Annotated in this window: 48 protein-coding genes and 1 riboswitch (2 of these 49 cut by a window edge); of the genes, 19 read left to right on the plus strand and 29 right to left on the minus strand. The window is 72.7% G+C overall.

Annotation, left to right across the window (positions count from 1 at the left end):
• From BKI49_RS21660 to recQ, 6 genes are all read left to right on the plus strand, one after another.
• Window positions 1-399: the 3' end of an NADH-quinone oxidoreductase subunit J gene (locus BKI49_RS21660; RefSeq protein ID WP_095935941.1), read on the plus strand. 420 nt of this gene lie to the left of the window's left edge; 399 of the gene's 819 nt are visible here — the last part of the coding sequence; its start codon lies beyond the left edge, outside the window; it ends in the stop codon at window positions 397-399.
• Window positions 396-695, plus strand: a complete 300-nt coding sequence (gene nuoK / locus BKI49_RS21665) for an NADH-quinone oxidoreductase subunit NuoK (RefSeq protein ID WP_003974374.1) — start codon at window positions 396-398, stop codon at window positions 693-695. Before BKI49_RS21660 ends, nuoK begins: the two co-directional genes overlap by 4 nt.
• 14 nt (window positions 696-709) lie before the next feature.
• On the plus strand, window positions 710-2,623 hold the full coding sequence (gene nuoL / locus BKI49_RS21670; RefSeq protein ID WP_095935942.1) for an NADH-quinone oxidoreductase subunit L: 1,914 nt from the start codon (window positions 710-712) through the stop codon (window positions 2,621-2,623).
• A 5-nt stretch (window positions 2,624-2,628) separates the two neighbouring features.
• Complete coding sequence (locus BKI49_RS21675) at window positions 2,629-4,227, plus strand: NADH-quinone oxidoreductase subunit M (protein ID WP_095935943.1); 1,599 nt, start codon at window positions 2,629-2,631, stop codon at window positions 4,225-4,227.
• On the plus strand, window positions 4,224-5,873 hold the full coding sequence (gene nuoN / locus BKI49_RS21680; RefSeq protein WP_095935944.1) for an NADH-quinone oxidoreductase subunit NuoN: 1,650 nt from the start codon (window positions 4,224-4,226) through the stop codon (window positions 5,871-5,873). Before BKI49_RS21675 ends, nuoN begins: the two co-directional genes overlap by 4 nt.
• A 215-nt stretch (window positions 5,874-6,088) precedes the next feature.
• On the plus strand, window positions 6,089-8,104 hold the full coding sequence (gene recQ / locus BKI49_RS21685; RefSeq protein WP_095935945.1) for a DNA helicase RecQ: 2,016 nt from the start codon (window positions 6,089-6,091) through the stop codon (window positions 8,102-8,104).
• Window positions 8,105-8,308: 204 nt separating this feature from the next.
• Here the strand turns inward: recQ and BKI49_RS21690 are convergent, their stop codons facing one another.
• The 7 genes from BKI49_RS21690 to fahA all read right to left on the minus strand — a co-directional run bounded on the left by BKI49_RS21690 (window position 8,309) and on the right by fahA (window position 16,914).
• Window positions 8,309-11,170, minus strand: a complete 2,862-nt coding sequence (locus BKI49_RS21690) for a fumarate reductase/succinate dehydrogenase flavoprotein subunit (protein WP_373557574.1) — start codon at window positions 11,168-11,170, stop codon at window positions 8,309-8,311.
• Window positions 11,171-11,190: 20 nt separating this feature from the next.
• On the minus strand, window positions 11,191-11,991 hold the full coding sequence (locus BKI49_RS21695) for an ABC transporter ATP-binding protein (protein WP_095935947.1): 801 nt from the start codon (window positions 11,989-11,991) through the stop codon (window positions 11,191-11,193).
• Complete coding sequence (locus tag BKI49_RS21700; protein WP_095935948.1) at window positions 11,975-12,880, minus strand: ABC transporter permease; 906 nt, start codon at window positions 12,878-12,880, stop codon at window positions 11,975-11,977. The genes BKI49_RS21695 and BKI49_RS21700 overlap by 17 nt, the downstream gene beginning before the upstream one ends.
• Window positions 12,877-14,226, minus strand: coding sequence for an ABC transporter substrate-binding protein (locus BKI49_RS21705; RefSeq protein WP_095935949.1), 1,350 nt, complete (start codon window positions 14,224-14,226; stop codon window positions 12,877-12,879). Before BKI49_RS21705 ends, BKI49_RS21700 begins: the two co-directional genes overlap by 4 nt.
• Before the next feature lie 15 nt (window positions 14,227-14,241).
• Window positions 14,242-14,469, minus strand: a complete 228-nt coding sequence (locus BKI49_RS21710) for a 4Fe-4S dicluster domain-containing protein (protein ID WP_095935950.1) — start codon at window positions 14,467-14,469, stop codon at window positions 14,242-14,244.
• 57 nt (window positions 14,470-14,526) lie between these two features.
• On the minus strand, window positions 14,527-15,306 hold the full coding sequence (locus BKI49_RS21715; RefSeq protein ID WP_095935951.1) for a GntR family transcriptional regulator: 780 nt from the start codon (window positions 15,304-15,306) through the stop codon (window positions 14,527-14,529).
• A 366-nt stretch (window positions 15,307-15,672) separates the two neighbouring features.
• Entirely contained in the window at window positions 15,673-16,914 is a 1,242-nt protein-coding gene (gene fahA, locus BKI49_RS21720; protein ID WP_095935952.1) for a fumarylacetoacetase, read from the minus strand.
• A 253-nt stretch (window positions 16,915-17,167) separates the two neighbouring features.
• Between fahA and BKI49_RS21725 the strand changes: the two genes are divergently transcribed.
• The 3 genes from BKI49_RS21725 to BKI49_RS21735 all read left to right on the plus strand — a co-directional run bounded on the left by BKI49_RS21725 (window position 17,168) and on the right by BKI49_RS21735 (window position 20,711).
• Window positions 17,168-18,403 (plus strand): carboxylate--amine ligase, encoded by a 1,236-nt coding sequence (locus tag BKI49_RS21725; protein ID WP_373557575.1) that lies wholly within the window; start codon window positions 17,168-17,170, stop codon window positions 18,401-18,403.
• Between the two features lie 34 nt (window positions 18,404-18,437).
• Window positions 18,438-19,697: an FAD-dependent oxidoreductase gene (locus tag BKI49_RS21730; protein WP_095935954.1), complete on the plus strand. Its 1,260-nt coding sequence runs from the start codon at window positions 18,438-18,440 to the stop codon at window positions 19,695-19,697.
• A gap of 204 nt (window positions 19,698-19,901) precedes the next feature.
• Window positions 19,902-20,711 (plus strand): HAD family hydrolase, encoded by an 810-nt coding sequence (locus BKI49_RS21735; RefSeq protein ID WP_095935955.1) that lies wholly within the window; start codon window positions 19,902-19,904, stop codon window positions 20,709-20,711.
• A gap of 146 nt (window positions 20,712-20,857) precedes the next feature.
• Here the strand turns inward: BKI49_RS21735 and BKI49_RS21740 are convergent, their stop codons facing one another.
• Window positions 20,858-21,589, minus strand: coding sequence for a transglycosylase SLT domain-containing protein (locus BKI49_RS21740; RefSeq protein WP_095935956.1), 732 nt, complete (start codon window positions 21,587-21,589; stop codon window positions 20,858-20,860).
• Between the two features lie 22 nt (window positions 21,590-21,611).
• A riboswitch (cyclic di-AMP (ydaO/yuaA leader) is annotated at window positions 21,612-21,725 on the minus strand.
• 465 nt (window positions 21,726-22,190) lie between these two features.
• Window positions 22,191-24,236 (minus strand): CocE/NonD family hydrolase, encoded by a 2,046-nt coding sequence (locus BKI49_RS21745; protein WP_095935997.1) that lies wholly within the window; start codon window positions 24,234-24,236, stop codon window positions 22,191-22,193.
• Between the two features lie 542 nt (window positions 24,237-24,778).
• Between BKI49_RS21745 and BKI49_RS21750 the strand changes: the two genes are divergently transcribed.
• From BKI49_RS21750 to BKI49_RS21770, 5 genes are all read left to right on the plus strand, one after another.
• Window positions 24,779-25,789: a polyprenyl synthetase family protein gene (locus BKI49_RS21750; protein WP_095935957.1), complete on the plus strand. Its 1,011-nt coding sequence runs from the start codon at window positions 24,779-24,781 to the stop codon at window positions 25,787-25,789.
• A gap of 339 nt (window positions 25,790-26,128) precedes the next feature.
• Window positions 26,129-27,145 carry a CHRD domain-containing protein gene (locus BKI49_RS21755; RefSeq protein ID WP_095935958.1) on the plus strand — a complete coding sequence of 339 codons (1,017 nt, stop codon included), beginning with the start codon at window positions 26,129-26,131 and terminating at the stop codon, window positions 27,143-27,145.
• 273 nt (window positions 27,146-27,418) lie between these two features.
• Window positions 27,419-28,633, plus strand: a complete 1,215-nt coding sequence (locus BKI49_RS21760) for a LolA family protein (protein ID WP_095935959.1) — start codon at window positions 27,419-27,421, stop codon at window positions 28,631-28,633.
• Window positions 28,634-28,665: 32 nt separating this feature from the next.
• The gene (locus BKI49_RS21765) at window positions 28,666-29,667 is read left to right on the plus strand and encodes an ABC transporter ATP-binding protein (RefSeq protein WP_095935960.1); all 1,002 of its coding nucleotides are present in this window, start codon (window positions 28,666-28,668) and stop codon (window positions 29,665-29,667) included.
• Window positions 29,654-30,580 carry an ABC transporter permease gene (locus BKI49_RS21770; protein WP_257004901.1) on the plus strand — a complete coding sequence of 309 codons (927 nt, stop codon included), beginning with the start codon at window positions 29,654-29,656 and terminating at the stop codon, window positions 30,578-30,580. Before BKI49_RS21765 ends, BKI49_RS21770 begins: the two co-directional genes overlap by 14 nt.
• An 85-nt stretch (window positions 30,581-30,665) precedes the next feature.
• Here the strand turns inward: BKI49_RS21770 and BKI49_RS21775 are convergent, their stop codons facing one another.
• Both BKI49_RS21775 and BKI49_RS21780 read right to left on the minus strand, forming a co-directional pair.
• Window positions 30,666-31,259, minus strand: a complete 594-nt coding sequence (locus BKI49_RS21775; RefSeq protein ID WP_095935961.1) for a flavodoxin family protein — start codon at window positions 31,257-31,259, stop codon at window positions 30,666-30,668.
• A 102-nt stretch (window positions 31,260-31,361) separates the two neighbouring features.
• A complete protein-coding gene (locus BKI49_RS21780) occupies window positions 31,362-34,034 on the minus strand; it encodes a hypothetical protein (protein WP_143658483.1) in 2,673 nt (890 codons plus the stop codon).
• Between the two features lie 158 nt (window positions 34,035-34,192).
• Here BKI49_RS21780 and BKI49_RS21785 point away from each other — a divergent pair, with 158 nt between their 5' ends.
• Complete coding sequence (locus BKI49_RS21785; RefSeq protein WP_095935963.1) at window positions 34,193-34,750, plus strand: hypothetical protein; 558 nt, start codon at window positions 34,193-34,195, stop codon at window positions 34,748-34,750.
• Window positions 34,751-34,754: 4 nt separating this feature from the next.
• On the opposite strand, the gene BKI49_RS21790 is transcribed toward BKI49_RS21785, so the two are convergent.
• From BKI49_RS21790 to BKI49_RS21855, 14 genes are all read right to left on the minus strand, one after another.
• Window positions 34,755-35,864, minus strand: a complete 1,110-nt coding sequence (locus tag BKI49_RS21790; RefSeq protein WP_095935964.1) for a zeta toxin family protein — start codon at window positions 35,862-35,864, stop codon at window positions 34,755-34,757.
• Window positions 35,861-36,190, minus strand: a complete 330-nt coding sequence (locus tag BKI49_RS21795; protein WP_095935965.1) for a hypothetical protein — start codon at window positions 36,188-36,190, stop codon at window positions 35,861-35,863. Before BKI49_RS21795 ends, BKI49_RS21790 begins: the two co-directional genes overlap by 4 nt.
• Complete coding sequence (locus BKI49_RS21800) at window positions 36,187-37,458, minus strand: amidase (RefSeq protein ID WP_095935999.1); 1,272 nt, start codon at window positions 37,456-37,458, stop codon at window positions 36,187-36,189. Before BKI49_RS21800 ends, BKI49_RS21795 begins: the two co-directional genes overlap by 4 nt.
• Window positions 37,459-37,744: 286 nt before the next feature.
• The gene (locus BKI49_RS35085; protein WP_257004902.1) at window positions 37,745-39,064 is read right to left on the minus strand and encodes a tetrahydrofolate dehydrogenase/cyclohydrolase catalytic domain-containing protein; all 1,320 of its coding nucleotides are present in this window, start codon (window positions 39,062-39,064) and stop codon (window positions 37,745-37,747) included.
• A gap of 7 nt (window positions 39,065-39,071) precedes the next feature.
• Entirely contained in the window at window positions 39,072-39,521 is a 450-nt protein-coding gene (locus BKI49_RS21810; RefSeq protein ID WP_095935966.1) for a hypothetical protein, read from the minus strand.
• 283 nt (window positions 39,522-39,804) lie between these two features.
• Window positions 39,805-40,200 (minus strand): DUF4913 domain-containing protein, encoded by a 396-nt coding sequence (locus BKI49_RS21815; protein WP_095935967.1) that lies wholly within the window; start codon window positions 40,198-40,200, stop codon window positions 39,805-39,807.
• Window positions 40,197-41,951 (minus strand): type IV secretory system conjugative DNA transfer family protein, encoded by a 1,755-nt coding sequence (locus tag BKI49_RS21820; protein ID WP_095935968.1) that lies wholly within the window; start codon window positions 41,949-41,951, stop codon window positions 40,197-40,199. Before BKI49_RS21820 ends, BKI49_RS21815 begins: the two co-directional genes overlap by 4 nt.
• Before the next feature lie 46 nt (window positions 41,952-41,997).
• Window positions 41,998-43,479 carry an ATP/GTP-binding protein gene (locus BKI49_RS21825; RefSeq protein ID WP_179332524.1) on the minus strand — a complete coding sequence of 494 codons (1,482 nt, stop codon included), beginning with the start codon at window positions 43,477-43,479 and terminating at the stop codon, window positions 41,998-42,000.
• Entirely contained in the window at window positions 43,476-44,969 is a 1,494-nt protein-coding gene (locus tag BKI49_RS21830; protein WP_095935969.1) for an SCO6880 family protein, read from the minus strand. The genes BKI49_RS21825 and BKI49_RS21830 overlap by 4 nt, the downstream gene beginning before the upstream one ends.
• A gap of 113 nt (window positions 44,970-45,082) precedes the next feature.
• A complete protein-coding gene (locus tag BKI49_RS21835; RefSeq protein WP_095935970.1) occupies window positions 45,083-46,234 on the minus strand; it encodes a hypothetical protein in 1,152 nt (383 codons plus the stop codon).
• A gap of 1 nt (window position 46,235) precedes the next feature.
• Window positions 46,236-47,015 carry a DUF8175 domain-containg protein gene (locus tag BKI49_RS21840; RefSeq protein ID WP_095935971.1) on the minus strand — a complete coding sequence of 260 codons (780 nt, stop codon included), beginning with the start codon at window positions 47,013-47,015 and terminating at the stop codon, window positions 46,236-46,238.
• 56 nt (window positions 47,016-47,071) lie between these two features.
• Window positions 47,072-47,371 (minus strand): hypothetical protein, encoded by a 300-nt coding sequence (locus tag BKI49_RS21845; RefSeq protein ID WP_028805325.1) that lies wholly within the window; start codon window positions 47,369-47,371, stop codon window positions 47,072-47,074.
• Window positions 47,372-47,717: 346 nt separating this feature from the next.
• The gene (locus BKI49_RS21850) at window positions 47,718-47,978 is read right to left on the minus strand and encodes a hypothetical protein (RefSeq protein WP_095935972.1); all 261 of its coding nucleotides are present in this window, start codon (window positions 47,976-47,978) and stop codon (window positions 47,718-47,720) included.
• The gene (locus tag BKI49_RS21855; RefSeq protein WP_095935973.1) at window positions 47,975-48,526 is read right to left on the minus strand and encodes a DUF6668 family protein; all 552 of its coding nucleotides are present in this window, start codon (window positions 48,524-48,526) and stop codon (window positions 47,975-47,977) included. The genes BKI49_RS21850 and BKI49_RS21855 overlap by 4 nt, the downstream gene beginning before the upstream one ends.
• Window positions 48,527-48,700: 174 nt before the next feature.
• Between BKI49_RS21855 and BKI49_RS21860 the strand changes: the two genes are divergently transcribed.
• The 4 genes from BKI49_RS21860 (at window position 48,701) to BKI49_RS35090 (ending at window position 53,904) form a co-directional block, all read left to right on the plus strand.
• Window positions 48,701-49,735, plus strand: coding sequence for a peptidoglycan DD-metalloendopeptidase family protein (locus tag BKI49_RS21860; protein ID WP_095935974.1), 1,035 nt, complete (start codon window positions 48,701-48,703; stop codon window positions 49,733-49,735).
• 17 nt (window positions 49,736-49,752) lie between these two features.
• Window positions 49,753-50,454, plus strand: a complete 702-nt coding sequence (locus tag BKI49_RS21865; RefSeq protein ID WP_257004903.1) for a hypothetical protein — start codon at window positions 49,753-49,755, stop codon at window positions 50,452-50,454.
• 8 nt (window positions 50,455-50,462) lie between these two features.
• Entirely contained in the window at window positions 50,463-53,219 is a 2,757-nt protein-coding gene (locus tag BKI49_RS36185) for a hypothetical protein (RefSeq protein ID WP_306453568.1), read from the plus strand.
• A 238-nt stretch (window positions 53,220-53,457) separates the two neighbouring features.
• A complete protein-coding gene (locus tag BKI49_RS35090; RefSeq protein WP_143658485.1) occupies window positions 53,458-53,904 on the plus strand; it encodes a hypothetical protein in 447 nt (148 codons plus the stop codon).
• 13 nt (window positions 53,905-53,917) lie between these two features.
• Here BKI49_RS35090 and BKI49_RS21880 read toward each other — a convergent pair whose 3' ends face one another.
• The 4 genes from BKI49_RS21880 to BKI49_RS21895 all read right to left on the minus strand — a co-directional run.
• Window positions 53,918-54,865 (minus strand): M28 family metallopeptidase, encoded by a 948-nt coding sequence (locus BKI49_RS21880; RefSeq protein ID WP_095935976.1) that lies wholly within the window; start codon window positions 54,863-54,865, stop codon window positions 53,918-53,920.
• 282 nt (window positions 54,866-55,147) lie between these two features.
• Window positions 55,148-55,615 (minus strand): VOC family protein, encoded by a 468-nt coding sequence (locus BKI49_RS21885; RefSeq protein ID WP_095935977.1) that lies wholly within the window; start codon window positions 55,613-55,615, stop codon window positions 55,148-55,150.
• A gap of 82 nt (window positions 55,616-55,697) precedes the next feature.
• Window positions 55,698-56,750 (minus strand): EamA family transporter RarD, encoded by a 1,053-nt coding sequence (rarD, locus tag BKI49_RS21890; protein WP_095935978.1) that lies wholly within the window; start codon window positions 56,748-56,750, stop codon window positions 55,698-55,700.
• Window positions 56,751-56,897: 147 nt separating this feature from the next.
• A protein-coding gene (locus BKI49_RS21895) for an SDR family oxidoreductase (protein WP_095935979.1) crosses the window boundary here: on the minus strand, window positions 56,898-57,511 show its 3' portion. The gene runs 244 nt beyond the window's last position; 614 of the gene's 858 nt are visible here — the last part of the coding sequence; the start codon falls outside the window, past its right edge — the gene reads right to left on this strand; the stop codon is at window positions 56,898-56,900.

The raw sequence follows: 57,511 nt of genomic DNA on the forward strand, positions 1-57,511 counted from the left end.
GTGGAGGGCCTCGCCGCCCTCATCTTCACGAAGTACGTGTTCGCGTTCGAGATCACCGGCGCCCTGCTCATCACGGCCGCCGTCGGCGCCATGGTGCTCACGCACCGCGAGCGCACCGAGCGCGCCAAGACCCAGCGCGAGATGGCCGAACAGCGTGTGCGCGAGGGCAAGCACGTACCGCCGCTCCCGGCGCCCGGCGTCTACGCCCGGCACAACGCGGTGGACATCGCGGGCCTGCTCCCCGACGGCACCCCGTCCGAGCTGACCGTGAACAAGACGCTGCGCGAGCGCGGCCAGATCCGTGACGTGTCGACCGAGGCACTGAGCGATCTGAAGGCCCTGGAGCAGCGTGCCGAGGAGCGCCTGGAGCGCACGAAGACGGGGGAGGGGTCGAAGTGAACCCGGTCAACTACCTCTATCTCGCGGCCCTGTTGTTCACGATCGGCGCCACCGGCGTACTGATCAGACGCAACGCGATCGTGGTGTTCATGTGCATCGAGCTCATGCTCAACGCCTGCAACCTCGCGTTCGTCGCCTTCTCCCGCATGCACGGCAATCTCGACGGCCAGATCATCGCCTTCTTCACGATGGTCGTCGCCGCCGCGGAGGTCGTGGTCGGGCTCGCGATCATCGTGTCGCTGTTCCGTTCCCGCCACTCGGCCTCGGTCGACGACGCCAGCCTGATGAAGCTCTGAGGGGTCGCTGAATCGTGGAGAACCTGATTGCGCTGCTGATCGCGGCGCCCCTGCTCGGAGCGGCCGTACTGCTGTGCGGCGGACGGCGGCTGGACGCCGTCGGCCACTGGATCGGTACGGCGCTCGCCTCGGCCTCGTTCGTGATGGGCGTCGTGCTCTTCGCCGACATGCTCGGCAAGAGCCCCGACGACCGGACCATCAGCCAGCACCTGTTCAGCTGGATCCCGGTCGCCGGCTTCCAGGCCGACGCGTCCTTCCAGCTCGACCAGCTGTCGATGACGTTCGTGCTGCTGATCTCCGGCGTCGGCTCGCTGATCCATCTGTACTCCGTCGGGTACATGGAGCACGACGAGCGCCGCCGCCGCTTCTTCGGCTATCTGAACCTGTTCCTCGCGGCGATGCTGCTGCTCGTCCTCGCCGACAACTACCTGCTGCTGTACGTCGGCTGGGAGGGCGTGGGTCTCGCCTCGTACCTGCTGATCGGCTTCTGGCAGCACAAGCCCAGCGCCGCCACCGCCGCGAAGAAGGCCTTCCTGGTCAACCGAGTCGGCGACATGGGCCTGTCGATCGCCATCATGCTGATGTTCACGACCTTCGGGACCTTCGCGTTCGGGCCGGTCCTCGGCACCCACGAGGAGGCGGGGCTGACGCAGGGCGCGAGCGAGGGCAAGCTGACCGCCATCGCCCTGATGCTGCTCCTCGCGGCCTGCGGCAAGTCGGCCCAGGTGCCGCTGCAGTCCTGGCTCGGGGACGCGATGGAGGGCCCGACCCCGGTCTCGGCCCTCATCCACGCCGCGACGATGGTGACCGCCGGTGTCTACCTCATCGTCCGCTCCGGCGCGATCTTCAACGCGGCGCCCGACGCTCAGCTCGTCGTCACCGTCGTCGGTGCCGTCACGCTCCTGTTCGGAGCGATCGTCGGTTGCGCGAAGGACGACATCAAGAAGGCGCTGGCCGGCTCGACCATGTCCCAGATCGGCTACATGGTGCTGGCCGCGGGCCTCGGCCCCATCGGCTACGTCTGGGCGATCATGCACCTGGTGACGCACGGCTTCTTCAAGGCCGGGCTCTTCCTCGGCGCCGGATCGGTCATGCACGGCATGAACGACGAGGTCGACATGCGGAAGTTCGGCGGCCTCAGGAAGTACATGCCGATCACCTTCGTCACCTTCGGCCTCGGCTATCTCGCGATCATCGGCTTCCCGGGCCTGTCCGGCTTCTTCTCCAAGGACAAGATCATCGAGGCGGCCTTCGCCAAGGGCGGCACCGAGGGCTGGATCCTCGGCGGCGCGGCCCTGCTCGGCGCGGCCATCACCGCGTACTACATGACGCGCGTGATGCTCATGACCTTCTTCGGTGAGAAGCGCTGGCAGCCGGACGCGGACGGTCACGAGCCGCACCCGCACGAGTCGCCCAGGTCGATGACGATCCCCATGATCGTGCTGGCCTTCGGATCGGTCTTCGCGGGCGGCCTGTTCAGCATCGGCGACCGCTTCCTGCACTGGCTGGAGCCGGTCACCGGGCACTCCGAGGGGGACTCGCCGGTCAGCGCCCTCACGGTCACGCTGGCCACGATGGTGCTGCTCGTCGTCGGCGCCGGAATCGCGTACGCCCAGTACGGGCGCCGTCCCGTCCCGGTGGTCGCCCCGCGGGGTTCCCTGGCCACCCGGGCAGCCCGGCGCGATCTGTACCAGGACGACTTCAACCACGTCGTGCTGGTGCGCGGCGGCGAGCACCTCACCCGCTCCCTGGTGTACGTCGACCACACGCTGGTCGACGGCGTCGTCAACGGCACGGCGGCCTCCGTGGGCGGCCTCTCCGGCCGACTGCGCAGGCTGCAGAACGGCTATGCGCGCAGTTACGCGGTCTCGATGTTCGGCGGTGCGGCGGTCCTCATCGCCGCGACCCTGCTGATGAGGGCGGTCTGATACCGATGTCCTTTCCTCTGCTGACAGCGACGGCGGCGCTCCCGGCGCTCGGGGCGGTCGCCACGGCCGCCGTGCCGGCCGCGCAGCGCGTCGCCGCCAAGTGGCTGGCGCTGCTCGTCTCCCTGGGCACCCTGGCGCTCGCCGCGGTGACCCTGGTGCGCTTCGACCCCGACGGCGCGCGCTACCAGCTCACCGAGTCCCATCCCTGGATCGCGGACTTCGGCGTGCGCTACGAACTGGGTGTGGACGGCATCGGGGTGGCGCTGATCGCGCTCACCGCGCTGCTGATCCCGTTCATCATCCTCGCGGGCTGGCACGACGCCGACCCGCAGGAGACGGGCAGTTCGCGGTGGCGTCCCACCCAGGGCTTCTTCGCGCTGATCCTCGCCGTCGAGGCGATGGTGATCATCTCGTTCGAGGCCACCGACGTCTTCCTCTTCTACATCTTCTTCGAAGCCATGCTCATCCCGATGTACTTCCTCATCGGCGGCTTCGGTGACAGGGCGCACGGTGCGTACCGGTCGGCCACCTCCACGGCCGAGGGAGACGCGGCCGCCGCGACGCAACGCTCGTACGCCGCCGTGAAGTTCCTCCTCTACAACCTGGTCGGCGGCCTGATCATGCTGGCCGCCGTCATCGGTCTCTACGTGGTCGCCGGGAACTTCTCCCTCCAGGAGATCGTGCAGGCCCGCGCCAACGGCTCGCTGCACATGGCGACCAGCACCGAGCGGTGGCTCTTCCTCGGCTTCTTCTTCGCCTTCGCGGTGAAGGCGCCCCTGTGGCCGCTGCACACCTGGCTGCCCAACGCCATGGGTGAGGCCACCGCCCCGGTCGCCGTGCTGATCACGGCGGTCGTCGACAAGGTCGGCACCTTCGCGATGCTCCGCTTCTGCCTCCAGCTCTTCCCGGAGGCCTCGAAGTGGGCGACGCCCGCCATCCTCGTGCTGGCGCTCATCAGCATCGTCTACGGCGCCCTGCTCGCGGTCGGCCAGCGCGACATCAAGCGCCTGGTCGCCTACGCGTCGATCTCGCACTTCGGGTTCATCATCATGGGCATCTTCGCGATGACCAGCCAGGGCCAGTCGGGTGCGACGCTGTACATGGTCAACCACGGGATCTCGACCGCCGCCCTGATGCTGGTGGCCGGCTTCCTGATCTCGCGGCGCGGCTCGCGCCTGATCGCCGACTACGGAGGGGTGCAGAAGGTCGCACCGGTCCTCGCCGGCACCTTCCTGATCGGCGGGCTCGCCACGCTCTCGCTGCCGGGGCTCGCGCCCTTCGTGAGTGAGTTCCTGGTCCTCGTCGGCACGTTCACGCGCTACCCGGTGGTCGGCATCATCGCCACCTTCGGCATCGTCCTCGCCGCGCTCTACACGCTCGTCCTCTACCAGCGGACGATGACGGGCCCGGTGAAGGCGGAGGTCGCCGAGATGCCCGACCTCAGGGTGCGCGAGCTCCTGGTGGTCGCCCCGCTGATCGCCCTGTTGATCTTCCTGGGCGTCTACCCGAAGCCCGTCACCGACATCGTCAATCCGGCGGTCAAGCAGACCATGTCAGACGTACACAAGACGGACCCCAAGCCCGAGGTGGAGGCGGCCAAGTGAGCGCAGCAGCCGTCCACAGCCTGTGGACAACCGCAGTCGATCCGATCGACAAGATCGGCGCACCGAAGATCGAATACGGGCAATTGTCGCCCACCTTGATCGTCGTCGGCGCGGCCGTCATCGGGGTTCTGATCGAGGCGTTCGTGCCGCGCAAGTCGCGCTACTACGCCCAGGTGTTCGTCGCCGTCGTCGCGCTCGCCGCCGCCTTCGCCGCGGTCGTCGCGCTCGCGGCGGGCGGATACGGCACCACGAAGGCGCACATCGCGGCGATGGGCGCCATCGCCGTCGACGGACCCGCCCTGTTCCTCCAGGGCACGATCCTGCTGGCCGGCCTGCTCGGCGTGTTCACCTTCGCCGAGCGGCGACTGGACCCGGAGGCACACGGCAACCGCGTCGACTCGTTCGCCGCGCAGGCCGCGTCCGTGCCCGGCAGCGACAGCGAGAAGGCCGCCGTCAAGGCCGGGTTCACCACCACCGAGGTGTTCCCGCTCCTGCTCTTCGCCATCGCCGGCATGCTCGTCTTCCCCTCGGCCAACGACCTGCTGACGCTCTTCGTGGCCCTGGAGGTCTTCTCGCTCCCGCTGTACCTCCTGTGCGCGGTGGCCCGCCGCAAGCGGCTCATGTCGCAGGAGGCGGCGGTCAAGTACTTCCTGCTCGGCGCCTTCGCCTCCGCGTTCACCCTGTTCGGCATCGCCCTGCTGTACGGCTACGCGGGCTCCGTGTCGTACGCGACGATCGCGCAGGTCGTCGACGGCACCGTGCAGAACGTCGACCCGGCGCTCGCCGGCACCATGGGCAACGACGCGCTGCTGCTCATCGGCGCCGCCATGCTCGCCATGGGACTGCTGTTCAAGGTCGGCGCCGTGCCGTTCCACATGTGGACGCCGGACGTCTACCAGGGCGCGCCGACCCCCGTGACCGGCTTCATGGCCGCGGCGACGAAGGTGGCCGCCTTCGGCGCGCTGCTGCGCCTGCTGTACGTCGTCCTGCCGGGCCTGCGCTGGGACTGGCGGCCGGTCATGTGGGCCGTCGCGATCGTGACCATGCTGGGCGGTGCGATCGTCGCGATCACACAGACGGACATCAAGCGACTGTTGGCGTACTCGTCGATCGCGCACGCGGGCTTCATCCTCGCGGGTGTCATCGCGACCTCGCCCGACGGCGTCTCGTCCGTCCTCTTCTACCTGGGCGCGTACTCGTTCGTCACCATCGGCGCCTTCGCCGTCGTGACACTCGTGCGGGACGCGGGCGGCGAGGCCACCCACCTCTCCAAGTGGGCGGGGCTCGGACGCAGGTCCCCGCTGGTGGCGGCGGTCTTCGCGGTGTTCCTGCTGGCCTTCGCCGGCATCCCGCTGACCTCCGGCTTCGCCGGGAAGTTCGCCGTGTTCAAGGCGGCGGCGGAGGGCGGCGCGAGCGCGCTGGTCGTGGTCGGTGTGATCTCGTCGGCGATCGCGGCGTTCTTCTACATCCGCGTCATCGTGCTCATGTTCTTCAGCGAGCCGCGGTCCGAGGGCCCGACGGTCGCCGTGCCGTCGCCGTTGACCATGACGGCGATCGGCGTGGGCGTCGCGGTCACCCTGGTGCTCGGTGTCGCGCCGCAGTACTTCCTGGACCTGGCGAGTCAGGCCGGGGTCTTCGTCCGCTGACCACGCGGGCCGGGACGTGCACAGGCGTCGGGCCCCGCTCCCTCACCGGGAGCGGGGCCCGACGCGTTGCGGGCGCGCCGAGCCGGGGCGCGGGGGACTGAGGTGCACGGAGGGCAGCGGCGGCGTAGCAGCCTGTGGATAACTCCGAGGGTGTCGGCGCGGAGCCCTATGGTGGCTGTCGTGGGCGAAGCACGACATACGGGGGACGACGAGCGATGAGCGGGACGGGCGGGACGGGTGCGATGACCGGAGCGGACACGACGATGACACAGGGCGACAGCGAGGCGCTGGCCACGCTCCACCGTGTCTTCGGGTACGACGCCTTCCGCGGTGAGCAGGAAGCGATCATCGAGCACGTGGTGGCCGGCGGTGACGCGGTCGTCCTGATGCCGACGGGCGGCGGCAAGTCGCTCTGCTATCAGATTCCCGCACTGGTCAGACCGGGCACCGGCGTCGTGGTCTCCCCGCTCATCGCGCTGATGCAGGACCAGGTCGACGCGCTGCGGGCGCTCGGCGTGCGCGCCGGGTTCATGAACTCCACGCAGGACTTCGACGAGCGCCGCATGGTGGAGGCGGAGCTCCTGTCGGGCGAGCTGGACGTGCTCTATCTGGCGCCCGAGCGGCTCCGCCTGGACACCACTCTGGACCTGCTGTCCCGCGCGAAGATCTCCGTGTTCGCCGTCGACGAGGCGCACTGCGTGGCCCAGTGGGGCCACGACTTCCGCCCCGACTACCTCGCACTGTCCGTGCTCGGAGAGCGCTGGCCCGACGTCCCGCGGATCGCCCTGACGGCCACCGCCACGCGCGCCACGCACCAGGAGATCACCCAGCGACTGGGCATGCCGAAGGCCCGCCACTTCGAGGCGAGCTTCGACCGCCCCAACATCCAGTACCGGATCGTCGGGAAGGCCGACCCCAAGAAGCAGCTGCTGTCGTTCCTGCGCGAGGAGCACGCCGGCGACGCGGGCATCGTGTACTGCCTCTCCCGCAATTCGGTGGAGAAGACCGCCGAGTTCCTCTCCCGCAATGGCGTCGAGGCGGTTCCGTACCACGCAGGCCTGGACGCCGGCACCCGCGCCGCCCACCAGTCGCGCTTCCTGCGCGAGGAGGGGCTCGTGGTGGTCGCCACCATCGCCTTCGGGATGGGCATCGACAAGCCGGACGTCCGGTTCGTCGCCCACCTCGACCTGCCGAAGTCGGTCGAGGGCTACTACCAGGAGACGGGCCGCGCCGGCCGCGACGGACTGCCGTCCACGGCCTGGATGGCGTACGGCCTTCAGGACGTGGTCCAGCAGCGCAAGCTGATCCAGGGCTCTGAGGGCGACGAGGCGTTCCGCCGCCGGGCCGCCGCCCATCTCGACGCCATGCTGGCGCTGTGCGAGACGGCCCAGTGCCGCCGGTCCCAGCTCCTCGCCTACTTCGGCCAGGAGCAGTACGCCCCGGCCTGCGGCAACTGCGACACCTGCCTGACTCCGCCCGACACCTGGGACGGCACGGTCGCGGCGCAGAAGCTGCTGTCCACGGTGGTGCGGTTGCAGCGCGAGCGGGGCCAGAAGTTCGGCGCGGGACAGATCATCGACATTCTGCTGGGGCGCCGCACCGCCAAGGTGATCCAGTTCGACCACGACCAGCTGTCCGTGTTCGGCATCGGCGAGGATCTGTCCGAGCCCGAATGGCGCGGCGCCGTGCGGCAGTTGCTCGCCCAGGGGCTGCTCGCCGTCGAGGGGGAGTACGGGACGCTGGTGCTCACCGAGACCAGCGGCGAGGTGCTGCGGCGCGAGCGTGAGGTGCCGCTGCGCAAGGAACCGAAGCGGCAGGCCGCACCCCGCTCGTCGTCGGGGGCCAAGGGCGAGCGCAAGGCCAAGGCCGCCGTGGCCGAGCTGCCCCCGGAGCTCGTCCCCGCCTTCGAGGCGCTGCGCGCCTGGCGAGCCGAGCAGGCCCGCGAGCAGGGCGTCCCGGCGTACGTCATCTTCCACGACGCCACGCTCCGCGAGATCGCCACGGTGTGGCCCACCTCGGTGGCCGGCCTGGGCGGTATCGGCGGCGTGGGAGAGAAGAAGCTGGCGACGTACGGCGAGGGAGTGCTGGAGGTGCTCGCCTCGCTGGGCGGTGCCCCCGGCGAGACCCCGGCCCCGTCCAGCGGCGGGGCCTCGGGCCCGGCCGCTGATCAGGCACCGGACCCGGACTGGCCCGAGATGAGCGAGGAGCCGGAGCCGGAGGACTGGATATAGGACGCCGAGTCCCCCGGGACCGGGCCACCGGGATGCGGCACCTCGCGGGTCGCCCGGCGCCGGTGCCGGTGCCGACGGGGGTTCGGGGCCGCGGGGCCTGACATCGGGGCCTGACATCGTGGGGTCCGGCGTTCGCGGGGCTCGTGGCCGCGGGGTCGGTGTCCGGGGACGCCGGTTACGAGGTCTGGTGTCACGGGCCCGGTGTCACAGGGCCCGGGTCGCGTAGGCGCGGACGTCGGCGTCGGGGTCCGTCACGGCCGTGGCGAGGGCGGCGCGCGCGTCCTCGTCGGTGCCGGCGTGGTGCACGAGTGCCAGCACCGCGGCCTTGCGGACGTCGGCGTTCGGGTCGGAGAGGGCCTTGGTCAGCGTGGGCACGGCCGGTTCCGGGTCCGCGGCGGACAGCGCGGTCGCGGCGCCGGCCCGGACCTGCCAGGCGGGGTCGGCCAGGGCGGCGACGGCACGCGAGGCGGGCCCGGCCGGGCAGCCCGTGGCGGCCAGCGCCTCGAAGGCGGCGGCGCGGACCAGCGCGTCGTGGTCGGCGGTGAGCCGGTCGACGGTGGCCAGGACCGTGTCGTCCGGCGTCACATGGGCCAGCGCCTTGGCCACGGTGACGCGGACCTCGCGGGACGGGTCGGCCGCCGCCCGGGTCAGCGGTTCGGTGGCGTCGACGGAGACCAGGGCGCGCACGGCCTCGATACGCACGGCGATGTCGGGATCCGCCAGGGCGTCCGCGAACAGCGACGCGTCACCGAGGCGCAGTGCCCGCAGTACGTCCAGCGCGGCGGCCCGTACGACGGGATCGCCCCCGGGGAGCGCGGCGGCGAGACCGTCGCGCAGGGCGGGCTCCGGCGCCAGTGTCTCGACCAGCTCGCGCAGCGAGGCGGCCGCGGCGGCCCGCACCTGAGCGTGCGGGTCCCGCAGCGCGTCGGCGAGGACGGGTCCGGTGCCGGGTGGCACGGTCTCGGTGAGTGCGGCGAGGGCCGCGCGCCGCACGGCGGGAGCGGGGTCGGTCAGGTAGGGGCGCAGCGAGGGGAGTTCGGGCTCCTGCTCGGCGAGGGCGAGGAGTTCCAGCAGGCGGGGTGAGGAGTCGGGGCCGTCGTCCCCGCCGTGGGTGCCGTCCGGGAGGCGGCGGGCGCTGTCGGCGGGCAGTGCGGTATCGGCGGGGAGTGATGCTCCGCGGGTGGCTGTGGTGGCTGTGGTGGCTGTGGTGGCTGTGGTGGCTGCGGCAGGCGCGGGGGCGGTGGCCGCGATGTCCACGGCAGGTGCTCCGCCGGTGGGCGCGGCGGCCACGGGGGCCGCGTCCCGTGCGCCCGCCGTGGCCACGCCCTCCGCGTGGACCTCGCCGAGGTGCCGGGAGGGCCCGCCGGTCGGGGTGAAGTCGGGGACGGGGACGAGATAGGGAGCCACGGGACGAGCCGTGAACTCCATCGATCCGGAGGGGGACTTGTGCAGATCGAGGTGGTGGAACCAGGAGACGTCGTCGCGCACCGGATGGTCCGTGCGGTCGTGGTAGAGGCCCCAGCGGGACTCCGTGCGGGCGAGCGACGCACGCGCGGCCATCTCCGCGCAGTCGCGGATGAAGGTGACCTCGGCGCACCGCATCAGCTCGTGCGGAGTGCGGGCCCCCATCGCCGCGATGTCCGCGCGCATCCGCTCGAAGGCTTCGAGGGCGAGCGAGAGCCGGGCGCCGGACTTGGGCGGGGCGACGTAGTCGTTCACGAAGCGGCGGAGCTTGTACTCGACCTGGGGTTGCGGCGGTCCGTCCGGGTAGCGCAGCGGGCGGTAGATCAGCTCGTGCGCCTCGCGGAGCTGGTCCTGCGGCAACTCGCCCGCGTAGGGGGCGTACTGGGCGGCGTCCGCACCCGCGAGGTCACCGAAGACGAACGCGCCGATCATGTAGTTGTGCGGGACGCAGGCCAGGTCGCCCGCGGCGTACAGGCGGGGCACGGTCGTCCGGGCGTGGTCGTCGACCCGGACGCCGGACGCGGAGTGACCGCCGCACAGGCCGATCTCGGAGATGTGCATCTCGACGTCGTGGGTGCGGTAGTCGTGTCCGCGGCCGGAGTGGAAGGTGCCGCGGGTGGGGCGTTCCGTGGAGTGCAGGATGGATTCGAGGGCGCTGATCGATTCCTCGGGGAGGTGGCTCAGCTTCAGGTACACCGGGCCGCGGTCCGAGGCGACCTCCGCGGCGAACTCGGCCATCATCTGGCCCGACCAGTAGTCGGAGTCGACGAAGCGCTCGCCGTGCCGGTTGACCTGGTAGCCGCCGAACGGGTTGGCGACGTAGGCGCAGGCGGGACCGTTGTAGTCCTTGATCAGCGGGTTGATCTGGAAGCACTCGATACCGGTGAGCTCGGCGCCCGCGTGGTAGGCCATGGCGTACCCGTCACCGGCGTTGGTGGGGTTCTCGTACGTCCCGTAGAGGTAGCCGGAGGCGGGTAGGCCGAGCCGGCCGCAGGCGCCGGTGGCGAGGATCACGGCGCCGGCGCGGACCGTCACGAACCGCCCGGTGCGGGTGTTGAAGCCCGCCGCACCGACCGCGCGGCCCCCGGCCGTGAGGACCCGCACCGGCATCACCCGGTTCTCGATACGGATCCGCTCGCGCATCTCACGCCGCCGCAGTTGCCGGTAGAGGACCTTCTTGACGTCCTTGCCCTCGGGCATCGGCAGTACGTAGGAGCCGGAGCGATGCACCTGGCGGACCGCGTACTCGCCGTGCTCGTCCTTCTCGAACTTCACGCCGTACGACTCCAGGCGCTGCACCATCGCGAAGCCGCGGGTCGCGGTCTGGCGGACGGTGGACTGGTCGACGATGCCGTCGTTGGCGCGGGTGATCTCGGCGACGTAGTCGTCGGGCTCGGCACGGCCGGGCACGACCGCGTTGTTGACGCCGTCCATGCCCATGGCGAGGGCGCCGGAGTGCCGGACGTGTGCCTTCTCCAGGAGCAGGACGTCGGCACCGTGCTCGGCGGCGGTCAGCGCCGCCATGGTGCCGGCCGTGCCGCCGCCGATGACGAGGACGTCGCAGGACAGCTCTTCGGCGGCTGCGAGCGCGGGGATCTCCACGGGAGTGCCTTTCGGGTTCTTCAGCTGCCGAGTGACGTGAGGACCTCACGGCGCAGGGCGAGCCTCGCCGGGTCGTCCGATGCGGACCGCTCGCGGGGGCGCGGGACTTCGCGTACGGCGAGGAGCCGCCCGCTGCCCGCGGCGCCGTCCGGGCCGTCCGGGCGGGCGGCGCCGAGCAGGGCCACCCGGTCGCCGAGGAACAGTGCCTCGTCCACGTCGTGGGTGACGAAGACGACGGTCGCCCCGCTGCCGTGCAGTACCTCGACGAGGAGGTCCTGCATGCCGGCGCGGGTCTGGGCGTCGAGCGCGCCGAAGGGTTCGTCCATGAGGACGGCGCGGGGTGCGCCGGCGAGGGCGCGGGCGAGCTGGACGCGTTGGCGCTGTCCGCCGGAGACGCGGTGCGGCAGCTGCCGTTCGCGGCCGGCCAGTCCGACCCGGGCGAGCCAGGACTCGGCCTGCCGCCGCCGCTCGGAGCGTGCCGTTCCGGCGATGGCCAGCGGGAGTTCGACGTTGGCGCGCAGGGTGCGCCAGGGCAGGAGGGAGTCCTCCTGGAAGACGAGCGCCCGGTCGGCGGCGGGGCCCGCCAGGGGACTGCCGTCCTGGGCGACCGTTCCCGCGAGGGCGGGCAGCAGCCCGGCGAGCGTGCGCAGGAGGGTGGACTTTCCGCAGCCCGAGGGGCCGACGACGGTGAGGATCTCGCCGGGCGCGACGTCGAGGTCGACGCTGTCGAGGGCGGGGGCGCCGGGGCGGCCGAGCGAAGCGTTCACGAGGGAGAGCCGGGTGCCGCGCACGGCGGCTGGTGTCTCAGACGAGGTGCTCATCGCGTACCCCCTCGGGATGTGCGGGCGTCGTCGTCCCGGCGGGGACCGCCGCAGCGGCGGCCTTGCGGGCGCGCGGCCCCAGAACCCGGCCGCGCGCCCCGGGAACCCGGAGGTGTGCCGTGGCGACGTACTCCGTGCGGGGCAGCCAGCGGGTGAGCCACCGGCCCGCGCGTTCGACGGCCGTGGAGGTGAGCCAGCCGAGCACGCCGATCGTGACCATGCCGACGAAGACGCCGGGGTAGTCGACGACGGTGTAGTCCTGCCATGTGCGGTAGCCGACGCCGTACTGGCCGGAGATCATCTCGGCGGAGATGACGCAGATCCACGAGACGCCGATGCCGACGGAGAGGCCGCCGAAGATCCCGGGGAGGGCGCCGGGCAGGACCACCGAGCCGAGCACCCGCCACCGGCCGCCGCCCATCGTGCGCACCGCCTCCTCCCACACGGGTGTGAGGGCGCGGACGGCGTGCCGGGTGGAGACCAGGACCGGGAAGTAGGCGGCGGTGCAGGTGATGAAGACGATGCCCTGCTCGTTGCTGGGGAACAGGAGGATCGCGACGGGCACCAGCGCGATCGCCGGGATCGGGCGGACCACTTCGAGCAGCGGCCCGAGCAGGTCCTCGGCGAGGCGGGAGCGGGCGACGGTCAGGCCGGTGGCGACACCCAGGACGGCGGCCAGCACGAAGCCGGTCAGGATGCGGGTGAGGCTGTCGGTGAGGTCCGTCCAGTAGTCGTCGCCGCCCAGCCGGTCGCCGAAGGCGCGGGCCACGTCGGCGACGGTGGGGAACTGCGAGAAACGCAGCCACAGGTCGACGTCCAGGCTCGTCAGGAGCTGCCAGGCGGTCAGGGCCGCGGCGAGCGACGCGGCCCTGACGAGATGGCGGGTCATGACGCCCGCGCCAGGGCCGCGGCGTACGAGAGGGTGCGGGCGCCCCGGTGGGCGGCGACGTACTTCCGGGCGGCGGCCTGGGTGACGAAGGGGTGCAGCTCGTCGCCGTCGGCCACCCACACCGACCTGTCCGCGAACCAGAGGGTTCCGGTGGTGGTGTCGGGGACGTACGCGGCGCGGAGGGTGGAGCGGTGCGCGGCCACGTAGCGCAGGAGGGCGGTGGGGGAGTCGAAGGCGCGGGTGGTGGCGGCGCCCTCGGGCCACGCCTCGCTCGCGGCCGGCGGGGGCGCCGCGGCGAGCTGGTCGGCGTACGCGGCCGGGCCGAGCGCACGCTTGACGTACCGGTCGTCGACGAAGGCGTCCACGTCCACGTCGCCGACGAGTTTCGCCGACTTCAGGATCGCGACGTCCTTCTTCAGGGCGGAGACCAGGCGGGGCTGGAGCGCCGGACCGAAGGTGGCCGTGCCGTGCGCGCCGTTGTAGAGGTAGACGACCTCGGCGGGCAGCCCGGTGGCCTTCGCGACCTTCTCCGCCGCGGCCACCGGGTGGTCGTGCAGGTAGTCCGTCGCCTCCGACTGGGCCTTCAGGAAGGCCTCCAGGACGGCCGGGTGCTTCTTGGCGAAGTCCTCCCGGGCGGTCACGCCGTGGAAGGTCGGCAGGTTCAGTTCGGCGCCGTCGTACAGGGCCTTCGCCTTGCCCTGGTAGGCGAGCAGACCGGGCCAGGCGACGAACTGCGACAGTGCGTCCGCGCTGCCCGCCGTGAGCGCCGAAGCACCCACCGCGGGCTGCTGGTTGAGCTTCTGGATTCCCTTGTCCGGGTCGATGCCGGCGCGCTGGAGGGCCCGCACGAGGGTGCCGTCGGCGGCCGAGCCGACACTCGTCGACACCTTCTTGCCGCGCAGGTCACTCAGGGAACGAAGCTTCGAATCCGGGGCCGTGACGATGGTGTTGAGGCCGCCGCGGAGGTTGTAGCCGGTGACGGAGACCAGGTGGGTGGGGCGCCCCAGCTGCTTGCCGCGGGCCGCGTTGATGAGGAGCGGGAAGTCGCCCATCGAACCGATGTCGATCTTCCCGGCGGTCATCTGGGCGGTGATCGGGGCGCCGGTCGCGTAGTCCTGCCAGTTCACCTTGTACGTGGTGCCGTCACCGAGGGCGTCGAGCTGCTTCTCGAAGGAGCCGAGCGAGCGCAGCAGGGTGCCGGCCGTGACGGTGTTGATCGTCTTGGACTGGTAGCCGACGGTGACGGTGACCGTGGAGCCGTCGCCGGCCGCCGTGTCCGCGCCGCACGCGGTCAGGGGAAGGACCAGAGCCGCCGTGGTGAGGGCGGCGATCGCTTTGTGTCTCATGGGGGTTCGGGCCTCTCACCGCAGCAGATAGGGCATGTCGACCGTGACGGCCCCGGTGGGGCAGCGCGCGGCGCACGGGCCGCAGTACCAGCACTCGTCGACGTGCATGTACGCCTTGCCGCTGCTCTCGTCGATGGCGAGGGAGTCCAGCGGGCACATGTCGACGCACAGGGTGCAGCCGTCGATGCACTTCGACTCGTCGATGGTCACGGGCACGTCGGCCCGCTGGGGTGCCAAGGGCATGGCTGTCTCCAGGAAGGTCCTGCGGGATACGGAAGGGGTGAGGTGCACAGGGGGTGCTCAGCGGGCGCGGCGGAGCTGTCCGCTCATGCTGATGCGGTCTCCGCGGAAGCGGATGAACTCCAGGTCCACGGGGCGGCCGTCGGCGAGATGGGTGAGCCGTTCCAGCATGAGGACGGCGGTGCCGCGCGGGGCCTGGAGCACGGCGGCGGAGTGCGCGTCCGCGTTCACCGCCTCCAGGGTGATGTCGGCGTGCCCGAGGGGCTGTCCCGTGATGGCTTCCAGGAGGCGGAAGACGTCGGTGTTCTCCAGGTCGGCGGCGAGCAGGTCGGCACCGAGGTCGAGGGGGATGTAGGTGAGGTCGAGAGAGAGCGGGAGGCCGTCCAGGCGGCGGAGGCGTTCGATGTAGAGGACGTCGGCACCGGGGGCGATGCCGAGGCGGTCGGCCACGGGGGCGGGTGCGGCCACCGGGCCCATCGAGCGGACCTCATTGCTGACCTGGCCGTGTTCGCGCAGGGTCTCCGCGAGTCCCATCAGCCGGTCGAGTCCCTGCGGGTATTTCTGTGCCACGACGACGGTGCCGACGCCGGGCAGTCGTTCCACCAGGCCTTCGGCGCGCAGCAGGTCCAGGGCCTGGCGGACGGTGTTGCGCGAGGCGCGGTAGTCCGTGCCGAGGGCGGCCTCGTGCGGCAGGGAGCCGTCCGGATAGCCGCCGGTCAGCACCTGCCGGCGGAGGAGGTCGGCGAGTTGCCGCGCCCGGTCCGCGCGCAGCCGACGCCGGCGGGCGGCGACGGTGGTCGCGCCCTGGCCGGCGTGGTCGCGGATGCGGTCGGTGAGCATGCGCCGGACGATACCGACGCGGTGCGGCGAGTGGTGTTGCTGGAGTGTTGCGCCACCTGGGCACGCGGCGGGCGCTGCCCTGACCTGCGGCTTTCGATGCCGCCGTCGAAGATCTGCCACCGGCGGCGGAGGCGGGGCGGGGGCCGATTCGACCCCCGGACCCCGTGCCTCCGCGGCGCCGGGCGTGCCCCTGGGCCTCGGGCTTCCGCGGCGCCGGGCGTGCCCTTGGGCGTTGGGCTTCCGTTGCGCCGGGCGTGCCCTTGGGCGTTGGGCTTCCGCGGCGCCGGGCGTGCGCCTGGGCGTTGGGCTTCCGCGGCGCCGGGCGTGTGCCCAGGCCCCCGGCCTCCGCGGCGCCGGACGTGCTTCTTAGGCCTCCGTGACGCCGGCGGCGCTCGTGATGCGGCCGCGGACCTCTCCCAGCCCCACCTTGGTTCCGCCGGGGCCGGGTGCCCAGGCCGTCAGGGTCACCTCGTCGCCGTCCTCCAGGAAGGTGCGCTTGCCGTCGGGGAGTTCGAGCGGGTCGCGGCCGTTCCAGGTGAGTTCCAGGAGGGAACCGCGTTCGGCGTCGGAGGGGCCGCTGACGGTGCCGGAGCCGTACAGGTCGCCGGTGCGCAGGGAGGCGCCGTTCACCGTCATGTGGGCGAGCTGCTGCGCGGCCGTCCAGTACATGGTGGAGAAGGGCGGTTCGGAGACGACGTGACCGTTGATCGCCACGGAGATCCGCAGGTCGTAGCCGCCCGGCTCCTCGACGGAGTCGTCGAGGTAGGGGAGCAGGGGATGCGTGCGGGCGGGCGGCGCGACGAGGGCGCTGTCCAGGGCGTCGAGCGGGGTGATCCACGCCGACACCGATGTGGCGAAGGACTTGCCGAGGAAGGGGCCGAGGGGCACGTACTCCCACGCCTGGATGTCGCGCGCCGACCAGTCGTTGAGGAGGCACAGGCCGAAGACGTGGTCGCGGAAGGAGGAGAGCGGGACGGGCGTGCCCATGGGTGAGGGGGCGCCGACCACGAAACCGACCTCCGCCTCGATGTCGAGACGGACGGAGGGACCGAAGACGGGCTCGGCCTCGGTGGGCGCCTTCCGCTGGCCGGAGGGGCGTACGACGTCCGTACCGGACACCACGACCGTGCCGGAGCGGCCGTGGTAACCGATCGGCAGGTGCTTCCAGTTGGGGGTGAGGGAGTCGGCGGCGTCGGGTCGGAAGATCTGACCGACGTTCCGGGCGTGGTTCTCGGAGGCGTAGAAGTCGACGTAGTCCGCCACCTCGAAGGGAAGGTGCAGCGTGACCTCGGACAGCGGGTGGACGTGCGGTTCGAGGGTCTCCCGGTGGGCCGGGACGGTCACCCAGGCCGTGAGCGCCCGGCGTACGTCGGACCAGGTGGTGCGGCCGGCCGCGAGCAGCGGGTTCAGCGTGGGCTGCGCCAGGAGCTCGGCGTACGGGGAACCGAGCGCGCGGGCGGCGGCACCCGCGTCGAGCACGTGGTCGCCGAGCCGGACGCCGACGCGCCGCTCCGCGGAACCGCCCGGGTCGCCGTTCGGGGAGAACACGCCGTACGGAAGGTTGTGCGGGCCGAAGGGATCGCCCTCGGGGACATCGAAGGGGGGCATCGGTAGGTGCCTCGCTTTCGGATTCGTACGCGTCGTCTGATCCAGGTGTGCCACACGTTCTGTGTGGTCGCGGCACACGTTACGGGGGAGTGACCCTGCTGTGGCAGTGCCTAAAGAGTTTGCAATGTCCGAATTTTCCTTGTCGGACGTGGCAATTCCGGCTTAGCGTCCTTTGGGGACACGGACGGGGTGGGTCCGGTCCGTAGGGGGACGCGTGGGGGGACCCGTGGCCAGGAGCTCCAGAAGTGCGCCGGTGCACGCCGACCAGCATGTTCCGGGCCTCATCGTGAAGTTCGGCGACTATCCGCTGCATCACGGTGGGGTGGGTGCCATCCGGAGTCTGGGCCGGCTGGGCATCCCGATGTATGCGATCACCGAGGACCGTTACACACCGGCCGCGAGCTCGCGCTATCTGCGCCGTGCGTTCGTCTGGCCGACGACGGGGACGGAGGAACCGGAGCGGCTCGTCGAGGGGCTGCTGCGGATCGGCGGGCGGATCGGGCGGCCGACGGTCCTCGTGCCGACGGACGAGGAGGCCGCCGTCCTCATCGCCGAGCACCAGGACGAGTTGGGCGACCGCTTCCTCTTCCCGCGCGTGGACGCCAAGCTGCCCCGCCGGCTCGCCAGCAAGCAGGGGCTGCACGAACTGTGCGTCGAACACGGCATCCCCAGTCCTGCGGCGGCCTTTCCGCAGTCGTACGAGGACATCGTGGAGTTCGCCGAGAGCGCCCGCTTTCCCGTCGTCGCCAAGAACCGCGAGGCGTTCGTGCGCCGCAGCCGCCCCGCCGTGAACGGCACGACCCGGATCGCGACCCGCGAGGGCCTGCTGACGCTCGCCCGGGACTGGGGCCCGCAACCGGGCGTGATCCTCCAGGAGTACCTGCCCAGGGAGGACGCGGAGGACTGGATCGTGCACGCGTACTTCGACGCGGACTCGACGCCGCTCGCGATGTTCACGGGCGTCAAGGTCCGCTCCTGGCCGCCGCACGCGGGCATGACGGCGAACGCGTACGTCGTCGACAACCCGGAACTCGCCGACCTCGCCGCCCGGTTCATCAAGGAGATCGGCTTCAGCGGCATCATCGACCTCGACCTGCGCTTCGACCGGCGCGACGGGCAGTACAAGCTCCTCGACTTCAACCCGCGGATGGGCGCGCAGTTCCGTCTCTTCGAGAACGAGTCGGGGATCGACGTCGTCCGCGCCATGCATCTGGATCTGACGGGGCGCGCCGTTCCGGAGGGGGAACAGCGGGCCGGTCACCGCTACGTCGTGGAGAACATCGACCTGCCGGCGCTGCTCGCCTACCGGCGCAGCGGCTACACGACACCGCACGCGCCGACTCGCGCGAGCGGTACGGAGCTGGCCTGGCTCGCGGGTGACGACCTGCGGCCGTTCTTCACGATGCTCGCGCGCTTCGTGCGGCCGGGCGCGAAGCACCTGTATCAGCTGTGGCGCACCAACCGCCGCGGCAGCACCACCACGAAGTGACGGCAGACGTCCGACGTCCTGGGGAGGGGACTTCGTGATTCATCCGGTAGCAGTCATCGGTGCCGGGCCGTTCGGCCTGTCGACCGCGGCCCATCTGCGGGCCCGCGGTGTCCCGGTGCGTGTCTTCGGCGAGCCCATGGTGAGCTGGCGCGACCACATGCCCGAGGGAATGCTCCTCAAGTCGACCCCGGCCGCATCCACCATCGACGCCCCGCAGCGCGGGCACACACTCCTCGACTACTGCGACGCGGCCGGCATACCGCGCCTCGTCACGGACGAGGACATCATCCCCGTCGAGACGTTCATCGCGTACGGCGAGTGGTTCCAGCAGAAGCTGGTGCCCGAGCTGGAGCGGGTGCGGGTCGTCTCCGTCGACCGCAAGGCCGGCCGCGGCCGCTCCGGCGGCTCCGGCGGCTCCGCCCGCCCCGGGCCCGACGAGAGCGCGGACGGCTTCGAACTCAAGCTGGACTCCGGTGAGTTGTTCACCGCTCGGGCTGTCGTGGTGGCCACCGGCCTGTCCGGGCTCGACCATCTGCCTCCCGAGCTCGCGAGCGTGGCGGCCGACGGGCCCACCCCCACGGGCCCCGTCTCGCACAGCTCCCAGCACCACGACCTGAGCCGCTTCTCCGGCAAGGAGCTGATCGTCGTCGGCGCAGGCCAGTCCGCCCTGGAGACGGCGGCGCTCGCGGCGGAGGCGGGTGCGCGGGTACGGGTGGTGGCCCGCGGCAGGGGCGCCGTGGACTTCGGCGCGCCCCCGTGGAACCAGCCGAGGCTGCGCCCCGAGTCCCCCTTCGGCCGCGCCTGGTCCCTGTGGGCCCTGAGCTACTACCCGCAGCCCTATCGCCACCTGCCCGCGAGGGCCCGGCACTACTTGGTGCGCCGGGTGCTCGGCCCGCTCGGCGCCTGGTGGCTGCGCGACCGCTTCGAGGGCAAGGTCGAGGTCCGAGAGGTCCGGCGGATCGTCCGCGCCCAGGTGCGCGAGGGCAGTCCCGTCCTGACCGTCCGGACGCATGAGGGCCGGGCCGAGGAACTCCTCGCCGACCATGTCGTCGCGGCGACCGGCTATCGCGTCGACATCGCGGCGATGGACTTCCTCGGGCATGAGCTGCGCACCGAACTGGCGGTCAGCCGCGGCACTCCGAGGCTGGGCGCGGGCTACCGCTCCTCCGTCCGCGGCCTGTACTTCACCGGGCTGCCGGCGGCGGCCTCGTACGGGCCGGTGATGCGGTTCGTGTGCGGGACGGAGTTCGCCTCGCCCCGGCTGACCGGACATCTGGCCGCCGCACACAGGTGAGTTGGGGGAGGGGCGTCGCGGACGAGGCGGCGCCCCTCGCACTTGCGCGGCTGTGGAGAAGGGGTGTCTCCGCTTACCGCGCGCACGGGTTGTACGGCGAACTGCCCCTGCCGTCCGGACGGTGAAGGGCGTTGCGGGCGGGATACCGGACGTCGTCCGGTTCACGGCGGGCCGTTGAGTCGTGCGATCCGTATTCTTCGGATCATGGCCGCTCCGACTGCATATTCACTCATCGCCACTGACCTGGACGGAACGCTGCTGCGCGGCGACGACACCCTCTCCGACCGGTCGCGGGCCGCGCTGGCGAGGGTGGCCGAGGCGGGTGCCCGGCATCTCGTGGTGACGGGCCGCCCCGCACCGAGGGTGCGGCCGCTGCTGGACGAACTCGGCGGCGAGGGACTGGCGGTGTGCGGTCAGGGTGCGCAGCTGTACGACGCCGGGGCGGACCGGATGCTGTGGTCGGTGACCCTGGACAGGGAACTGGCGGAGACGGCGCTCGGCAAGATCGAGGCGGAAGTCGGCCTGCTGTACGCGGCGGTGGACCAGGACGGCGTGGACGGGCTGACCCTGATCGAGCCGGGTTACGTGATGCCCCACCCGACGCTCCCGGCGGTACGGGTGCGGCGGCGCGACGACCTGTGGACGGAACCCATCAGCAAGGTGCTGCTCCGCCACCCTTCCCTGACCGACGACGAGTTGGCGTCGGCGGCACGGTCGGTGGTCGGTTCGCTGGCGACGGTCACCATGTCGGGGCCGGGCACCGTCGAACTCCAGCCATGCGGCGTGACCAAGGCGACGGGTCTCGCCCTCGCCGCGGCGCACCTCGGTCTCACGCCCGCCGAGACCCTCGCCTTCGGCGACATGCCCAATGACATCCCCATGTTCGACTGGGCGGCCCGCGGGATCGCCATGGCCAACGCGCATCCGGAACTGAAGGCGGTGGCCGACGAGGTGACCTTGTCGAACGAGGACGACGGCATCGCGGTCGTGCTGGAACGGCTCTTCGGGCTGTAGGCGTCTCGTCGCGGTGCGGACGTCCTGCCGGGGCGCGGACACCTCGGCAGGAGAAAAGCGGAGAAAAACGGACAGAGATGCCGATTCGGGGCGCGGGCGGAGGTCCGCCGCGCGCCCCGAAGAGACGATGTGCCGCTGTCGCCGGGTCAGTACGCCCCGTTGACGTTGTCGATCGAGCCGTACTTCGCCGCGGCGTAGTTGCAGGCGGCCGTGATGTTCGCGACCGGGTCGTACGGGTCCATGGAGGTGCCGGCGACGTGGTACGCCTTGAAGGTGGGGTCGATCACCTGGAGGAGCCCCTTCGAGGGGATGCCGGCCTTGGCGTTGGAGTCCCAGTTGTTGATGGCGCGGGGGTTGCCGGAGGACTCGCGCATCACGTTGCGGTGGATGCCGTAGTACGTGCCGGGTATGCGCTTCTTGGCCATGATGTCCAGGGAGTGCTTGATCCAGCCGTCGAGGTTGTTGGCGTACGTCTTGCCGGAGGAGGGAGCCGCTGCCGCCGGTGCGGCCTTGGTCAGCGGGGACACCACGCCGGTCGCGAGGTTCTTCGTGCCCACCGTCAGCACCAGTCCCGGGCGCAGGTGGGCGGCGTCGGGGCCGATGACGGCCTTGTTCGCGTCGTACAGGGCCTGCCAGCCACCGCTCGACGGGTTCTTCTTCGCGACGGTCTGGAGGGTGTCGCCGGCGACCACGGTGTAGGTGAGGAGCTGTACCTGGGGGACGGTCGCCTGGACGGTCTGTGTCGTGGTGGCGGCCTGGGCGCCGGTGGCGCTCAGGAGGGGGAGTGCGAGGGCGACTCCGCCCACACCGGCGGCGAGCACGCCACGGGTGATGAGGGGGCTGGTCCTGAAGCGGCGGTTCATGAGTCGTCCGGACATGGCGGTTTCCTCTCCTGCGCCTGCGAGGTGAGCTGTCGGGTTCGGGCGGGGAGGTGCCCGGCCGCGCTCTCTGTGCGGCTTGACCCCTAGTCGTTCCGGTTTGTCCCGGATCGACGGCTTGCCTGGGTTCCCCCGCTCCTGCCGTGTGTGCGTGGGTGGGTGGGTCCGGGCGGCGGCAGGATTCGGCGATCCGCCCGGGATCGACGTGAACGTATGCGAGAGCACATGTCGGGAACAAGGTCTGAATTTCGGACGAAGATCGCTTTCGCCTGATTAAGGCGGTGTCAATACGTCCGATTCAACCGGAATTGGATCCTCAACTTGCCTTTAGCGAAGGGATCGTGTGAAGACGGCGTAAATTCCCGGACAAGGGCGCACGTGACCCAACTCACGAGACCAAGGCCAACTAAAGCGGCAAGGCGGGCAACTCGGACATCGCGCCTCGGTGAGCTATGGGTATGAGTCGGACAACTCGGACATCAGGGCATGGTGAGCCGGGAGTCACAAGTCGGGCAACTCGGGCAGGGTGTGAGGGTTTCCGTGGGGCCGGGCGGCCGTGCATCCGGCCGCCCCGGCGGGCAGGGCCGGGGTGGCGGCGGGCCTAGCCCGCCGTGCGCGGGATCCGCTTCTCCCACGTCCGATGGAAGACCACCTCGTCGCCGTCCTTGCAGACGACCTCGTCGGAGGCGATGAACTCCCCTTCGGAGCAGGCGAGTTCCGATCGCGTCGTCACCCGGGCGTCCCAGGCGAGGACGGGGCGGTGGAAGCGGACCGACCAGGTCGATCGGGCGCGCGCCGACAAGGGGCCGGATTCGTCGATCGTGTACGACTCCTTGACGTCTTCGGTGACTTCGAGGCCGTCCGGGTGGATACGGGTGCTTTCGCGACGGGGGTCGGTCTCCAGGCGCCACTCGCCCTTGGCGACGTCGTGCACGAGGAGCCGTTCGGGGCGTGGCTCGTCCAGCGTCGCGGGGGAGACCGCGCCGAGGGGTGCGGACTGCTCCGGCTCCTCGAAGGCGATCGCCGGGTCCGACTCCCGTGCCCTTACCGGGAGTTCGAGGACGCCGGCCGCCGGGTCCAGGGTGAAGCCGGTCTCCGGACCGGGCTGGGGCCAGACCCACGGCCAGTACGCGGAGGAGACGGCGAGCCGGACGTGATGCCCGGGCGGGAACGCGTGACCGATGGCGTCCAGCTCGACGAGCACGTCCTCCGTCGCGCCCGGCACCCACGCCGTGGCGCGGTCGCTGCCGTGGCGCGCCGACAGGTTCAGCACGCCCCGGGTGACGAGCGTCGAGGCGCCGTCGGGAGCCACGTCGCACAGCCGGGCGATCACCTGGCCCCGGGGGGAGTGTGACGTGAGCCGCAGCCGGACCGCCGGGCGGCCCAGGACCCAGGTCTCCTCCGTGACCTCGAACTCGAAGCAGACCGACCGGGCGTCCTCCTCCCGCTGGTCCGGGGGCAGGTCGGCGTCGTGGCCGTGCGGGACGGTGCGGCCCGCGTCCACCCCGGTGTGCTGCGGTGAGCGCACCGCCACCGGATCGCCCTGGAGCGCGTAGGTGACCCAGGTCACGGAGGGTGACGGCCAGACGTGATCACCCACCCAGCGGCCGGTGATCACCGGGTACGTCGTCGCCGGGGGGCGCGCGTCCATGACGTACGAGCGCAGGAGCGGTTCCGCCATGATGCCGCCGGGGCCGGGGCCGGGGCCGGGGCCGGGGCCGGGGTCGGGGCCGGGCGTCGCCGGGGTGCGCAGCCAGTGGTCCCACCAGCGCAGGGTCTCCTGGAGGAAGCCGATCGCCGGGCCGGGCGGCCGGCCGCGGTCGGGGTACTGGTGCGACCACGGGCCGATCACTCCGCGTACGCGATCGGGTGGCAGGTGCTCGACCAGACGCAGCACCGTGTCGCGGTACGGGTCGTGCCAGCCGCCGACCGCCAGGACCGCCGCCCGGATCGCTCGGTAGTCCTCGCGGACGCTCCCGTGGCGCCAGTACGCGTCCCGGGTCTGGTGCTCCAGCCAGGTGTGGACCGGCGGCTCCACCGCCTGGAGCCGCTTCACCCACATGTCCCGCCACATCACCTCGCCCACGTGCGCCGGGTCCGGGGGAAGGGCGGCGGAGGCGAGCGTCGCGGCCGACCGGGCGTGCAGGCCGGCGGCCCGTACGGAACCTCCCGCGTAGTGGACGTCGTTGTCGTAGCGGTCGTCCGTCGAGCAGACCGCGACGACCGCCTTGAGCGGCTCGGGTGCGAGGGCCGCGATCCGGAGAGAGCCGAAGCCGCCCCAGGAGATGCCGAACATGCCGACGCTTCCCGTGCACCAGGGCTGGGCGGCCAGCCAGTTGACCACCGCCACGCCGTCGTCCAGTTCCTCCTGTGCCTGCGCGTCCGCCGGCATGCCCTCCGAATTGCCGTGCCCGCGGGTGTCCACGCGGACGGAGGCGTAGCCGTGGCCCGCGTACCAGGGGTGGCGCTGCCAGTCGCGGGGCGCGGTCCGGTCCGTGAGGCGGTGCGGAAGATATTCGAGGAGAGCGGGTACGCGTTCCTCGGTCAGCGGGCGCCAGACGCGCGCGTACAGACGGGTGCCGTCCGGGAGGGGGATCCAGAGGTCCTCGTGGGCGGTCTCGCACGGGAAGGACGTACGGATGTGCATGATCATCGCGCTCCCGGGCCCGGCGGAGCCGTGGGACTCGGGCGGTTCGGCACGGTCGTGGGGCGTGGCCTGTCCGGGCGGCCCGGCGGGCCCTTGCGGTGCGTGGGGCGCGCGCGGTGCGTGGGAGTGACCTCGGTGGGCGGCGCCGTGCGCGGCGTCCATCGAGGGGTTGTGTTCCGCCGTGTGCGTGCGTCCGGCCAGGTGATGCCCACCGGTCGGCGACGAGGGCCGGCTGCCGGGCTCGACTCGGCGCAGGTTCGGGACACGGTCACCCACTTCCGGTTACATCGGAACGTATCGCCACATGTCGCCGGGTATCGGCTGATCGCGAACATACCGTTGGTGATCGGATACCGCCCGGGCATGGAGGTACCTCCTGCCGGAGCCAAGTCGGCCGGGGGACGGTGGGCGCTCGTGGTGATCGAAACGTGACCGGATACGCTGACTTGAGTGATGGCAGCGACACATCGACAAACCGTGTCATCGACCGAATGATCGACCGAGTTTCGCCATGTGATCGTCAGCAGACAGGAGAACCTCTCGTGACCGTCGTCGGGCCGTTCGGGCTGAGCGTGCGGGACCAGGCTCTCGAAGCCGATGTCCAGGCCGGATTGGCGGCTGTCGAGGAGGGTTTGCTCGAAGCCACCAAGAGCGAGGTCCCCTTCATCACGGAAGCCGCCCAGCACCTCGTGCGGGCCGGCGGGAAGCGGTTCCGGCCGCTCCTCGTGACGCTCGCCGCGCAGTTCGGTGATCCCTACGCGCCGGGCGTCGTGCCCTCGGCGGTGGTCGTCGAGCTCACCCACCTCGCCACGCTGTACCACGACGACGTGATGGACGAGGCGGACGTGCGGCGCGGGGTGCCGAGCGCCAACACTCGCTGGGGCAACTCGGTCGCCGTCCTGACCGGCGACTTCCTCTTCGCCCGCGCCTCCTACATCCTGGCCGACCTCGGGCCCGAGGCGGTCCGTATCCAGGCCGAGGCCTTCGAACGGCTGGTCACCGGCCAGATCCTGGAGACCGCCGGGCCGCGCGACGGGCGCGACCCGGTCGATCACTACCTCGACGTCCTGAGCGGCAAGACCGGTTCGCTGGTCGCCGTCGCCTGCCGGTTCGGCGCGATGATGTCGGGCGCCGACGAGACGGTCGTCGACGTGCTCACCCAGTACGGGGAGCGTCTCGGTGTCGCCTTCCAGCTCGCGGACGACGTGCTGGACATCGCGTCCGACTCGCACGAGTCCGGCAAGACGCCCGGCACGGACCTGCGCGAGGGCATCCCCACGCTTCCGGTGCTCCGGCTGCGTGAGCGCGCGGAGCGGCTCGGGCTCGCGGACGACATCGCCCTGTGCGAGCTGCTCGACTCCGACCTCACCGACGACGCCCGGCACGCCGAGGCGCTGGCCCGGCTGCGGTCCCACCCGGCCCTGGAGCAGGCGCGGCGGGACACCGTGCGGTACGCGGAGGAGGCGCGTGCGGCGCTGGCTCCGTTGCCGGAGTGTGCTGCCAAGGCGGCGCTCGTGGAGCTGGTGGACGCGGTGGTGCACCGGGCCGGCTGACCTGGTCCTTCGGGCCCGGTCCACGTTCTGGCCACGGCCCCCCTCGCCCCTGGCCCTCGTTCGCGCCTTTGCCCCGGTCCACGCTCGGCTCGTGGCCTGCTCTTGGGCCCGGGCCGGCTTTCCGTGCCCTCTGATCGGCCTGGACGGCCTCGTCCTCAAGCGCCGGACGGGCTGAATCGTCGTGCTCGGTTCCCAGGTGTTTCGGCGCGTTCGGGGCTCACCCGGGAGTGTGACGTGTGTCACTTGGCTGGAATGAGTCCAGGGTCAGATCATGTCCGTACTCATGCCCAGAAGCTGACGCAGGGGGCGTCGGCTGAAGTACGGGGAGAAAACAGAATCATGGGATCGAACGCCACGATCAGTACGCGTCGCAAGGGTCTGATCCTGACCGGTGTCACGGTCGCCGCCGCGGCCGGTATCGCCGCCGCCGTCATCCCGGCGGTCGCCGACAGCGGCAGTCACCGTGAAGACCGCGGCACGAGCCACTCCGCGCACGGCGACCGGACCATCGTCACGCAGAGCGGCGTCATGGGAGGCAGCGGCGGCACCATCCTCGCCACCAGCCTGCGCGGCGCCAACGAGGTGCCCGTCCAGGGCGGCCCCGCCGTCGGCGACAAGGACGGCGCGGCCCTGGAGTTCATCAAGGTCAAGGGCAACAAGGTGTCCGTCGCCGTGACCTGGCGCGGCACCGGCAGGCCGACCCTGCTCCACATCCACCAGGGCGCCAAGGGCACCAACGGCGGTGTCAAGGTCGACTTCACCGGGCTGCTCGGCAAGATCAGGCACCACAGCGTCGTCGGCACCGTCGAGGTCGAGGACGCGGCCCTGCTCGACGCGCTGAAGACCGACCCCGGTTCCTTCTACGCCAATCTGCACACCGCCGAGTTCCCCGGCGGCGCCGTCCGCGGCCAGCTCCACAAGGTCACCGGCACCTTCGACTTCCACAACGTCCTGGACAACTTCCAGGCCTCGGTGGTCCGGGGCAGGCAGATCTACGAGTGCAAGACCGCCGAGGACGGCGGCCGGGCCTTCGTCCAGCGCGACGTCTCGGCCCGGCTCGGCGGCCACATCGCCCACTCGTTCGTGAAGCCCGGCTCCGGGACGCCGCAGTGGGTCGCGCCCGACGGCAGCGCCGTCACCGGCGCGTTGATCTCCAAGACCCCGAACGGCGACAAGAACATCCCCGAGCTGGACCTCAAGGCCACCGGCTCCGGCAAGCACCGTGGTCTGCTGGCCGGGACGCAGGAGATCCTCCGCCTCAACACCGTGGGCGGCGTGGCACCCGCCGGGTCCTGCACGCCGGGCACCGTGGTGGGCGTGCCCTACCAGGCGGACTACGTGTTCGTGCAGCGCTGACCCCGCAGGCCGCCGCGCCCGGCCCGGTGCCGGGCGCGACGGCCCGTCGGCCGGGCGGTGTCTCCCTGAACCCCTACGGGTCGGGGGAGACACCGCCTCCCCGCGTCATACCGCAGGAGTACGCGGAGTTGAGTCCGGGGTCTGACGCTTCCCTCCGGCCGATTTGGTCAGATGGATAACACCACTCCTCACCGGTTCGGGTGAGAATGGCGGCTTAGGAGTGGAGAAGGGCACGACGGTAGGGCCGCCGCCGACGACGGAGGTAAGGCACACATGGCACCGTACGAATCCGACGACAGCACGAAGGCCGACGAGGCCGAGGACGTGCGCTCCGGGCGGCGCAAGGCCGCCAGGTATGTCGTCCCGGTCGCGGTGGTGGGGGTGGCGGCGGCGACCATCGGGCTGGTCCCGGCACTCGCCGACTCCGGGGACCCCGACCTGCCGAAGGTCACCGCGCAGCAGCTCATCGAGAAGATCGCCAAGTCCGACGTCCAGCAGGTGTCCGGCACGGTCAAGATCAGCACCGATCTCGGACTGCCCGACCTGGGCGGTCTGGCGAGCGGCATCGCCTCCGGCGCCGCCGAGGGCGACGGCGGCTCCTCCGCCGACCCGCAGTCCAAGCTCCTCGAACTGGCCTCCGGCACGCACACGCTGCGCGTCGCCGCCGACGGCCCGGACAAGGGCAGGATCTCCCTTCTGGACAGCGCGGCCGAGTACAGCGTCATCCACAACGGCGACGACGTATGGGCGTACGACAGCAAGTCGAACGAGGCCTACCACGCGACCGCGCCCCGGTCCGAGGAGAAGAAGGGCAAGGCGCCCGAGGACGTCCCGGCCACGCCCAAGGACTTCGCGGAGGAAGCGCTGAAGGCGGTCGACGACACGACCTCCGTGACCGTCGACGGCACCGCCCAGATCGCGGGCCGGGACGCGTACCGGCTGGTCATCAAGCCGAAGCAGTCCGGTTCCACGGTCGGCGCGATCAGCATCGGGGTGGACGCGAAGACGGGCCTGCCGCTGAAGTTCACGCTGACGCCGGCGAGCGGCGGCGCGGCCGTCGTCGACGCGGGCTTCACCAAGGTCGACTTCTCCGCGCCGGCCGCGTCGACGTTCGACTTCACCCCGCCGAAGGGCGCGAAGGTCACCGAGGCCGACGAGTCGAAGGCTCCGGAGCACTCCCGGAAGTCCGGCGAGGACTTCGGCATGGGGCTCGGTGAGGGACTCGGCGGACTGAAGACCATCGGCAAGGGCTGGAACTCGATCGCCGAGTTCGACACGGGCGGCCAGGGCATGCCGTCGGGCTCGTCCGGCAACAGCGACGTCGACGGGTTCCTGAACTCCCTCGGCGACCACGTCTCCGGCAAGTTCGGCTCGGGTACGGTCTTCTCGACCCGCCTGGTCAACGCGCTGATCACGGACGACGGCAAGGTGTACGCCGGTGCCGTCACCAAGGACGCCCTGGTGAAGGCGGCCGACGCCGCCCACTGAGTCCCCCGCAGCCGAGCGAACCGAGGGAGCCCATGGAGGAGCTGTCCGCCGCCGAGTCCGACCGGACGGACGACACGGGTGGCGCGGGCGCCGTGCCCGCCGAGGACGCGGTGATCGCCACCCGCGCCCTCACCAAGCGCTACCGCGGCGGACAGCTCGCCGTCGACGGTCTGGACCTGACCGTCCCGGCGGGCAGCGTCTTCGGCTTCCTCGGGCCCAACGGCTCCGGCAAGACCACCACCATCCGCATGCTGATGGGCCTGATCGAGCCGACCTCGGGCACGGCGCGCGTCCTGGGGCGGCCGATGCCCCGTGCCACACGCGCCGTGCTCCCCCAGGTCGGGGCCCTCATCGAGGGCCCCGCGCTGTACGGCTTCCTCTCGGGGCGCGACAACCTGATGCGGTACGACGCCGCCGACCCGACGGCCGACCCGCGCACTCGGCGCACCCGTGTCGCGGACGCCCTCGACCGGGTCGGCCTCACCGCGGCGGCGGGCAAGAAGGCCAAGGCGTACTCGCTGGGCATGAAACAGCGGCTCGGGCTCGCCGCGGCGCTGCTCCAGTCGCGCCGCCTGCTCGTCCTGGACGAGCCGACCAACGGCCTGGATCCGCAGGGCATGCGGGAGATCCGGGCCCTCGTGCGTGAGCTGGCCTCCGACGGCACGACCGTGTTCCTGTCCTCGCACCTGCTCGACGAGATCGAGCAGGTGTGCACGCATGCCGCCGTGATGGCGCAGGGACGGCTGGTCGTCCAAGGCGCGGTGGCCGACCTCGCCGCCGGTGCGCGGGGCCGGCTGGTGGTGACCACCCCGGACCCGGGCGACGCGGCGCGCGTGCTGAAGGAACAGGGCGTGGCGGATCTCGTGGTGACCGAGACGGGGGTGACGGCCGAGCCCCCGGACCGTGAACTCGCCGAGCTCAACGCCGCGTTGGTGACGGCGGGCGTACGGGTCCGCGGCTTCGGGGTGGAACGGGCCTCCCTGGAGGACGCGTTCGTGGCGCTGACGGGGGAGGGGTTCGATGTCGCGGGCTGAGGCGGTGCCGGGGCCGGACACGCGGCCGGACCTGGGCGAGGCCGTGGCGGCCCCGGCCGGGGCCACGCGGTCCCCCGGTCTGCTGTGGACGTTCGGGCTGTTCCGCAGCGAGCTGGCCACCACCTTCCGGCGATGGCGGACGATCGCCCTGCTGGGCGTGCTCGCGGCCGTGCCGATCCTGGTCGGGGTGGCCATCAGGATCGAGACGAGTGACGGCTCGGCGGCGGGCGGCGGCGGTGAAGGCCCCGCGTTCATCTCGCAGGTCACCAACAACGGTCTGTTCCTGGTGTTCACCGCGCTGGCCGCGACGCTCCCGTTCTTCCTGCCGATGGCGATCGGCGTCATCGCGGGTGACGCGATCGCGGGCGAGGCGAACGCGGGGACGCTGCGCTATCTCCTGGTCGCCCCGGCGGGCCGCACCCGGCTGCTGCTCACCAAGTACGCGACCACGATGACGTTCTGTCTGGTCGCCACGCTCGTCGTGGCGGTCTCGGCGCTCACGGTGGGCGCGCTGCTGTTCCCGCTGGGAGACCTGACGACGATCTCCGGGACCCGGATCAGCTTCGCGGAAGGCCTCGGCCGGGCGTTGTTCATCGCCCTGGTCGTCGCCGCCTCACTGGTCGGGGTCGCGGCGCTCGGCCTGTTCGTCTCCACGCTGACGAACAGCGGCATCGCGGCCATGGCGACGACGGTCGGCCTCCTCATCACCGTCCAGATCCTCGACCAGATCCCCCAGCTGCACGCGCTCCAGCCGTACTTCTTCTCGCACTACTGGCTGTCCTTCGCGGACCTCATGCGGGAACCGGTGTACTGGGACGACCTCGTCCGTAACCTGGGCCTCCAGGGCCTGTACGCCGCCGTGTTCGGGTCGGCGGCGTGGGCGCGGTTCGCGGCGAAGGACATCACCGTCTAGACGGACGCCGCCGTCCGGAAGGGCATCACGTCCGGAAGGACATCGCCGTGCGGGAGGCCGAAGTACGGCGGGCGCGCGGCGCCGGTCAGACGGTGGCCGACTCGTAGGGGAAGCGGGCGAGCGGCGGCTCCTGCGCGAAGAACGCCTTCGCGCGCGCCAGTGCCTCGGCGTCCTCCAGCACGTCGCCGCGCCGGCTGCCGTTGCCGAGCAGGACCCCTCCGAAGCGCATCCTCATGTACGCGGCGGAGTGGTTGAGGGTGTCGACCAGCGGGTCGGCGACCTCCTGCTCCTCGTGGGCCAGCGCGGTGACGCCCCAGAGGGTGCGTCCCGCCATCGTCGCCTTGAAGTCGATGCCGGGGGTGCGCAGCCAGCCCGACCAGTAGTCCAGGTAGCGCTTGGTGAGGCCGGACACCGAGTACCAGTACAGCGGCGAGGCGATCACGATGTCGGTGGCCGCGAGGGTGGCGTCGAGCAGCAGTGCGACGTTGCTTCCGGCGGGCGGGAGCAGGTGGTCGCTGTCGCGCCGCAGGTCCGTGAAGTCGGGCAGCGGATGCTCGGCGAGGCTCAGCCAGTGCTGCTCGACGTCGCCGGGCAGCTGTTCGGCGGCCCTGCGCGCGAGCAGCTCGGTGTTGCCGTCGCTACGGCTGCTGCCGAGCAGGAACAGGAAACGGCGGGTCATGGGTCCCCCTGGGGTACGCGCGATGGAGCGACTGCAAGCGACTACATGCGTGGACAATATATGCACATGCATGCAGGTGTCCAGGGGCCCATGACCCCCGCGTCACCGCCCCGGCGCGCCGCCTCCCCCGCCCGGCTGAGGAGGGCGCTGGACGCGAGGTGGCTGCCCGGGCGACGCCGGCCCGGGTGCCGAGCCCGGCACCGGACCGCCCGGAGCGGCCGAACCCCGGCCGGACTGGCGGCGTGCGGCGCCCGCGACGGGGTTGGCGGACGGCGTGCCCGCGGACGGGCTGGAGGGAGTGGCGGGCGGCGTGCCCGCGACGGGGTTGGTGAGGGCGGCTGACGGGGTGCCCGCGGGCGCGGCCGTGGTCGAGGAGGGGCCTGCCGAAGGGCCGGAGGCAGGCGTCGTCCCCGCTGTCACGGCCGGCCGCTGCCAGCTCTCCGGTACCGCCGCGTGGCGTTCCACCGTCCCCTGCTCCCGTGCCTGCGTCAGGCGCACGGACTGCTGGGCCGTCGGCGCGAAACCGGGGGCCGCGTTGCCGCTCTGGGACGGGACCTGCCGGGCGGCCATGGCGCCCAGCGCGGCCTGGGTGTCGCGCGGGAAGACGTCACGGGGCAGCGCCTGGGAGGCGGCGCCGGTCACCTCGACGCGACGCTGCTGCCCGCCGGACTCGAAGGTCATGCCGTAGCCGAGGTACTGCCGGTCGTGGTCGAACATCAGGTCGCCGCGTACCTGCCCGCCCGCGGCGCGCGTCTGCTCGCCCATGTCCCGGAGCGCCTCCGGGACCGGTGCGGTGCGCCCGAGGCTGGCGACGTAGGCCTCCGCCTCCACGTGCCCCTCCCGGAAGCGGGGCTTCCCGTCGGGCCCGGTGCGCATCTGCACGGCGCCGACCCGGTTGTCGGGGTGGATGTCGATGGTGAGCCGGCCGTCGCCGCCGTACTCGGCGACGAAACGCTCGCGCATGGCGGTGAACTGGACCTGGTTCTCCAGCGCGGGCGGCAGGTTCGGCCCGTAGATGGTGACGCGGGCCTGCGGGTCGGCCTCCAGGATGATCTCGGCGTCGGCCACGCCCGTGCCGCCCGCGCCCGCGACCAGCCACGTCCTCGGCGCATCCGCGGCGCTCACGTCGAAACGGTTCTCCGCGATCTCGTCGCCGAGGAAGACCCGCCCGGGGGCCGTCGCCCTGGCCTGCTCCCACTGCGCGGTGGCGTCCAGCGTCTGGAGCGCGGACCGGGCCCCGCCATCGGCCCGCAGGGTGTCCAGCACCCCTTCCTCGCGCAGGACCTGGAGCGTCTGCCGTGCGTCGGGCGCCCCGGCGAGACGTTCGTGGACCGGGGAGTCGGCGGGCAGCTGTCCGCGTACGGCGCCGATCGCCTCCGGCAGGTTCACCACGTCACGACGGTCGACGCCCGGCACCATCTCGGGCGGCAGACCGGTGGCGACCGTCGGTACGCCCTCGACCTGCACATAGACGTCCGGGGAGCCGTCGTTGGGCCGGATGTGCGCGTACAGGCGGCCGTCCCGCGCGGGCAGCAGCCGCGCGGTCCCGTCGACGACCGGCCCGCGCACCGCCAGCTCGTCCTCCCACAGGCGCACGGCGTCCCGGGGCACCCGCCCGGTCGGGTCGACGAACTGGTGGGCGTCGCCCAGCCCGGTCGCCCGCATGTCCCGGACCTGGTCGGCGGACTGCACGATGCCCTGGCCCGGGTCCAGGTGCCAGCGGCCCCGCGCGTCGACGAGCAGGGCGTCCGGATCACGGCCGACGAGGCTCGCGCCGCCGCCGATCATCACCTGCCGCGTGGGCCACTCGCCGCTCGCCGCCACCTCGGCGCGCAGCTGGTCCAGGGTGGCGGCGCTCGCCCGGGTGCGCCGGTCGGCCGCCTCGGCCGCCGCCGCGGCGAGTTCCTCGCGGGGAACGGGGGTGCCGTCGGGGCGCATGCCCGGCATCGGCGGCCCGTTGCCGAGCGGCAGCGTGTACGCGGCGCGGGCCCGGAACGCCTGGAGGTCCGCCGCGTCCTGGCCGGACAACTGCTCGGCGGGCACGGCGAGATGGGACACCGCCTGCCAGGCCTGGGGCGTCAGATGGGGTTCGATCGAGTTCAGGCGCAGGTCCGCGGCCTGGCGCTCACGGTCGAACTGCTCGGATCCGGAGGAGGCCTGCGGGCGGAGCCCGGTGTGATCGATGAGGGCGGACAACTCCTCGCGCGCTTCCGCGCGTTGAGCGTTCTCCAACGTGGCGTCCGACATCCGGGCGGCGAGGTGGTTCAGCTCGCCGACCCGGCCGAGATCCTCCTCGGTCAGCCGGAAACCCTCCTCGGCGGCGGTGAGCCGGCCGCGCGTCAGCAGCACCTCCCGAGGCGGCGCCACCCCGGCGACCGAGGGGTCGCCGGCCGCAGCCCGCACCGCCCGCTCGCGCACCGCGAGCATCTCGCCGAGCTCGTGGCTCAGCGCCCGGCCCACCTGCTGCGGGTCCATCCGGTCGGAGAGCTGCACGAAGTGGTGGTCCGAGGTGGTGTTGACGTGCATGCGGGCGACCGTGCCGGTCGGCAGCGGCACCGCGTCCACGCGCAGCGTGAACTCCTTGCCCCGGTGGTCGGTGAGCACGAAGTGGGGGTCACCGGTGTCGTCGCCGCGCAGCTCCACGGAGCGCAACTGCTCGGCGTACAGGCTCTGTACGACCATCGGCAGCACGGCCTGCGCCTGCGCGACGACGGCTGCCTGCCGGCCCGGTTCCGGGGCCGTGCCGGTGCCGCCGGTGAAACGGCTTCCCGCCACGTCGGTCGCCGTGATGACCGTGATCTCCCCGGAAGCGGGCCCCCTGTCCGGCGCCGCACCGTCTGTCCCCGGCCGCGCGCTCCCCGCCCTGTTGTCGTACGGTTCCTGCTCCACTGGCACTTCCCCCTCGGCCGCCTCGTGGCACGTAGGATTTTGGCATGCTGATCGCTCGTTCGACTCAGGAAGCGCACCTCTACATGGACCTGCACGCCTGCGCGTGCGGAGCGAGGGACTTCGAGCGCGAGCACCGTCTCGAAGAGCGTGACGGCGCGTTGGTCGCCGTGTACGAGGGCGTGTGCCCGCAGTGCGGCCGCACCCGCTCGTTCACGTTCGTCATGTCCGACGAACTGCCGCCCGCACCACCGGCGTTCGGTGGCGCGCAGCCGTCCAGGATCATCGACCCCGGCGAGTTCCTGTGGGTCTCGGACCAGGTCGGCACGGACTCGGGGCTGCGGCTGCTGAACGTGCCGCCGACCGAACAGCGCGACCACCGCGCGAGCTTCGCGTACGCACTCGCGGCGCTCGACGAGGTCCTCAAGTTCCTTCCGGAGGGCGCCGGCGAGGTCCCCGCGGAGCGCTTCACCTCCGACCTCGGCCGCGAGCTGTACCGCAAGGACGCGACCCGCTTCAGCCGGGCCCGGCTGCTGGACAACCAGGCGCGCAAGCAGCGCATCCTCGCGGGCGTGGACCGGTTCAGCCCGCCGGCGGGCGCATAGCTGTTCATGGCGTCCGCGGGGGCCGGGGCGCAGGCGTCCTGACCGTGACCGCCGGGCCGGCGGGCGCCGACGGCGGCCCGCCCGTGGCCGTACCGGAGCCCGAGCGCAGCCGGCCCGCGGCGGCGACACGCAGGACGGCGTCGCCCTCCCGGAAGACGGGTGCGGCACCCGCCCCGAGTCCCGCCCGTGCCGTGCGGTCCGCCCGCGCGCCGGGCCCGGCCGGGAAATCCCCCCGTTCCGAAGTGATCAAGCCGGTCGCCAGCCCGGACGCCACCAGCTTCTCGGCGTTCTCGCGGCCGACGGAGAAGCCACGCCCCGAGGTGCTCTGCGCATAGAGGTCCTTGATCATGTCCTCGGGGGCCATACGTCCTCCGTACCGGTCACGGCCCGCCTCGAAGTCGGCGCGGCCGCGCTGCCAGCGGCTCGCGTTCTGGGCGAGGCACTGCTCCACCGGCACCTCCACGGACAGCAGGACCCGCCTGTCGTAGCCGCCGGCGCGCAGGTCGCCGAGGAGCTGCTCGTTCCACCGCTGGTCGCGCAGCGTCGCGTCGTAGAGCAGGTTGTGGCCCTCGGCGCGCGCCCACTGCTCGAAGACGCCCTGGAGGAACGCCGACTCGCGGTGCGTGAGCGAGGCCGTCTCCGACGGGGACAGCAGGCGACCGCCCGGCAATTCGCGTGCGTCGTCCGGCAGACGAGGGGTGCCGCCGTGCTCGGACAGCGCCACCTTGAACTCGTCCGGGTCCAGCACCACGTAGTCGCGTACGTCGATGCCGTGCACCCGGGTCAGCGCCCGGCCCAGCTCGTCGTCACGTCCCTGCCACTCGGCGAGGCCGCGCAGCGCGCCGCCCTTGCCCGCGCCGGGCGCCCCGGCGGTGAGCAGCGCCGCGTGGCCGTCGCGCGGTATTCCGGCGCAGCGGGCCTTGAAGTCCTCCAGGACGGCCTCGTGCAGGCGCTCGCGGTCCGGCGTCCACAGCGCGCCGTGCCGGAACCGGCTGTACGTGTCGCCGTCCCCCGGCGCCAGATCGCCGCCGGCCGACATCCGGGTCTGCAACGCCCGGTACAGCGCGCGGTATTCAGGTGTGAGCCATGCCTCCGGCCCGTCGTGCGGGGTCATGGCCGCCGTTCGGTCCCGCCGCCCGCCCCGCCGTCGGCGCGGAGGTCGATGCGGCGCTGGATCTCCGCCACGTCCTCGCGGGTCAGCTGCCCGAGCAGCCGTGCGGCGGAGACCACGGACAGGGTGTTGTCCTGGTGGGTGGGTTCGGGATGCCCTTCGTCGAGCCCCTCCTCGGGCTCGAAGGGCCAGGCGGCGACGGTCGCGATCATCTCCTCGCGACCGACGAACCCGGCGGAGTAGAGGCCGAGATAGGCGCGCAGGGAGGGGGCCGGACCGGCCCCCGGGGTCGCGCCGTCGGGGGCGCCGTGTGCGGGAGTCTCGTTCATCGGTGGGGTCCTCCTCGTCTGCTTCTGGTCCACGGGCCGGCCGGGGTGCTGTCCGTGGTCGACGCGGTGCTCGCGGCGGGCGGTGCCGCCCCGTCCCGTCCGCCGTCGAAGACGGGAACGAGGGCGGACCGGTGCCGCTCGGCCCGTCGCGCGACGTCCAGCAGCAGTGGTTCGCAGTCGTGCGCGGCGACCAGTTGGAGTCCGACCGGGCAGCCGTCCGGGCCGAGACCTGCGGGAACGCTCGCCGCGGGATGTCCGCTCAGGTTGAACGCCCAGGTGAGAGCGGTCGAGTAGCGGTCGCCGGGACCTTCGTGGCCGTGTGGTGGGTTCGGTGTGGCCGGTGTCAGCAGCAGCGGGACCTCGCCGAACAGCTCCGCGAGACACCTGTCGTCGGCCGCCCGCACGGTCCGCGCCCGGGAGACGTCGCCGCCCTGCGTCCGCAGGGCCAGCCAGGTGGGACCGGGGTCCGTCAGGGTCACCTCGCGCTCCACCAGGCGGACGATCCCGGCCGCGGCGAGCCGCTGCACCTCCGCGAACGCGCGGGCGGCGATGCCGGGATCGGTGTCGGCGAACCCGAGGTCGGCGGACCAGACGGCGGGGACGGGGGGCACGGAGGCGCCGGGCGGTACGGAGGCGCCGGGCGGTGCGGAAGGGGGCTGCTGTGCGGAGGCGGGCGGCGGCCCGGCGGGGGTTCCGTCCGGGCCGGCGGCCACGACCCGCCAGTACGCGGCGGCGTCCGAGGCGCTGCGCGTGAGGACTCCGGCCGCCGTCAGCCCGGTGCGGTCGGCCGACGGGAGTCGGCCGGTCGTGGTCTTCAGGCCGAGGACGCCGCACCACGCCGCGGGAATCCGCACGGAGCCCGCGCCGTCGCTGCCGGTCGCCAGGGGTACCAGCCCCGCCGCCACCGCCGCCGCGGAGCCGGCCGAGGAACCACCCGGCGTCCGGTCGGCCCGCCACGGGTTGACGGTCCGGCCGTGCGCCCCGAGGCCCCACGTCTGCCAGGGCGTGCCCGGGCCGGGCACCGACGTGGCGCCGACGGGCACACAGCCGGCCGCGACCAGGGCGCCTGCCGCGCGCAGTCCGTGCCGGCCCTTGACGCCGATCGGAACGCCCGCGAGCGGCAGCCACTCGCCCGCGGCGACCCGCGCGTCCACCTCGGCAGCCCGCCCGAGGGCCTCCTCGGCCCACACTTCCGCGAACGCCGAGAGGCCGGGGTCCACCCGCGCGATCCGCGTCAGCGCGGCGGCGACCGCGTCGACCGCGCTCATGGTGCGCGCGCGGACGGCCGCGGCGGTGTCCTCGGCCGACAGCCACCGCAGGGCGTCCGGTTCCGGGGCCCGCGCCGAGGCCGGGTCCACTTCCGCTTCGGGTCTCATGGCGTCGGCCGAGGCTCCTTCGGTACGGCGGGCAGGATGCGTGCGGGGCACGCGCGGGATGCGTGAGGTGCGCGCGGGCCCGGTGCGGGACGGGGTGCGGCGCGTGCGCGGGGCAGGGCCGGGACAAGTCTCGTACGGTCTCGTCCCGGCCGGTGTCCCGCGGCTCGCGCGGCGTGGCTCAGCGGCCGGGCCCCGGGGCCGGCGGCCTCGGCTGCAGGGGGAGCTGCGGCCGGACCGGTGCCGACGGGCCGCCGCCGGCGGAGGGCCCGCCCGCCGTGTTCGTAGCGCCCCCGCTCCCGGCCCCACCGGCGCCGCGCAGCTTCGCGGCCTGGGCCACGGGGTTGCCCGGGGTCGTGGGCGGCCCCTGAGCGGCAGATCCCGTCTGGTTCGCGGGTCCTGTCCGGCTCGCGGACCCCGCCTGGTTCGTCGGGCCCGTCTGGTTCGCCGGTCCTGTCCGGCTCGCGGGTCCCGTCTGCTGCGCTGATGTCGTCCGGCTCTCCGGAGCTCCCTGGGCCGCGGAGGCGGCCTGTCCGGCGGTGCTTTTCTGCCCGGCGGTGGACCCGCGTCCGGCGGCGGCCGCCACCGAGGCCGCGGGTGCCGCCGACGCGCCCTGCGCCATCTGCTCCTTGGTCAGGTACGGGCGCGGCTCGACCTTCCAGGACGGGGCGGCCGGGTCGACCTCCCTGCGCACCACCCGCTCCATCAAGGTGGCCATCTCGACGGGCCCGATGCCGCCGGGCACGGGCGTGAGGTGCTGCGGGATGCCGTACGCGGCCCGCTGGACGTCGCCGCGCACGCTGCCGTCCGGCTGCGGCACGAAACCGGAGTCGACGACGAGCCGGTGGTGCGGCCGCAGATGGTCGGGTCCCAGGATCCCGGGGTTGCCGGTCACCGAGACGACGATGTCGGCGTCGCGCACCCGCCGCAGGTCGTCCCCGGCGTCGAGCTCCATCAGCCGGTGGCCCTGCTCCCGCAGCGTGTGCACCACGCCCTGTCCGACGAAGCCCTTGCTGCCCACCACCGCGATCGTCGGATCGTCCTGCGCGAAGGGCTGCACCACACGGCAGATGCCCTCCGCCGTCGCGCACGCCGCGTACTGGGAGCGGCCCTTGAGGAGTGCGTCGATGTCCTTGGCCGGGTCCATCCGCTCGACGAGCGGACGCAGATGGGCGGGCGGCGGGAACTGGACGATGATCGCGCGGGTCGCGGGATCCTGGTTGGCGCGGTCGAGGGTCTCGGCGAACTGCGCACGCGTGGTGCCCGGCGGCATCACGATGTGGTCCGCCTTGAAGCCGAGGTGCTCGAAGCTCTTCACCTTCTGCTCGGCGGAGACCTTGGAGGCCTCCAGGCGCACCCGCCAGTCCTGCGGATCGGTGGCGGCCGGCTCGAAGCGGATGATCGCCACCCGTTGTCCCGTGGGCTCCACGGCGTCACGGTAGGGCTGGTAGAGCTCCTTGGCCTGACGCAGGACGTCCCGGCCCGACACATGCTCGGTCATCGGCGCCTCATCCCGCCCGCTCGATCCGCGCGAGCACCTGGGCGACGGGGTCGAGTCCGCGGCCCAGCAGCTCCTCCACCCGGCTCGCCGCCAGCGGCTCGTCGCCGGACAGATCGTCGCGGTGTCCTGCTGGCCCGGGTGTCACGGTGACCCGGGTGAAGGTCTCGGGGCCCGTCGGGTCGTGGTAGGAGAAGGACCCGAAGTGGGCGATCCAGTCGACCTGTTCGAGCTGCGGTCCGAAGGCCCGGCGCAGCACCGGCAGCGCGGCGTCGGCGACCGAACCGAAGTCGTCGGTGATGCCGCGGTCGTCGGGGTTGCTCGCCAGTTCCGACACGACGGCCACCGCCCGGCGTCCGTCGCCGGAGCGGACGGCGCGCACCAGGGTGTGCGCGTGTCCCGCCCGGTGGTGCCGCCAGTCGACGACGTCCTCGAAGTACGGGGTGTGCGGGTGGTTCATGTGTGCTTCTCCTCGACGAGGTTCGAACGGCGGGGACGGCCCGTCCGTGACGGCAGTCCCCGCCGGCCGGCGGTGGCCGGGCGGCCGGTCGGGTCCGTGCGGCGGGGCGCCCCGGCATCGGCGGGCGGCCGGCAGGCGTGTGCAGGAGGTTCCGTCCGGTCCGGTCCGCGTCGCGTCCGGGCGGTCCTCGGCCCTTCGCGGTCCGGACCCCGGCGGTGATCTTCCGGCCGCCGGTTCAGTGTAGGGACGCGGCCGCTCCCGCGACCTGGCCGCCGGGGCCGGGTCACAGGCCCGGATGCTTGTCGTACGGCTCGGCGAACGGTGCGGTCTTCGCGCGGTGGCTGCCCTCCTTGCAGCCCGCGAACGGACCGGCGGGCGACCGGAGTTCGGCGAGCACGGGCCCGAGATGGTCGCGGTGCCAGACCGCCGGTCCGGACGCGCCCGCGGCCGGGTCGGTGTGCTCCTGCCAGGCCAGCCACAGGCCGTGCAGCCGGGCCACCGCCTCCAGGTGCTCCCACCAGCGCGGGCACCAGGGCTGCTGCGAGGTGACCTCGCGGCCGTACACGGGCAGCAGCAGGTCCGAGACCCAGACGGAGAGCCCGGTCATCTCGTCGGCGTACTCCTGGCCGTCGAGGTACAGGATGAACGGCGGGGCGGACTGCGCTTCGGCGGTCGTCATCGGGTCGTGATCCCTTCGGCGGCACGGGCGGTGATGGCTTTGACCTCGGCCTGCGCCGCGGTCGCGATGCGGTCGGCGCCGGGTTCGGCGTACCAGGGCCGCAGCCTGACCAGCGCCGGCTTGACGCCGGTGGCCAGGAGCAGCGCGGTGCCCTTGGGCAGGGCTCGGATGCGGTCGGCGGGCAGGATGCGCTCCAGCCGGTACGACGTCGAACGGGACCGTCCTTCCTTGCCCTTGGACCAGCTGACCGTCGACACGTCGTGCTCGCCGACGAGCCGGGAGATCTTCTCCACGAAGTCGGCGTCGTCCAGACCGGCGCCGAGGAGCTTGATGGTGGCGGCCGACCAGAGCGCGTCCATGCCGGCCTCGCCCCACACCCGCGCACCCTGCCGGTAACTCTGCAGCAGCGTCACGATGTTGATGCCGCGCGAACCGAAGTGCGAGTACAGGTCGGGCAGATCGGAGATCCGGCACACGTTGGCGGCCTCGTCGAGCACCGCCGTCATCGGCGGTTCCAGCCGCCCGCCCATGCGTTCCGCCGCCACGACCCCCGCGCGCAGCACCGAGTCCGCCGCCGCGGCGATGACACCGGCCGCCGAACCGCCGCCGTCCTTGGACAGCAGGTAGAGCGTGTCGTTCGACAGCACGTGCCGGTCCGGCAGGAACTGCGGCAGGTCCGGGTCCGGCGTCACCCATGCGGCGATCGCCGGGTCGAGCAGGCACGCCACGCACTGCCGGGCCGTCTCGTAGATGCCGTCCCGGGTCTCCACCGCGCCCTGCATGGTGCCCTGGAGCTGGTCCGCGAGGGCCGCCATGCCGGCGTCCCGCAGCAGGTCGACGGGCGTGCGGTCGGCCGGGTCCGCCAGCCAGGCCAGCACCTCGCCGATCTGCCGGCCGCCGCGCTGGGCCGCGTGGAAGAGGGCGGTGAGGGTGTTCTGGGCCGCCGAGATCCAGAAGTCGCGGCGGGTCGCGTCGTCGTTGACCGCGCCCACGAAGTGCCCAGCCAGGCGGCGGGCGCCCTCGATCGTCGACGCGTCGGCGAGCATGTCCCACCACAGGGTGCGCGGTGAGTGCGCGATGCCCTGCGGGTCGAACGTCCACACCCGGCCGACGCGTTCGCGCTCGGCGCGCGTCACGCTGTAGACGTCCGCCTTGTTCGACGTCAGCAGCACGCTGCCACGGGCACGCAGCACGCGCGGCACCGCGATGCCCGTGGACTTGCCCGCACGCGGGGCCATCAGGTCCAGCTCCACGTCCTCGTAGCTGGAGCGGAGTTCGGGGCCACTGGGCTCCAGGTTGCCGAGGAGGTTCCCCGTGTCGTCCGCGGTGATCTTCCCCTGCTTCGCCAGCGCCGGGCGGAGCTCACGGGCCCGGCGCTCGGCGCCCTTGGGCAGCAGGCCGGCCAGTTCCTTGCGGCCCGCGAGCCCGCTGGGCCCGGCCGTCCGGCCCCGCACCAGCAGGACGAGGACGACCACGACGGCGACGACCGCGCCGAAGACCGTCGCCATGCCCGCGGCGACCGCGCCGGCCGACGCCGTCGGCCACACCGCGGCCGGGCCGTCCTTGACCAGCGTGGACATCGTGGCCAGGCCGAAGGGCGGCGGGTCCCAGCCGGCGCCGCTCACCGCGGCTCCGGCCGTGCCGCCCAGCCAGGCCCCGAAGAAGAGCGTGCCGACGAGGAAGGCCGCGCCCGGCACGATCCAGGGGAGGAAGTCCTCCCCGCTGTGCTGACTCTTGCGTGTGCTGCTCACTGCTGCTCCCCGTTTTTTCGGTGTCCTGCCGCCCCCGCGGCTCGCCCTACGCGCCCTTGGACAGGCTCGGACCTGCCTCCGACCAGCGCGTGTTGGTGTTGTGCAGGGCCCGCTCGGTGTCCGTGATGGACACCTTGATCGGGATGCCGGGACGACCGCCCACCTTGATCAGGAACCGGCCGCGGCCGGGCGGCTCCTCGTTCCCGCCCGTGCTCGCCCAGCCCGGCGGGGACGACCAGGACGACACCAGTTCGATCTCCCGCTCGGACATCCCCACGATCTCGCCGAGTTCCTTCATCTCGGTACGGGGAAGGCCCGCGCAGACGACCATGCCGGCCCGCTCCACGAAGCCCCGCGCCTTGGCACGGTCCGCCTCGCTGCCCAGCGCCTCGGCGTCCTTCAGCGTGTGCGTGATCTTCGCGTCGCCGAGGCCGAGCGACCGGTTGAGCCGGGTCAGCGCGTCGATCCGCTCGACGATGCCGGAGGCGGCCCGCAGCGGGCGCCACAGCTCGTCCAGGACGGTGAAGAACCAGCGCTGCGGGGCCAGTCCGGCGTCCGCGAGCGCATGCGCGGCGGCCACCGTGCCGAGCCCGTCCGACCAGGCGGCGAGCATCGCGGCCGCGGTCAGCTGGGTGTCCGCCTCACCGATGCGGGAGATGTCCACGCACACCGCGGGGGACGCCGGGTCGATCCGGGTCGACGTCTCGGCCGCGAAGGTGTCGCCGAGCGGGCCGTCCAGCACGCCCAGCAGCGAGCGGTGCAGCGGGTCCACGGCCTCCTGGTACCGGGCCACGTTGCCCCGGTCCAGCGTCACCGCGCGGACCCGGTCGGGGCCCTCGTCGAGCACCTTCAGCAGATCGGGCAGCAGCGGGGCCCGCCCCGGCTTCGTACGCTCCGCCAGGTGGTGCAGACAGGCGGAGAGCACCGACTGCTCGTGGTCGTCCATCGGACGGCCGCGCACGATCGTGATGAGCGCCGCGACCATGTTCAGCACCCGGCCGTGGGCCTCGGCGGCCAGCACCCGGCCGCGCTCGCCGCCGATGCGCACCGCCGCCTCGCCCATCGCGCCCGGGTCGAGGACGTTGATGCCGCCGACGCCGCGACCGATCGAGATGACCTGGCCGCCCAGCGCTCTGACCGTGTCGGCGTAGTCGGGCTTCAGGTCGCCGAGCACCAGCGGGGTGATGCCCGTCGCCGACATCCCGATGAGCATCCGGTTGACCAGCGTCGACTTGCCCAGACCCGGCATGCCGAGCATGAACAGGGACGGGTTGGAGATGTAACGGGCCCGTGTGAACCAGGAGATGGGGTCGCCGCACACCGTCGCCCCGGTGTGCAGGTGCTGGCCCAGCGGGACGCCCGTCATGGGCGCGCCGGAGCCCGCCGCGAACGGCCACAGCCCGCACGCCTGCACGGTGGTCGCCCGCCACAGCGCGGGCGGATCGACGTGCCCGACCTGGCCGCCGGCGGGGCCGTACCAGCCGCGCGGCGGCGCCACCTGCGGCCTCGGCGTCGACTGCTTGCTCACAGCGCCTCCCGGATCTGGTACGGAACGAGGGTGTGCTCCCACGGCAGCAGGCCCACCGGCAGCGTGCAGGTGAACGCGGAGGCCTGCATACGGTCCGCGGGGCGCATCAGGATGCGGGACGAGGCCTGCAGGTTGCGGACGGTGATGGCCGCGTCCTGCAACTGCTCCTCGTCGTCGACGGTGACGGTCACCATCAGCGAGAACTCCACGAGCCCCGCGCCCGCCGCCTCCTCGGCGGCGGTCTGCTCGGCGGCCTGCATCTCGGAGCTGGCCCGCGCCTGCACGAGACCGCGCCGCGAGCCCGCCATGAAGTGGGCGGAGCGCCGGTCGGACTCCACGATGCGGGCGGAGGTCGCCGGGTCGATGGGCCGGTAGATGAGGGAGACCCGCTTGCGCCGGGTGCCCGGCGCGGGTTCGAGGAGGCCGCGCAGCACGCTCGACCTGACCGTGCCGCGCGGCGCGAGCGTCAGCATCCAGGTGCGCGAGACACCCGAGTCGTGCTTGTACGCGGTGACGGTCTCGACGGCCGCCGCCGGCCCCGCGTCGCTCCACTCCAGCCCGGTGGTGGAGTGCTCGGCGCGGGCACTGAGCACGTCGGGGGCGATGGCCGGGTCGAACGCCACCCGCACGATCTCGGCGAGCCGCTCCGCCGCCAGCGGGTACGCGCTGCCGCCGCCGGCCGCGACCAGCCCGGACAGCAGACCCGGCAGCCGCATCGACAGGTCGGTGATGATGTCCTCGACCTCACGCTTGGGGCCGCCGGTGGGGCCGTAGGTGAGCGCGATGTACGTGTGCATCTCGGAGGACGCCGACGGGTAGCGCTCGACGACCTCCTCCATCACGGCGCGGGCCGCCGCCGGAGCGTTCGGCGAGATGCGCGGCAGCACCTCGGCCGCCAGCCGCGTCCCGGTGTCCGGGGCCGTCTCCACGACGACCTGCGCGCCGCGCAGACCCGGCTCGTGCGACAGCCGCGACAGCCAGTCGCCCCAGGAGGCCACCCAGATGTCGACCTGCTCGGGGTCGACCAGCGAACCGCCGTCCGGCTCACAGGCCAGCACCACGGTGTACAGGCCGCGGCCCGGGTGGTGCAGCACGCCGAAGGAGCGGTTGTAGGCGTCGCGGCCCTCGTACATCTTGGTGCGGGCGAGCAGGCCCGGCGGCTGGTAGCGCCCGCCGGGGCGCTTGGACAGCGGCCCGGAGACGTAGGTGTGCGAGCCGTTCGCCTTGCGCTTCATCCAGCCGATGCGGATCGCGAGGACCTGGTAGACGTTGCGGCCGTCGACGGTGCGCAGCGCCAGCGGGGCGAGGAACAGCGCGACCGGCACCAGCACGACGATCGCGGCCAGCAGCGACACCAGTGACGCCAGCAGTGCCACCAGCAGTCCGCCGAAGGCGACGACGGTGCCGAGCAGACCCAGCGGACCGAGTCCGGGACGGCGGGGCCTGCGCCAGTTCCCGTACGTGGGACGCGTCATGGCGTCGGTGGACATGGGGTTCCTTCTTCCGGCTCGACTCGAAGTGCTTCGGGTGTACGGGGACGGGGGAGCGGGGCGCCGCCTCACCGGGCGGCCCGCCCCGCTCCCGGGGCCTGGCGGCCTGCTGCCTACTGGTTGTGGCCCTTCATGCCGTCGTTGTCGTCAAGGGAGTTGGCGACTTCCGAGGCGGCTGCGACACCGGTCTGCACGGCGACCGCGGCGGCCTGCACCGCGAGGGCCGCGCCACCCGTGGCGGCTCCCGCCGCGGCGGCACCGCCTCCTGCGGCGGCGCCTCCCGCGCCACCGGCCCCGCCGGCGGAGGATCCGGCACCCGCGGACGGCGAGCCCTTCGGACCGGCCGCACCGCCGCCGCCCCCACCTCCGCCCCCGCCGCCTCCGGCACCGCCCGCGGCGATGCTGACGGCCCCGGTGGCCACGTTGTTGGCCGCGTTGAGCGCGACCGTGCCGCCGGAGGTGCCGCCGAGGGCAGCCGTCGCCGGGACGATCAGCTTGAGCAGGGCCGGCAGGGCGAAGACCGCCATGATCAGCATGCCCATGCCGGCGATGGTCTGGTCGAGGTTCTTGGTGTCCTGCGTCATCGACGTGGCCGAATAGATGATCAGCGCCGCGGCCGGCTTGTAGAGCAGCCAGGCCCCGAGCCAGCCGATGTGCTTCTTCCACCAGCCCTCGCCCCACCCGGTCATCGAGGAGGCGGCGGCCAGCGGCAGTGTGCCGACGAGCATGATCAGGACACCGATGCGGATGTACATCAGACAGATCTGCACGAAGCTCGACAGCATCACCAGCAGACCGAAGATGAGCACCAGACCCGGCTGGTTGAGCGTGATGACGCCGAGCATCGTCGACGCGCGGTCGCCGAGGTCGGACTTCGCGTACACGTGCTGGGCGTACAGGTCCGACGCCTTGGTCAGCGCCTGCACCACCGGCACGGCGACCGCGCCGACCAGGATGACCTTCCACATGCCCATGAAGGCCTGCTTCATGGGCTGGCCCTTGCGTTCCAGGGCCATTCTGATCGCGGCCACCAGCAGCGACGCCACGGCCACGTACGCGACGATCCAGTCGATCTCCGCGTCGATCAGCCCGATGGGCTGGGAGGGGTCGTCCACGTCGACGTGCATCCAGACGCCGTTGAGCGCCTTGAGCACCTCGGCCGCGGCGTCACCGATGGCCTTGGCGAAGACGGTGACGGCGCCCTCGGTGAACTCCGAACCGACCTCGTCGATCACACAGTCGACGATCTTCCAGCTGCAACTCATCTCACGCCCCCCACGTGACGAAGCCCTTGGTGCCGCTGACCTGCGACATACCGGAATAGACCGTGCCGTCGGCGTCCGGCGCGAGCTTCCAGTCGCCGTCGTCCCAGCGCATGGTCACCGACGCGGTGCCGTAGGCGTCCTTGCCGGGGACGCGGACCACGACCATCACCGTCGTCTTCTGCTTGTCGTAGGACAGGACCGTGAAGCCGGCGTAGCCGCCCGCGTCCTGCGAACCCGAGCTGGGCTTGTCGCCCTCGGCGGTGCGGCTGCGGATCAGCGCGTCGCGGCCGGGGCCGGCGACGACCTGACGGTCCACGACCTCGCGCCAGCCCTGGTAGCTGAGGTGGTCGGTGATGGCGTGGGCGGCCAGTACGGCGCCCATCGGCGTGTGCGCGAAGCAGGACCAGACCGGTCCGTCGTACTTGAGCGGGCCCACCGTCTTCGAGACCGGCACCAGACCGGTGCCGTCGGCCTTCCAGGTGAAGTCCTTCGGCACGCTCGTCGGCTTCGCCTGGTCGCTGTCGTCGGTACGGCAGCCGGCGGGCCGGGCATCCGCGCCCTCCTTGCCCCCGCCCGAGTGCGAGCCGGAGGACGAGGTCGGATTCGGGTCCGGGTCGCCAGACGCCTGCGGCGACCGTCCGCCGCCGCCGTCCAGCATCGTGAAGACGGCGAGGACGAGCAGCACCAGCAGGAACCCGGCCGACAGGATCCAGCCTCGCTGCTGCCAGAACGGCTGCTCCCACTCCCCGCTGCCCCCTTGGGACCGGCCGGAGTTCAGCATGGTTTGCGCTCCCTTCGGATCGGGTCGTCGAATCGGTTCGTCCGGTCGCCCGGCGGTCAGGCGAAGACGAAGGTGACGACAGGACCCGCGGTGGCGACGAGGACACAGCCGCCGAGGACCATGCCGAGGCGGCCCATGTGCTCCGAGCCCTCGCCGCGGCGCATGGAGATCGCCATCATCGCGCCGGTGATGAGCACACCCGCGACGCCCGCCGCGGTGCCGGCCCAGGCGAGGATGCCGAGGACGGTGTCGACCTTGCCGGTCAGTGCGCCCGGCGCGTTGCGGTTGGGGTCGGGGACCTTTCCGTCCGCCAGGTAGATGTACTCGTGTGCCTTGGCTGCAATCGCCTTGAACATGGCTTCTCCCCGATGTGGTCGGCTGCCTCGCCGACGACGTGCTTGCTGTGAGCGGTGCTTGAGCGGTCGCGCAGGAGGGACGAGGGCGGTGTGGCGCCCGGGTTCCCGGTTGCACAGTGAGCTTGGCGACTGCTGTGGGGTCCGGCCAAGCGATGTAGTGATCCAGCACCTGTCGGTGACGTGTCCGTGACACACGGGAAGAGTTCGTCATCAAGTAGCAGGTGGGACGACGGCCGGGCGCGACGAACTGAGGCACCCTCACCGGGAAGTGAGGGTGCCTCAGGCAGAAACGGACGAGGGCGAGTTGCCCCCCATGACGGAGGAGCGCGTCGACGGGGGCGGCGGTTCAGATGACGAAGCCGACGATCGGGCCCGCCGTGGCGCCGATGACACAGGCGCCCATCACCATCAGGAACTGGCTCATGTGCTCGTCCCCGTCACCGGTCTTCACGGCCAGCGCCATACGGCTGCCCACGATCAGCAGCCCCGCCACACCGGCCGCGGTGACGAGCCAGGCGATGAGGTTGAGGACGAAGTCGAGCTCTTTGGTGACACCGGTGGGCGGGCCCGCGGCCAGCGTGCCGGTCAGGGCGTGCAGGGTGCTCATGGGGTGGTCCTCCCGGTCAGTCGGGCCAGTGATGTGATGTCGCGCGGCAGCGGTCCGGTCAGGTCGCCGGTGCGCCAGTCGGGCACCCACGGGACCCGGTAGACGTCGATGACGGAGCTGATCACCTTGATGCGCTGGGCGAGTTGACGGGGCAGCCGACCGGGTGCGTCCGCGACCAGGACGATGGCGTCGAGGTCGAGCCCCGGGGGCGCGTCGCCGCGCCGGAAGATGTCGAGCGTGTGCGAGACGGCCTCCAGACCGGCGGCGTGCGTCCGCCCGACGAGCAGCACCGAGCCCGGCTCGCCCTGGTCCGGCCGCGGCCAGCCGCGGCCCGCGTCGTGACCGCCGAAGACGGTGGCGAGCGTGGAGGCGCCGGCCCCGCCGTGCGTCGCGACCCAGGCGAACTGCCTTGGACTGACGACGGCTTGAGCGGGTATGGGCCCCTCTTCGCGCTGTCGCGGCTCCGGTTCGCCGACCGGACCGCGGATCCAGATCTCGGGCCCGTCCGGCCCGTGCCGTTCGTTCCCCTGCATCGCGACCCCCTTCATCGCCACTCTCCTCCGTCGTCGGCCCCACCGATCTTCACGTCGCCCGAACAGGTTAGGTAACGGGGTGTGAGTTCCTGGGACGAGCCTGTGACGTCGCGGTGACGCAGGCAACGGGTGGGAGCCGAGAGACTCAACAGCATGTACACGACCGGATCTTGAGGCTGAGGGGAGCCGATGTCCAACGGGGGCGGAAGCACCATGACCTGGGTGGTCGGCGGTTGCATAGCCGCGGTGATCATGCCGGTGGTCATGATGGTCGGAGTGAGCGGGGCATCGAGTGAGGACGGCGGCGGGGCGGGCGGGGGCGGTGGGTTGAAGGACGGCGCCGTTCCGCAGCAGTACGTGCCGTGGGTCCTCAAGGCGGGCGCGTTGTGCGACGTCATCAAGCCCGCCGTCATCGCCGCGCAGATCGAGGCGGAGTCGGGCTGGAACCCCAACGCCCAGTCGCCCGTGGGCGCCGAGGGGTTGTCGCAGTTCATGCCCGGGACCTGGCAGACCTGGGGACGGGACGACGACGGCAACGGCCGTGTGTCCCCGTACGACCCGGGCGATGCGATCATGGCCCAGGGCCGCTACGACTGCGCGCTCGCCAAGCAGGTCGAGGGCTACAAGAACCGTGGTGAGGCGCGCGGCGAGACCCTCGACCTCGCGCTCGCCGCGTACAACGCGGGACCGGGCGCGGTGCACCAGTACGGCGGCATGCCCCCGTACACCGAGACCCAGAACTACGTCGCCCGCATCAAGTCGCTCATCGCCAAGTACGAGTCGGTGGACGACGCGCCGGGCAAGATTCCCGACGGTCAGCAGATGGCGATGCCGCTTCCCGGCAAGCCGCCCATCACCTCCCCGTACGGCATGCGCATGCACCCGATCCTGCACGTCTACAAGCTGCACACGGGCATCGACTTCGGCGCCGCGGCCGGTACGCCGTTCAAGGCGGCCCGGGACGGGACGGTCACCTTCGCCGGATGGTCCAACGGGTACGGAAACCGTGTCGTGATCTCCCACGGAACCATCGACGGCGACCAGATATCGACCACCTACAACCACATGTCCGCCCTCAGCGTCCGTGTCGGTCAGAAGGTGAAGGTCGGTCAGCAGGTCGGCGCGGTGGGCTCCACCGGCTACTCGACGGGACCGCACGCGCACTTCGAGGTCCAGCAGAACGGCACATACGTGGACCCGGCACCCTGGCTGGGGCTGAAGTGAGAAGGAGGGAGGCGACGATGAGCACGCGTACGAGGACGATCGCCGTCGCGGTCGTGTCCGTGACGGGCCTGGTGGCGTTGACGGGCTGTGGCCTGCAGGACCATCGTGATGTGGTGGGTGCGCCGGGTGCGTCGCCCTCCGCGGTGCCCTCGGTGGCGCCGAAGGCACCCCTCCCGTCCGGCAAGCCGCTGGGCGCGGACGCGCGGGTGCCGAGCCCGTCGGGCGTCGACGGGACGGACGCGACGGACGTATCGGAGGCGTGGGCGGAGGTGGCGTACGGCTATGACACGAAGTACGACTCCGGTCCGCACGACGCCGTGCTGCGCTCGGCGCGCTGGTTCACGGCGAAGAAGGCCGCTGCCGAGCGGTCCTACCGGCCGGCCAGCGGCGCGGGCGACGCCTGGAACACCTGGGCCGGGCACAAGGCCTGGACCACGGTGGAGGTGACCCCCGACGACGACGGCGACGGCCCCAGGGACACGGCCGTCCTCGCCTACCGCGCCCTCTACGTCGACGGCACGGCGCACGGCCGCGACGGCTGGACGGGCACCGGGCCGCGCGCGAACGTCTTCCTCAAGCTCACGCGGGCGGGGCACGGTCGGCCGTGGCACGTCGACGAGGTGAACGCGGTGGAGGCCGCGGTCCCTCCGTCCCCGGAATCGTCCGCCGCGTCCTCCTCGACTCCGTCCTCCGCCGCCTCGACCGAACACCCCGAGTGAGGGAACCGATGTCTCGACTCAGCCGCGAACAGAAGCGGGAACTCAAGCGGCAGCGCTCGGCCGGTGTCGCCCCCGGAGGGCACCCGGCCACCGGGGTGACGCCGATCGAGGTGCACGTGCCGGTGACCGCGGACCGCACGGGCGGTGGCGCCACGGTCGGCGGGATGCCGGTCGTCGCCGCGCCCGGCGAGACCGTCCAGGCCGCCGTCCTCACCTACCTGCACCGGCTCGTCCTCGCCACCGGCCACCCGGTCCTCGCCACCGTCGACGACGAGCGCATCGGCTACGTCGTGCCGCTCCAGGTGCACGTGGACGGGTCCAGCCAGTACGCCGGGGAACCCGTGCGGGTGGGCCCGGGGGCGCCGGTGACGGCCGCCGAGCCGGAGCCGCCGACGCGACCGGAGCCGCGGCAGAGCACGCCGGCGCCCCAGGCCCGGCCTCAGGCGTCCGCGCCGGTGTCCCAGGCTCAGGCGCCCGCGCCCGTGTCCGCGCCGGTGTCCGGGGAGGGGGCGGCGCCGGCTCCCCACCGGGACAAGGCGACGTACGTCCTGCGCGCGGTACCGGAACCGGACCTCCAGCCGGCCTCGGAGCCCGCCCCCGTGCCGCAGCCGGCGCCCGCGCAGCGACCGGTGCTCACACCGGAGCCGCAGCCCGCGCCGGCGCCTGCTCCCGTGCCCCAGTCGGCGCCCGCGCAGCGACCGGTGCTCACACCGGAGCCGCAGCCCGCGCCGACGCCTGCTCCCGTGCCGCAGTCGGCGCCCGGTGCACCGGAGTTCGCGCCTGCGCCGCGGCCCGCTCCCGCACCGGAGTCCGCGCCCGTCGCGGCCGAGTTCGGGCCCGCGCCGCAGCCGGTCCGCGCACCCGAGCCCGCACCCGCTCCTGCCCCCGCGCCGGAGCCGCAGCAGCGGCCCGCGGCGGTGCTTCGGCCCGAGCCGGACGTGGCGCCCGCGGTTGCTCCCGCCCCTGCGTCGGAGCCCGAGCACGCGTCCGTCCCGCGGCCGGAGTTCGCACCTGCGCCGCGGCCGGTGGCGGAGCCGCGGCCCGTCGCCGCGCCGGAGCCGCAGCAGCGGCCCGCGGCGGTGCTTCGGCCTGAGTCGGAGGTGGCGCCCGCGCCCGCTCCTGCCTCCATGTCGGAGCCCGAGCACGCGCCGGTGCCGCGGCCGGAGTTCGGGCCCGCAGCGGGGCCGGTCGCGGAGCCGTGGCCGGTCGCCGTGCCGGAGCCGACACCTGCCCCTGCCCCTGCCCCTGCCCCCGCACCTGCGCCGCGGCCCGAGCCGGAGGTGGCGCCCGCTCCCGCCCCTGCTCCCGCCCCTGCGCCGGAGCCGCAGCAGCGGCCCGCGGCGGTGGTGCGGCCTGAGTCGGAGGTGGCGCCCGCGCCCGCTCCTGCCTCCGTGCCGGAGCCCGAGCGCGCGCCCGTCTCGCGGCCGGTCGCCGTGCCGGAGCCGCAGCAGCGGCCCGCGGCGGCCGTGCGGCCCGAGTCGGGTGCGGCTCTCGGGGCCGAGCCCGCTCCGGCGTCTGCGCCGCAGTCGCAGTCCGAGGTGGCGCCCGCGCCCCTGCGGGACCCTCAGTCCGCACCGCGTCCGTTGCCCGAGACGGCACCGGTGTCCCTGCCTGTCACACAGGAGTTCAGGCCCGTGCCGCAGCCGCAGCCGCAGCTGCAGCGGCCCGAGCCGGACGTGTCGCCCGCGGTTGCGCCCGCGCCCGCTCCCGTCGCGCAGCCCGCGCCCGCCGTGACGGAGTTCGGGCCCGCGCCGCAGCCCGGTCCCGCACCGGAGTCCGCGCCCGTCGCGGCCGAGTTCGGGCCCGCGCCGCAGCCGGTCCGTGCGCAGGAGTCCGAGTACGCGTCCGCGCCGCGGCCGGCTGCCGAGCCGGAGCCGCAGGCCGCTCCCGTGCAGCCGCCCGCTGCCGTGCTGCGGCCCGAGCCGGCCCCCGCGCCTGCTCCGGCCCCCGCGCCGCAGCCCGTCGCGGAGGGGCCCACGCCCGCGACGTTCGTGCTGCGTGCCGTGCCGGAGCCGAAGCCGCTGCCGGGGAGCGCGGCGACGCACGTCCTGCGGGCCGTGCCCGAGTCGGCCGCCGGTGCGGTGGCCGCGCCGACGGGGGAGTTCGGGCCGGCACCGGTGGCCGAGCCCGCCCCCGCACGCAAGGCCGTGAGCGAGCCCGCGCCCTTGCTGGACGCGGAGCCCGAGCCGGAGCCGAAGCCCGCTCCCGTGCGCGGCTTCGACGCCGTCGCCGAGGCCGTGCTCGACCAGGCGCCGGAGGGCGACGGCTCGCCGCAGTTCCTCCAGGAGCCCGTGACACGGATCAACGAGGCCGTGAAGATGGGCCGGATCGAGGCGGCCGCGGGCATGGCGGAGCAGGCCGTCGCGGAGGCGTCGCACTCGCTCGGCCAGGAGCACCCCGAGGTGCTGAAGCTGCGCGAACTGACCGCGTACATCGCCTACTTGGCGGGCGACGCGCTCAGGTCCTTCCACCTGTCGCTGGACCTCGCGCAGGTCCGCCGACGGCACCGGGACCCGCGTGCCGCGTACGGCAACGTGCAGAGCGCGGCGGCGGCCTGGCGCGCCGTCCGCGACCCGCTCCAGGGCCTGCACCTGGGACGTGACCTGATCGGCGTGTGGGCGGAGCTCGCGGCCGACGGCGGTCCCGCCGCCGAGGACATCGAGCAGCTGGAGTCGGCGCGTACCCGTATGGGCCGCCTGTCCGAGCGCGCCCGTGTCATGGCCGACAACCCCTACGCGCAGACGCCCCGGGCCCATGGTCAGTGACGGCCGGGGCGCACGGCGCGGTCCCGCGGGACGAGGAGGGGCCCGGCCCGGCGCGGGTGCGGCCGGGGCCGGCGCGTCCGGCGCCGGGGTCGCCGGGCTCGGGGCCGGCGCCGGGGAGCCGGGTGCCGAGGCCGGCCGGGCCGCCGCGGCCCGCCGCCGCTCACCGCAGCCGGGGACGCGGGCGGCACGCCCGGGTGCCCGCGCCCCGCGGGCCGGCGACCCGGCCCCGCGTACCGAGGTGACCGTCAACGAGCTGACCGGCACCATGAGTTGGCGCACCATCACGCCGGGCGGCGCCGGGAAGCGGGGCCGCCCCGATCGCGCGGCGACGCCCGCGGGCCCGCGGGGCGCCGCCCCGATCCCGGCTTCCCCGGCCGCCGTACGGGCCGCGGTGGACGTCCACGTCGAGTCGCTCGGCGCGGGCGAGTTGCAGCATCACCTGGCCCGGGTCGGCGCCCTGCGCTCGCGTGTCGCGGCCGACGTCGCCCTCGGCGGGCGCGTACCGGCGGTGGTCGCCGCCAGAATGCGTTCGGTCTCCACGCCGGCCGCCGCCCACGCGCTCACCGTGGAACGCACGGACGCCATGCGGGAGTTGGGCCGCAAGGCGCCCGCGGCGAGGGCGGCGACCCCCGTCGCGGGCCCGGCACGGCCACCGGTCGCGCCGCCGCCGGGGCCGCGGCGCTGACCGGGATGCCCGCCTAGGACGACAGCGCCCACACCGCATGGGCGAGGGCGTCGCCGTTGCGGTCCAGCGCGGTGTCGTTGATGTTCGACGTCGTGTCGCAGGAGGAGTGGTAGCAGCGGTCGAACGGCTGACCCGCCGTACCGCCCCACTTCGCGGCCTGGGCCGTCGTCTTGACGTAGTCGGCGCCGCTGAAGAGGCCGCCGACCGGGATGCCGGCGTTCTTGAAGGGGGCGTGGTCGGAGCGGCCGTCGCCCTCGGTCTCCGGCTCCGTCGCGATGCCCAGGCCCGTGAAGTAGTCCTTGAAGGTCTTCTCGATGGCGGGGTCGTCGTCGTAGACGAAGTAGCCGGGGTTCGGGGAGCCGATCATGTCGAAGTTCAGATAGCCGCTGATCTTCGAGCGGTTCGCGGAGGAGAGGTTGTTGACGTAGTACCGGGAGCCGACCATGCCGAGCTCCTCGGCGCCCCACCAGGCGAACCGGAGGTGTTTGGTGGGCTTGTACTGCGCGCGGGACACGGCGAGCGCCGTCTCCAGGACGGCCGCGGATCCGGACCCGTTGTCGTTGATGCCGGGCCCCGCGGTCACGCTGTCGAGGTGGGATCCGGCCATGACGACCTGATTGGAGTCGCCGCCGGGCCAGTCGGCGATCAGGTTGTAGCCGGTGCGTCCGGACGAGGTGAACTGCTGGAGGGTCGTGGTGAACCCGGCCGCGTCCAGCTTCGCCTTCACGTAGTCGATGGACGCCTTGTAACCGGTGCGGCCGTGCGCCCGGTTGCCGCCGTTGGCGGTGGCGATGGACTGCAACTGCGCGAGATGCGCCTTGACGTTGGCGACGGGGAGGTCGGGGGCGGCGGCCGCGGCGGGGGACGCGGGTGCCGCGCCGGCTATGGAACCGGTGGTGAGGAGCGTGGTGGCCGCCACGACGGCAGCGGCGACGGCACGTCCGGGAACGGAGAGCTTCATGTGGGGGGGCTCCGAATTCCGCAGTGAGTGGGGAGCCCGATGGTGGGGGTGAGGCTGACGCTCCGTCAAGAGCGGAATCCGGTCACCCCCGTCCGCATACCGGAACCTCGCGGTGCCGTACGTCCGAAGTCACGGCCCCCGGCGCCGTACGTCCGAAGTCACGGCTCCCCCCGGGGCGCCGCACGTCCGAAGTCACGGCCCCTACGGCGCCGTACGTCCGAAGCCCCGGCACTCCGCGTGTGTCCCGCCCTTCGGGCGACGCCGGGGATGGTCGCGCGGGCGCTAGTGCACGCAGAACTCGTTCCCCTCCGGGTCGGCCATCACCACCCACTCGCCGGCCGGCTCCTTGACGTGCCGCAGCACGCTCGCCCCCAGCTCCGTCAGCCGCTCGACCTCGGCCGCGCGCTCTGCCGGCGCCGTGTGCAGATCGAGATGGAGCCGGTTCTTGACGGTCTTGGCCTCCGGTACGCGCTGGAAGAGCAGCCGCCGGCCGAGCCCGGTGCCGCTCTCCTCGTCGTACGGGTCGTCCGGATGCCGTACGGCGATCAGGTCCCGGAAGGCCGCGCGGCCGTGGAAGTCGACGGTGGCCTCGGCCGGCAGCGCGCCGATCTCCAGCAGCCGTTCCACCAGCGCGCTGTTGTCCTCGGCCCGGTAGTGGAGCGCGGCGGCCCAGAAGTCGGCCTGGGTGTGCGGGTCGGAGGCATCGACGACGAGTTTCCAGTGCAGGGGAGTGGGCGTCATGGCGGGCATCCTGCCAGTTCACCGGCGGTTCGCGGGCCGGGTCGCCGAAGCGGTCCCGCGGCCGGACGGCGCGGTGCCCGGGCGGTGCCCCCTACGCGTGCTCGCGCGGGGCGGTGACCGTGCCGGCGTCCGGGGCGGTGCCGGGGCTCACGACGGCGTCCGCGCCGGTGACGACCTCGGTCCCCACGGCGATCTCCGCGGCCTCGGCGACCTCGGCCTCCGAGGGGCGGCCGGCGTTCCGCAGCTGGCGGGCCGCCCGCCGCGCGGTGCGCAGGGCGTCGAAGGTGAGCAGCGACAGCGCGAGCCAGACCAGCGCGAACCCGGCCCAGCGCTCGGCCGGCATGGCCTCGTGGAAGTAGAGGATGCCGAGCAGGAACTGGAAGACCGGCGCGAGGTACTGCAACAGGCCCAGCGTCGACAGCGGCACGCGGATCGCCGCCGCCCCGAAGCAGACGAGGGGGATCGCCGTCACCACACCGGTCGCGGCGAGCAGCAGGGCGTGCCCGCCGCCCTGCGCGGCGAAGGTCGCGTCTCCCTGGGAGCCCAGCCACACCAGGTAGGCCAGCGCGGGCAGGAACTGGATCGCGGTCTCGGCGGCGAGCGACTCGATGCCGCCGAGGTTGACCTTCTTCTTCACCAGCCCGTAGGTGGCGAAGGAGAAGGCGAGGCACAGGGAGATCCACGGCGGCCGGCCGTAGCCGATGGTGAGGACGAGGACGGCGCTGAAGCCGACGCCGACGGCCGCCCACTGCACGGGCCGCAGCCGTTCCTTGAGGATGAGGACGCCCATCGCGATGGTGACGAGCGGGTTGATGAAGTAGCCGAGCGACGCCTCCACCACGTGTCCGCTGTTGACCGCCCAGATGTAGACGCCCCAGTTGACCGTGATGACGGCCGCGGCGATGGTGATCAGACCCAGCTTGCGCGGCTGCCGCAGCAGCTCGCCCGCCCAGGCCCAGCGCCGCATCACCAGCAGTGCGATACCGACCACGCCGAGGGACCAGACCATCCGGTGGGCGAGGATCTCGACCGCCCCGGCGGGCTTCAGCAACGGCCAGAAGAGGGGGACGAGCCCCCACATGCCGTACGCCGCGAAGCCGTTCAGCAGACCTACGCGCTGCTCGCTCTTCGACGTCGCGGCCACCGCTGCCTCCTTCTCGTGTGACCGCCGCTCTCGTGCGGCGGAAGTCTCGAAGAAGGTAGCGCCGAGGACCCCTGCCTGTCATGCCCGTATCGCCATACGGTCATGACAGGCAGGGGTGGGGGCGACGGGACCCCAGGGGCTCCCGGTTCAGCCCTTCAGCGCCGCGTCGACCGACTCGGCGAGCGGGGTGGTCGGGCGGCCGATGAGGCGGGACAGGTCGCCGCTGGTTCCGGCGAGCAACCCGCGCTCCACGGCCGCGTCGACGTCCACGAGGATCGCCGCGAACGGCTCGGGCAGACCCGCACCGGTGAGAATGCCCTGCAGCACCTCGCCGGGCACGTTGTTGTACGCGATCTCCCGGCCCGTCTGCGCGCTCAGCTCGGCCGCGTACTCGGCCAGGCCCCACGCCGTGTCGCCGCTCAGCTCGTACGCCTTGTTCTCGTGCCCCTCGCCGGTCAGCACGGCGACCGCCGCCGCCGCGTAGTCGGCACGGGAGGCGGAGGCGATGCGGCCCTCGCCGGCGGCGGCGACGACGGCGTCGTGCTCCAGCACCGGGGCGAGGTTCTCGGTGTAGTTCTCGTGGTACCAGCCGTTGCGCAGGAAGGTGTACGGCAGGCCGGAGTCGAGGATCGCCTGCTCGGTGCCCTTGTGGTCGTCCGCCAGCTTGAAGTCGGCCGCAGGACCGCCCAGCACACCGGTGTACGCGAGCTGCGCGACCCCGGCCTCCTTCGCGGCGTCGATCACGGCGGTGTGCTGCGGGA

It is taken from the genome of Streptomyces sp. Tue6028, assembly GCF_002300165.1.
GTDB lineage: Bacteria > Actinomycetota > Actinomycetes > Streptomycetales > Streptomycetaceae > Streptomyces > Streptomyces siamensis.

Bases quoted from the DNA above. Each gene is read 5' to 3' on its own strand.
- BKI49_RS21695 (WP_095935947.1), bottom strand. From the start codon at position 11,991: ATGAGCACCTCGTCTGAGACACCAGCCGCCGTGCGCGGCACCCGGCTC.
- fahA (WP_095935952.1), bottom strand. From the start codon at position 16,914: ATGCCCCCCTTCGATGTCCCCGAGGGCGATCCCTTCGGCCCGCACAAC.
- BKI49_RS35085 (WP_257004902.1), bottom strand. From the start codon at position 39,064: ATGACCGAGCATGTGTCGGGCCGGGACGTCCTGCGTCAGGCCAAGGAG.
- BKI49_RS21795 (WP_095935965.1), bottom strand. From the start codon at position 36,190: ATGAACGAGACTCCCGCACACGGCGCCCCCGACGGCGCGACCCCGGGG.
- BKI49_RS21790 (WP_095935964.1), bottom strand. From the start codon at position 35,864: ATGACCCCGCACGACGGGCCGGAGGCATGGCTCACACCTGAATACCGC.
- BKI49_RS21835 (WP_095935970.1), bottom strand. From the start codon at position 46,234: ATGAGTTGCAGCTGGAAGATCGTCGACTGTGTGATCGACGAGGTCGGT.
- BKI49_RS21765 (WP_095935960.1), top strand. From the start codon at position 28,666: ATGGAGGAGCTGTCCGCCGCCGAGTCCGACCGGACGGACGACACGGGT.
- BKI49_RS21705 (WP_095935949.1), bottom strand. From the start codon at position 14,226: ATGAGACACAAAGCGATCGCCGCCCTCACCACGGCGGCTCTGGTCCTT.
- BKI49_RS21800 (WP_095935999.1), bottom strand. From the start codon at position 37,458: ATGAGCGCGGTCGACGCGGTCGCCGCCGCGCTGACGCGGATCGCGCGG.
- BKI49_RS21830 (WP_095935969.1), bottom strand. From the start codon at position 44,969: ATGTCCACCGACGCCATGACGCGTCCCACGTACGGGAACTGGCGCAGG.
- BKI49_RS21865 (WP_257004903.1), top strand. From the start codon at position 49,753: ATGAGCACGCGTACGAGGACGATCGCCGTCGCGGTCGTGTCCGTGACG.
- BKI49_RS21745 (WP_095935997.1), bottom strand. From the start codon at position 24,236: ATGCACATCCGTACGTCCTTCCCGTGCGAGACCGCCCACGAGGACCTC.
- BKI49_RS21740 (WP_095935956.1), bottom strand. From the start codon at position 21,589: ATGTCCGGACGACTCATGAACCGCCGCTTCAGGACCAGCCCCCTCATC.
- BKI49_RS21770 (WP_257004901.1), top strand. From the start codon at position 29,654: ATGTCGCGGGCTGAGGCGGTGCCGGGGCCGGACACGCGGCCGGACCTG.
- BKI49_RS21850 (WP_095935972.1), bottom strand. From the start codon at position 47,978: ATGAGCACCCTGCACGCCCTGACCGGCACGCTGGCCGCGGGCCCGCCC.
- BKI49_RS21845 (WP_028805325.1), bottom strand. From the start codon at position 47,371: ATGTTCAAGGCGATTGCAGCCAAGGCACACGAGTACATCTACCTGGCG.
- BKI49_RS21840 (WP_095935971.1), bottom strand. From the start codon at position 47,015: ATGCTGAACTCCGGCCGGTCCCAAGGGGGCAGCGGGGAGTGGGAGCAG.
- BKI49_RS21860 (WP_095935974.1), top strand. From the start codon at position 48,701: ATGTCCAACGGGGGCGGAAGCACCATGACCTGGGTGGTCGGCGGTTGC.
- BKI49_RS21855 (WP_095935973.1), bottom strand. From the start codon at position 48,526: ATGAAGGGGGTCGCGATGCAGGGGAACGAACGGCACGGGCCGGACGGG.
- BKI49_RS21880 (WP_095935976.1), bottom strand. From the start codon at position 54,865: ATGAAGCTCTCCGTTCCCGGACGTGCCGTCGCCGCTGCCGTCGTGGCG.
- BKI49_RS21885 (WP_095935977.1), bottom strand. From the start codon at position 55,615: ATGCCCGCCATGACGCCCACTCCCCTGCACTGGAAACTCGTCGTCGAT.
- BKI49_RS21815 (WP_095935967.1), bottom strand. From the start codon at position 40,200: ATGACGACCGCCGAAGCGCAGTCCGCCCCGCCGTTCATCCTGTACCTC.
- BKI49_RS21775 (WP_095935961.1), bottom strand. From the start codon at position 31,259: ATGACCCGCCGTTTCCTGTTCCTGCTCGGCAGCAGCCGTAGCGACGGC.
- BKI49_RS21810 (WP_095935966.1), bottom strand. From the start codon at position 39,521: ATGAACCACCCGCACACCCCGTACTTCGAGGACGTCGTCGACTGGCGG.
- BKI49_RS21755 (WP_095935958.1), top strand. From the start codon at position 26,129: ATGGGATCGAACGCCACGATCAGTACGCGTCGCAAGGGTCTGATCCTG.
- BKI49_RS21700 (WP_095935948.1), bottom strand. From the start codon at position 12,880: ATGACCCGCCATCTCGTCAGGGCCGCGTCGCTCGCCGCGGCCCTGACC.
- BKI49_RS21715 (WP_095935951.1), bottom strand. From the start codon at position 15,306: ATGCTCACCGACCGCATCCGCGACCACGCCGGCCAGGGCGCGACCACC.
- BKI49_RS21760 (WP_095935959.1), top strand. From the start codon at position 27,419: ATGGCACCGTACGAATCCGACGACAGCACGAAGGCCGACGAGGCCGAG.
- BKI49_RS21710 (WP_095935950.1), bottom strand. From the start codon at position 14,469: ATGCCCTTGGCACCCCAGCGGGCCGACGTGCCCGTGACCATCGACGAG.
- BKI49_RS21675 (WP_095935943.1), top strand. From the start codon at position 2,629: ATGTCCTTTCCTCTGCTGACAGCGACGGCGGCGCTCCCGGCGCTCGGG.
- recQ (WP_095935945.1), top strand. From the start codon at position 6,089: ATGAGCGGGACGGGCGGGACGGGTGCGATGACCGGAGCGGACACGACG.
- BKI49_RS21735 (WP_095935955.1), top strand. From the start codon at position 19,902: ATGGCCGCTCCGACTGCATATTCACTCATCGCCACTGACCTGGACGGA.
- BKI49_RS36185 (WP_306453568.1), top strand. From the start codon at position 50,463: ATGTCTCGACTCAGCCGCGAACAGAAGCGGGAACTCAAGCGGCAGCGC.
- BKI49_RS21785 (WP_095935963.1), top strand. From the start codon at position 34,193: ATGCTGATCGCTCGTTCGACTCAGGAAGCGCACCTCTACATGGACCTG.